We start from the raw sequence: 56,834 nt of genomic DNA on the forward strand, positions 1-56,834 counted from the left end.
AATTCCTCTCGTTGGTCCTTCACGGTGACTGGGCTCCAGGGCAACTTCGTCCTCCCGCTGACTAGGCGGGAAAAGTGTTACCCATGTCCTGGCACACCTGTTACCTATGTCCTCGGTCCATACACGGAGGGGCGAGGGGGAAGGACTGCCCAGGAGCTGCCGCTGACTAGCGCTGCCTTACTGGCGCTTGTCTTACTTGCGCTTGTTGTAGACGTCGATGAACACCGCCGCCAGGAGCACGAGCCCCTTGATGACCTGCTGGTAGTCGATGCCCACGCCGAGGATGGACATGCCGTTGTTCATCACGCCCATCACGAAGGCGCCGATGACCGCGCCCATGATCTTCCCGACGCCGCCCGAGGCCGACGCTCCGCCGACGAAGCAGGCCGCGATGACGTCGAGCTCGAATCCCAGCCCCGCCTTCGGTGTCGCGGTATTGAGCCGTGCCGCGAACACCAGCCCCGCGAGGGCCGCCAGCGCGCCCATGTTGACGAAGGTGAGGAACGCGATCCGCTGCGTCCGCACGCCCGACAGCCGCGCCGCCTTTTCATTTCCGCCGACCGCGTAGACCCGGCGCCCCAGCGTCGTGCGTCCGGCCACGAAGTCATAGAGCAGCGTCAGCCCGACCATCACCACCATCACCGTCGGCAGCCCCTTGTACGAGGCCATCAACCAGCTCATCGCCAGCACCGCGCCGGCGAGCAGCGCCTGGCGCAGCCAGAACACCGGACCGGGTTCGGTCTCCATCCCATGCCGCAGCGCCGCGCTGCGATGGCGCCAGGACACGGCCACGGCCACCGCCGTCAGCAGCAGCCCCAGCCCCAGCGTCGTCGGACGCGGATCCTCCTGGCCGAACAGCTCCGGCAGGAAGCCCGCGCTCAGCGCCTGGAAGCTGTCGGGGAACGGCCCCAGCGACTGTCCTTGCAGCAGTGCCAGCGCGAGCCCCTTGAACACCAGCATCCCGGCCAGCGTCACGATGAACGACGGAATCCCGAGGTAGGCCACGAACCACCCCTGCGCCGCGCCGATCACCGCGCCCGCCAGCAGGCACACCAGCCCCGCCGGCAGCGCGCCCCAGCCGTACTGGACCATCAGCACCGCCGCCAGCGCGCCGATGAAGCCGCACACCGAGCCCACCGACAGGTCGATGTGACCCGCCACGATCACCAGCAGCATGCCCAGCGCCATGATGACGATGTAGCTGTTCTGCAGGACCAGGTTGGTGAGGTTCAGCGGCTCGAGCAGCGTCCCGTCGGTCAGGTACTCGAAGAGCGCCATGATCGCCACCAGCGACAACAGCATCCCGTAGTCGCGCAGATGGCGCTTGAGGAAATGGCCGATGCCGGAGGCCGGCGCGGCCGAAGAGGGGGAAGGGCGGGCGGCCGCCGTGGCGCCCGCCGCGATCGGTTCAGACATACGCAGTCTCTCCGGCGCCGACGATGGCGCCCATGATCATTTCCTGGGTCGTGCCGGCGGCGGGGAACTCCGCCACCATCCGCCCTTCATTCATCACGTACAGCCGGTCGCACAGGCCCAGCAGCTCGGGCATCTCCGAGGAGATCAGCAGGATGCCGCAGCCCTGCTCGGCCAGGCCGGCGATGAGGCTGTAGATCTCGAACTTGGCGCCGACGTCGATGCCCCGCGTCGGCTCGTCCAGGATCAGCAGCCGCGGCTGCGAGAACAGCCACTTGGCCAGCACCACCTTCTGCTGGTTGCCGCCCGACAGGTGCATCACGCTCTGGTCGACGCCGGCGCAGCGCGTGGCCAGCCGGCGCCGGTAGTCCTGCGCGACCTGGTGCTCGCGCCCGCGGTCCAGCACGCCGGCGCGCGAGACCGCGCGCAGGTTGGCCAGCGAGGTGTTCACCGCGATCGACTCGTCCAGCAGCAGGCCCAGCGACTTGCGGTCCTCCGTCACGTAGGCCAGGCCCGCGGCGATCGCCTTGGGGACCGTCGACAGATCGACCTCGCGGCCGTCCATCCGCGCGCTGCCGGTGATGCGCCGGCCATAGCTGCGGCCGAACACGCTCATCGCGAGCTCGGTCCGCCCCGCGCCCATCAATCCGGCGATGCCGACGATCTCGCCGCGGCGCACCGTCAGGTCCACGCCCTTGACGACCTCGCGGCCCGCCTGCACCGGATGCTGGGCGCGCCAGTCGCGCAGCTCGAACAGCAGCTCCCCGATCTTGGGCGTGCGCTTGGGATAGCGGTCCGCCAGGTCGCGGCCCACCATCGCCTGAATGATGCGCGACTCGCTGATCGGCTCATCGGCGCAGTCGAGGCTCAGGATCGAACGCCCGTCGCGCAGCACCGTCAGCCCGTCGGCGACCCGCGTGACCTCCTTGAGCTTGTGCGAGATCAGGATGCAGGCGATGCCCTGCGCGCGCAGCTCCATCAGCAGCGCGAGCAGCGCGTCGCTGTCCGACTCGTTGAGGCTGGCGGTGGGCTCGTCCAGGATCAGCAGCCGCACGCGCTTGGCCAGCGCCTTGGCGATCTCCACCAGCTGCTGCTGACCCACGCCCAGTTCGCCCACCAGCGTGTCCGGCGAGGCGCGCAGCCCCACCCGCGCCAGCAACTCGACCGCGCGGCGGTGCATCTCCACGCGGTCGATGACGCCCAGCCGCGCCGGCTCGTGGCAGAGGAACAGGTTCTCCGCGATCGAGAGCTGCGGCACCAGCGCCAGCTCCTGGTGAATGATGATGATGCCCAGCCGCTCGCTGTCGGCGATGCCGGCGAAGCGCCGCACCTCGCCGTCGAAGCAGAGCTCGCCACCGTAGTCGCCGCCGTGGTCGGGATGCGGGTAGACGCCCGACACCACCTTCATCAGCGTCGACTTGCCAGCGCCGTTCTCACCGCACAGCGCATGGATCTCGCCGGCGCGCACGCGCAACCGGACCTCCTCCAAAGCCGCGACGCCGTGAAAGCGCTTGGTGATGCCGCGCAGTTCCAGCAGCGGGCCGGGGCCCGCGCCGTTCCGAGGAATCGCGTTCATGACTGCAGGCCCTCGCGGATCAACGCAGCTGCGTTTCCTTGTAGTAGCCGCTGTCCACCAGCACCGGCTTGACGTTGCTCGCGTCCACCGAGACCGGCTTGAGCAGCACGCTGGGCACGACCTTCACGCCGTTGTTGTAGGTCTTGGTGTCGTTGATCTCGGACGGGACCTTGCCCGCCAGCATCTCGTCGCTGACCGAGGCGGCGGCCTGCGCCAGCTGGCGCGTGTCCTTGAACACGGTGCTGGCCTGCTCGTGCTTGAGGATGGACTTGATCGACGGCAGCTCCGCGTCCTGGCCGCTCACGACCGGGCAGGGCAGCTTGGCGCTGCAATAGCCCGCGCCCTTGAGCGAGGACAGGATGCCGATGCTGATGCCGTCATACGGCGACAGCACCGCGTGCAGCCGCTCCTTGCCGTAGAAGGCCGAGAGCAGGTTGTCCATGCGGGCCTGCGCGGTGGCGGCGTCCCAGCGCAGCGTGCCGACCTTGGCGATGCCGAACTGCTTGCTGCGCACCACCAGCTTGCCGCTGTCCAGGTAGGGCTTGAGCACCGACATCGCGCCGTCGTAGAAGAAGGTCGCGTTGTTGTCGTCCGGCGAGCCGCCGAACAGCTCGATGTTGAACGGGCCCTTGCCCTGCGCCAGGCCCAGCTTGTCGACCAGGCTCTGCGCCTGCATCACGCCGACCTGGAAGTTGTCGAAGGTGACGTAGTAGTCGACGTTCTTCGTGCCCTTGATGAGCCGGTCGTAGGCCACGACCTTGATGCCGCGGTCCGCCGCCTTCTGCAGCACCGGCGACAGCGCCGAGCCGTCGATCGACGCGATCACCAGCACCTTCACCTTGCGGGTGATCAGGTTCTCGATCTGCGCGAGCTGGTTGGGGATGTCGTCCTCGGCGTACTGCAGGTCGGTCTTGTAGCCCTTGGCCTGGAAGGCCTTGACCATGTTCTCGCCGTCGGCGATCCAGCGGGCCGAGCTCTTGGTCGGCATCGCGATGCCGACCAGTCCCTTGTCCTGCGCGCGCGCGGCGCCGGACAGCAGGCCCAGCGTGGCGCCTCCAGCGATCAGCAGCGTCTTGATGATCGAGGTACGGCGATTCAAACCTGTATGAAACATTTTTGTCTCCTGAATGATTTATGAACGCGGGCTGTTTGTACTGCGAGGCGGCGCGCTTGTCGATCTCAGTTTGTGTATCGGTGGCGGGTGGACGGTTATCGGGGACTCAGCGCGCGCCATCGGCGCCGAGCGCCGCGGCCACGTAGACGAGCGGCGCGTTCCAGTTGATCGCGACCTCGTTGCTGGCGTAGCTGCAGAAGTGGTCGAGGTAGGACAGCGCCGGCAGCTTGGACGGGTAGGGCACCGGGCAGCCCTTGAGGTCCTGCTGGCCCGCGTTGGCACCGCCCACGACGAAGCCCGGCACCGGCGCGGCCACGCCGTCGGCCTCGGACGGCCGGTGATGCGGATGCATCGGCGAGCGCGCGCCGAAGCCCGTCACCATCGACATGCCCAGCGGATTGCGCCCCAGCACGTAATCGAAGAGGTCCTGCGCGGCCTGGCGATAGGGCCGCGCCGTGCCGCGCGGGGCGTCGAGCCGGTCGGCCTGCAGCAGCACCATCGCGCTGTTCAGCGCGTTGGAGTTGCTGCCCCAGTTGAAGTCCTTCTCTTCGAGTCCCACGCCCCAGGCGGAGGGCTTGCCCTTGGCGACGAGCGCGTCGGCGAGCGCGCGGATGCGGCGCTCGATCAGCGCGCGGTCCGCGGCGGCGGTGAGCCGCTCGCGGTGCGCCGCCAGCGACATCCAGGCCAGGCCGCGCACGTCGCCCCACGAGGGCACCGTCATCGTGGTCTGCGCCGGCTTCATCGCCGTGTAGAACGCGTCATCGCCGGTGGTGATGTAGAGCTCGGCGGCGGCCCAGGCGAACTCGTCATCCAGGGTCGGGTCGCCGTAGTCGCCGGTGTGGATGTCGGGCGGCTGGCGGTAGATCGCGTCGGGATGGGCCTGGGCCCAGGCCCAGGCCGCGCGCGCGGCCTCCAGCATGCGCGCCGACAGGCCGGGGCGCTGCTGCTCGAAGTCCTTGAACACGCGGCTGCCCACGGCCATCACCGCGGCGAAGTCCAGCGCCGCGGCGGTGCTCTTCTGCACGACGACGCGGTCGCCGGAAGCCGTCGCCGCGTCGGGCATCACGACGCCGTCGAAGCCCGGGTTGGTGAGCTTGTGATAGACGCCGCCATCGTCCGGATCCTGCATGGTCAGCATCCAGTCGAGGTTCCAGAGCGCCTCGTCGAGCACGTCGGGCAGGCCGTTGCCGCTTTCGGGCAGGCCAACCTTGAGCGCGCGCATCCGGCCCGGCATCTGCTCGTAGCTGGCCAGCAGCGTGTAGACGGTGATGCCGGAGTTGACGATGTACTTGTTGTAGTCGCCGGCGTCATACCAGCCCTTGGGGCTGCTGATGACGTCGCCGGTCTGGCGCTTGGGTCCGGCGGCCGAGGCGTGGATCAGCACGCGCGTGTCGGGATGCCCGGCGGGCCGCGCGAACGGACCGGCCAGCTCCGGCGTCAGCGCGATGCTGGCGCGATTGAAATAGAACGCGCGGATCGACGCGGCCGCCAGCGCGTCGTACGCGCCCGCGCCGATGGTGAACGGATCGGAGTCCGGCAGGCCCGCGACCCGCAGCCGGTAGGTGCCGGGGCGCGTGAGCGCGCTGAAATCGGCGATGCGGACCCGCGCGCGCGCCGGCGCCCACAGCGCGGCGGGACCGAGCTTGCCGGTCCACGCGGCCTTGCCGGTCGCGGCGTCGACGAGCTGGAAGCGCGACGCCGCGCCGGCGGGCACCGTCGCGCGCTTGGCCGAGGACGGCAGATAGCCCAGCTGGTTGACGGCGATGCGGACGGTGCCGGAGGTGCCGCCGATGTCGGCCGCCCGGGCCGGCGCCTGCGCGAAGGCGGCGGTCGCCCCCACCGCGACGATCGCGAGGCTGGCCAGCACGGCCATGGTCCGGGTGCGCATCAGCGGCCCTTCCAGCTCAGCGACTTGCCGCTCTGCGCGGCGCTGCGCTCGCCGTCGACTTCCAGCATCCAGTCATGCAGCGCGCCATCGGCGATCTCGACGCGGTACTCGGCGCCGGAGCGGCTCACCGTGCCGCGCGCCGCGATGGTGCCGTCCGGCGCCGCGACCGCGAAGGCCGCGCTCGCGCCGTCGTCCAGCGCGAACACCCGCAGCACCACGCCGCGCGCGTAGTCGTAGTCGGGGCGCTCGGTCTCCAGGCCCCAGGGCAGCACGGTGTTGGGCGCGACGTAGAGCGGCAGGCTCATGAAGTCGTGCGTCTCGCGCCGCCAGCGGCTGCCCTCGACGACCTCGCCGCTGAGCAGGTGGGTCCAGCGGCCGGCCGGCAGGTAGACGTCGACCTCGCCGCTGTCGCTGAACACCGGCGCCACCAGCAGCGCGCCGCCCAGGTGGTACTGGCGGTCCAGCGTCGCGCAGGCCGGATCGCCGGGGAACTCGATCACCGGCGCGCGCATCATCGGCACGCCGGTCTCGGTGGCCTCGATCGCGGTCGCGTAGAGGTAGGGCATCAACTGATGCTTCAGGCGCGTGAAGCGCTGCAGCACCACGCAGCTCTCCTCGTCGACCAGCCACGGCACGCGGTAGAAGCTGCTGCCGTGCAGCCGGCTGTGCGAGGAAAGCAGCCCGAACTGGATCCAGCGCTTGTAGACGGCCGGCGGCGGGTTGCCTTCGAAGCCGCCGATGTCATGGCTCCAGAACGCGAAGCCGCAGGCGGTCAACGACAGGCCGCCGCGCAGGCTCTCGGCCATGGACTCGAAGTTGGACCAGCAGTCGCCGCCCCAGTGCACCGGGAAGCGCTGGCCCGATGCGTAGGTCGAGCGCGCGAAGACGACCGCGTCGCTGCCTTGCACCTCCTGAAGCAGCTCGAAGACGGCCTCGTTGTATTGCAGCGCGTAGAGGTTGTGCATCTCCACCGGATCGGAGCCGTCGAAGTACACGACGCCCTGGTCGGGGATGCGCTCGCCGAAGTCGGTCTTGAAGCAGTCCACGCCCATCGCCAGCAGCCGGCGCAGGTGGCTCTGATACCAGGCCTTGGCGGCCGGGTTGGTGAAGTCCACGATCGCCATGCCGGGCTGCCACAGGTCGGTCTGCCAGGTCAGGCCGTTGGCGCGCTTGATGAAGTAGCCCTCGCGCACGCCCTCGGCGAACAGCGGCGAGCGCTGCGCGACGTAGGGGTTGATCCAGAGGCTGATCTTCAGGCCCTTGGCGCGCAGCCGCGCCAGCATGCCCTCGGGATCGGGGAAGCCGCGCCGGTCCCATTCGAAGTCGCACCACTGGAACTCGCGCATCCAGAAGCAGTCGAAGTGGAAGACGCTGAGCGGCAGCTCGCGGCGCGCCATCTCGTCGATGAAGTGCGTGGCGGTGGCCTCGTCGTACTGGGTCGTGAACGAGGTCGTCATCCACAGCCCGAAGGTCCAGGCCGGCGGCAGTGGCGCGCGGCCGGTCAGCTCGGTCAGGCGCGCGACGGCGGCCTTGGGCGTGGGCCCGGCGATGACGCAGTAGTCCAGGGTCTCGCCCTCGCGGCTGAACTGCACGCGCGAGGTCTTCTCCGACGCGACCTCGAAGGAGACCGGGCCGGCCTCGTTGACCAGCACGCCGTAGCCGCGGCTGCTCAGGTAGAAGGGAACGCTCTTGTAGGCCTGCTCGCAGGCGGTGCCGCCGTCCTTGTTGGTGTTCTCGACGGTCTGGCCGTTCTTGATCCAGGGCGTGAAGCGCTCGCCCAGGCCGTAGACGTACTCGCCCACCGCCAGCGTCAGTTGCTCATGGACGTAGTTGGCCTTGCCGGCCCATTGCAGGTAGCCCAGCGAGCGCCAGTCGCTGCGCGTCAGCACCTTGTCGCCCTCGCGGAAGGTCAGGCCGTAGCCCTCGCCCTTCTTGACATCGACCGACAGCGCGCCGGAGGTGACGGTCACCAGCTTGTCGGTCTCGGTGACCTGCAGCGCCGGCGCGGTCGCGCCGACCATCGGCACGTGCAGCCGCGGCGGCTGCGAGGCGCTGAAGTGTTCGACGCTGACGCGGATCACGCCCGGCAGCGGCGAGCGCAGCGTGACCGTCAGCGTCGGGCCCTGCAGCGTGTCGCCGCGATGCTTGATGGGGCGCGTGGTGACCAGCAGCACGACGCGGTCGTCGTGGATGTCCACGGCATAGGTCTCGGTGGCGTAATGGGTCGAGACGCCAGGCTGCAGCAGCCATTGCCCGTCGGTGAACTTCATGGGGATCCTTCTTGTGTTCCTGTCGGTGACTCTTCATGGCGGCCGCGAGCGGCCGCCTGTCTGCATTCGAGCGGCGCCGGCGCGGCGCCGCTTCATCGTTTCATCGCGGGGCCGGCTCCAGCGTCATCAACACCACGTCATGCGAGCGCATCGGCACCGTCTCGCGATGGCGGCCGTCGCGCCCGACGCGCACGCTGCGCTCGCGCTCCGGCTTGTCGGTGGTCAGCGCATGCAGCTTCGCGAGCTGCTCCGCGGACAGCGTGCCCGGCTTGCCCAGCTTCAGCCAGGCCGTGTAGGCGTCGTTGACCTCGAAGCCGACGCGGTACTGGCGCAGCGTGTAGACGCCCGGTGTCAGGCCCTGCCAGCGGATGGTCGCCGGCGCGAGCTTCGTGGCCGGACGCACTTCGCCGAAGTAGGGGCGGTTGCTGGTCTGCTGGTCCGGCAGCCGCCAGTCCCAGACCAGCGCCGCGACCTTGCCGCCGTCGACCGCCGCGAGCGCGCTGGCGTCCTTGAGCGGCACGTCGCGGCCGGTGAGCTGCTTCAGGTACTTGTAGGCGAAGAACGCGGGCTTGCGCACGCCTTCGCGCGTCAGCAGGCCGAAGCCGCCATGGAACGGCGCCGGCGGCGGGCCGGCCTCCTCGAACAGGTCGCTGTAGGTCCAGTAGCTCATCGCCTGGGCGTAGCCGCGCGTCAGGCGCAGCTTCTCCAGGATGTAGGGCGCGCTGAGGTAGGCGTCGTGGACGGGATCGCGCGGGTTGTAGCTGGCGCTCCACTCGGTGATGTAGAGCGGCAGGCCGGGGAAGGGCGAGGCTTCGATCTCGCCGCGCACGCGCTTGACGTCGCCGATGATCGTGTCCGGCGAGCGCGACAGCTTGTTGTCGTCCTGGCCGAATTCATCGAGGAAGCCGCCGTCCACGCCATAGGTGTGGGTGGTGACGAAGTCGACGGGGACGTTCTTCTCCTTGCAGAAGGCCAGGAAGGGCACGACCCAGGCGGCGCCCGCGGTCGCCGGACCGCCGACCTTCAGCTGCGGATCGACGGCCTTGAGCGCGCGGGCGCTGCGGGCGTAGAGCTCGAAGTAGGCGGCCTGGTCGGCGCGTTCCCAGAAGCCGGCGAGGTTGGGCTCGTTCCAGACCTCGAAGGGCCATTGGCGCACCTCCTCCGCGCCGTAGCGCGCGATGAGGTGGCGGGCGAAGGCGTCGACCAGCGCGACCCAGGGCTCGGCCTGCGGATGCGAGGTGTTGCCCTTCCAGTAGAAGATCGTCAGCGGCGAGGTGGCCATCGCCTCCGGCGTGAAGCCGAGTTCGACGAAGGGCTTGATGCCCTTGGCCAGCAGGCCGTCGTAGAGCGTGTCGATGCGGCTGAAGTCGAACTGCAGGCGGCCGTCGGGCCCCTTGGTCACGGTCTTCAGCGCGTCGTGGAAGATCGCGTGGAAGCGGATCGTGCGGAAGCCCAGTTCGTCGACGGCGGTCTTGAGCTGGGCCTGGCTGTCGTCGCGGATCAAGGTGCCGGGGAAGTCGGCGCCGACGGCGTAATCGAAGCTGCGATCGACCGGGCCGGCGGCCTGGCGCAAGTCGACGTCGATGGCGCGGCCGGGCTTGGCGGCCGGTCCGGCGCTCCAGGCGGCCATCGGGGCCAGCGCGAGCGTCAGCGCGGCCATCTTGCGTCTCGAGAGGGTGAGCGACATGGGATTGAAGTCCGGAGGAAGGGGTCAGGCGGGAAGCCCGCGGTAGCGGAAACGGCGGAAGCGCACCTCGCCCTGGCCGGCGCTGAACAGCGCGAGCTTGAGGCTCAGGAAGCCGCCGAAGACGTTGTGATGGAAGCCGGAGACCTCCATCTGCCAGGGGTGCTGCGTCCAGTCCTTGCCGTCGGGCGAGGTGTGGAAGGTGACCACGTTCTCGCGGTTCACGAGCCGCAGGTGCATCACGCGCGGCCCGGCCTGGGCGGGCAGGGGCTGCCGCATCCAGGTGATCTCCTGGCCGTAGTTGTAGGTGAGCATCTCGCGCGCGCTGGCGCCGACGCCGGCGAAGCCGCGGCCGTCGTAGAACAGCGCCAGGCCGCCGTGGGCATCGCCGCCGATCTCGAGCTCGACGCTCGCTTCGTAGCTGCGATCGCCGACCAGGCAGGTCAGCGGCGAGCAGTCCGCGAGCGAGCTGCCCTTGGCCTTGAGCACCAGGCTGCGGTCGCGCAGCGAGACGCGTGGCGGGTCCTTGGCCTCGGGCGCGAAGATCGACCACTGGATGCCCATGCGGTCCTGGCTGAAGTCGTCGGAGAGGTCGAAGCCGGCCGGGGAGGGCGTGCCGCCGCGCGGCTTGGGCAGGGCGCGCGCGAGCGTGCCGCCGCGGGCCTTGAACCAGCCGTCGGGCGTCCATTCGATCGGCTCGAGCAGCGTCTGGCGGCCCAGCGTCCGCATGCCGTTCTCGTAGCCGTGATAGACCATCCACCAGTCACCGGTCGGGCCCTCGACGACGCTGGCATGGCCGCGCGACCACCAGGGCTCGTCGGCGCTCTGCGTCCGCACGATGGGGTTGTGCGGGCAGTCCTCCCAGGGGCCATGGATGGAGCGCGAGCGCGCCAGCGTGACCATGTGGCTGGTCGGCGGGCCGGAGGTGCCGCCCACGGCGGCGATCAGGTAGAACCACTCGCCGCGGCGCAAGAGCTTGGGGCCTTCGGGCGCGAACATCTCGACGACCCAGTCCTTCGGGTACTGCCAGGGCGTGTAGGCGGGCTCGAGCTGGCCGACGGTGGACAGGCCGTCATCGCTGAGGCGGATGCGGCGCACGCCGTTGACGAAGAGATAGCGCTTGCCGTCCTCGCCAACGGCATGGCCGGGGTCGATGCAGCCGGGCAGGCGGAGGTCGACGGGATCGCTCCAGGGGCCGCGGATGTTGTCGGCGTGGATGACGCAGATCGTCGAGCCGTTCTCCTGCATCGCCGGGATGTAGATGAAGTAGCGGCCGCCATGCTTGATCAGGTCCATTGCCCAGACGGTGCCGATGGGCTGGCGCAGCGCGGCGGTGATCGGCGCCCAGTTCACGAGATCGGTGGAATGCCAGATCACCGCGCCGGGGTAGGAGGTGAACGACGAGAAAGTCAGGTAGTAGTCGCTGCCGTCCTTGAGGAGCGTGGGATCGGGGCGGTCGCCCGGCACGATGGGATTGCGATAGGTGCCGTTGCCGAGATCGGCCTTGCGCTGGCCTTCGCGGCCGATGCCGAAGGCGGGCGCGCGCGTGGGCGAGCCGACGCCGGCCGGCGGCGCCGGGCGCGGTGCGGCGGTGGCCGCGACGCTGAATCCGGCGCCTGCCGCCGAGGCGAGCGCCCGGACGGCGCCGCGCCTGGTGAGAGTCGACATTCCTTTTGTCTCCTTGCCGGCGGCCGCCCTGCGGGGCGATCTATCGAGCCGGATTGAGAAGGGATGTTAGTTCGCGCGCTGCACTAATTAATCAGAATTAACCCTGTGCTGATGCCGCGGCGCCGCCGCTTTGCCGTCGCGCAGTGAACTCCCTCGCCCGCTTGCGGGAGAGGGGAGGGGAGAGGGTCTTCCGAGCTGCCTCGCTGGCCCGATCACTGCACCGTGACGAAGAAGTTCGTTGCGTCCTGACCGCTGATGACTGTCGCGCCATTGCTGACGATGGCGCTGAACGCGCCGCTGATGCCGCCGGCCGCGCTGATCAGCACGAGCTTCTGACCCCGCGTGACGTTGCCGCTGAAGTTCAGCGTCAAGTTCCCCCCGAGCACGGCCGCGCCGCCGACGCTGAGGTGATCCTGGTCGACGCCTGGCGTGGTGCCGGCGATGTTCAGCGCCAGTTGCCCCGCCGCGCCTTGCTGGAAGCTCCCGCCCACCGTGAGCTCCCGCTGCCCGTTCGCCAGCCCCAGGGCCGCGTTGTTCACGACATTGCCGGTGCCCATCGCATTCGCGCTGCCGGCCAGCGTGGTGCCCCCGCTGAGCGTCGTCGCCCCGCTGTAGCTGTTGTTGCGCAGCGTGAGCCCCGCCGCGCCGCTGTGCGTGAGGCTGCCGCTGCCGCTGATGTTGGAGAGCGTGATCGCGGTCGTCGTGTTCTGCACGATGAGCTGCCCGTCATTGACGATGGCATTGCTCGCCACGCCGTTGGGCGATTCCGCGGTGAGGAGGCTGGCGTCGCCGCTGTACGTGGCCTGCAGCACGCTCGACTTGCCGCTGGTCGCGTTGACGGTGATGTAGCGCAGCGGCACCGGCGTTCCCGTGCCCAGGCGCAGGATCGCCCCGGCGCCGATGGTGGTGATGCCGTTGTAGTTCTGAGGCTGCGCGAAGGTCACGTCGTTGCCAGGCGTCGCCATGATCTTGACGTTGCCGTTCCCGACGGAGCCATCCCGATGCGGACCGCCCCCGCCGCCCGTGATGCCCACATGCAGCGTCACCGGCCCGTTGTAGTTGAAGGCCAGCGTGCCGCCGCGCAGGTTGATGTAGGCGTTCTTCTTGCCCAGCGGCGGGTCCACCTCGGCGGGCGAGGGCGCCGACGGGAGGAAGAAGCGCGCATGCGTGCCGTCCCCCCATTGCACCGTGCCCGCGCCGCGTTCGATGTTGATGCCGCGGTAGCTCGCGTCGTTGCCGTTGGGCGAGTTGGCGCCGCCGCGGTAGATCGTCTTGGCGAAGTTCAGCTCCGGGTCGCTCAGCCCGGGATTCACCGTATTGGGCACGTTGTGCGGGCTGTTGTCGGTGTGGCTGTAGACGCCGGACATCACGATGGTCGACGGACCGATCGCATGGAAGTTGATGTCGTTGCCGAAGGCCGCCTCATAGATGTTCTGCGTCACCGTGACGACGCTGCCCGGCGGGCTCCACACCAGCCACGAGCCCTCGTTCAGGACCGCCTTGGCATTCGACAGCGAGGCGGCGACATGGTTGCTGCCGAAGTCCTGTCCCGCGGCCAGCGACAGCACGCCCGAATACGAGCTCACGCCGCCCGATGAATTGCCGCCCCAGACGCCGGGCGCCTGCAGGATGCTGCCGCTGCCGCTCACCTGGCCCAGCAGCACGAACTGCGCGCTGCTGATGACGATGGTTCCGTTGTTGAGGATGTTGTTGAGGTTGATCTCGCCGTTGATGGTGCTCGCGCTGTTCTTGCTGTCCGAGGTGGCGATGAAGTTGGGCGAGTTGTCGGCGCTGGTGTTGGTGCCGATCTGCAGCGTGATGCCCGGGTCGATCGTCAGGGCCGGCGGGTTGATGCCGGCGATGGTGAGCGCGTAGCCGGCGCCGGGGTAGGTGGTCTTCGTGACGACCTGGACCTGGCGCGCGACGGGCAGCGTGAAGGTGCTGGTGCGGGTGATGACCAGGGTGGCGCCGCTGGCGCCGGTCAGGCGCAGCGTGCCCAGGCCGCTGATGACGCCGGTGTAGGTCGTGGTGCCGGCCGGCAGCGTGAGGACCGAGTCGCCGCTGAGCGTGATGTCGCGGTTGGCGAGCACGTCCGCGGTGATGTCCGCGGCGGCCCCGGCGGAAACGCCCGATCCGTCCGCCGAGGCGGTCGAGCTGTCCGAGCCGCCCCCGCCGCAGGCGGAGGTGAGGACGGCGCACCCGGCCATCAGGAAGTCGCGCCGGCTGGCGCCTTGGAGGAATGAACTCAAGCGGGCTCCTGCGACGGGGCTGTGAAGTGGACGGATTCTGTCGCAAGGCCGTCGCGGAGATATCACCGAGTTATCACGGTGCGGGCGGCGCCTCAGCATTACTTTGGTCTGTGCCCAGGTGAATTTGGCAGCGGAAAGAATTTGTTTCGTCGGCAGGTTCCTTGCCGACGCACACAGGCGAGGCAATGACGTGACCGACTATTCCCACGAACGCGCGCGACCTTCCATTCCGCAGTGCAAGCGAGCCACCGCCTCGATCACTTTCGATGGCAAACATCTGATGCTGAAGGGCAAGGGCTCGCAGCTTTTCCCGGCCGTGTCAGGAAGGCGTGACGCGAAGCTCGGCTTTGTCTACACGGTGGAAAGGCAGAAGGCGTCAAAGGAAGGCCCTATCCCCGCCGGCGAGTACTGGATCAACTTCCAAGAGTTGTGGGAGAACGCGTGGTACAAGCGCGGCTCCGCGAGGGCCTGGGGCAACTACCGGCTTACCCTGCATGTGTTTCCTGGAACGGAGACCTATGGGCGTGGTGGATTTTTCATCCACGGCGGAGCGGTTCCGGGCAGTGCGGGCTGCATCGACCTCACCACTCACGTCGACCGCTTCGTGGCCGAGTTGCGCGCGCAGATGAATGGCGCAGACGAGTGCTTCATCCCGGTGACGGTGCGCTACTGAATGATGAACAAGAAAGCCCTCTCCCTTCTTCTACTGCTGGCCGCCGCGGCGATCGCAGCTTTTGCTCTCTGGGTGACGACGATCAATCTGATCGAGGCCTATGGGGACGGGCCGCCGTATTACGGCCGGACCACCAACATGGACAAGTGGGAGAGCCCCGTGCTCTTCCTGGTCGGCATCGACGCGGCGGCATTGATCCTCATCGCGCTGTTGACGCGTCTGGCCATCAAGGCGCGCCGGAGCCCTGCTTAGCACAACGCCGCCATCTCAGCGATCCCTCGCTCCTGATCCCCTGTTTCCGGGAGAAGCTGATTCAAATCCGAGGGCGGCTGTGCCAGATTGGCCGCATGAGTCCGTTCGGCCCGCTGCTCTCGCTGCTCTCGCTGCTCCGCCGCCCTGCGGTCTGGCGTCACGCCGCCTTGGCGTTGCTCGCCCTGTGCGTGGGCGGCGCCGCGCGCGCTCAGACCGCGATCGTCATCGGCGGCGCGCTGCGCATGGACAACGACGCCGTCTGGCAGCGCATCGTCGAGGAGGCCGGCGGTCCCGGCCGCGCCCGCTTCGCCGTGCTGGCCACCGCTGCCGCCAATCCGGAACTCTCCGCGCAGCTGATCGTCGATGCGCTGCAGCGCCATGGCGCGCGCGCCGAGCACATCCCCGTCGCGCCCCGCCTGGAAGGCGCCGACCTGCAGAAGAACCTCCACGACCCCGCCTTGATCGCCCGGATCCGCGCCTCCAACGCGGTGTTCTTCTCCGGCGGCGCGCAAGGCTTCATCGTCGACACGCTGCAGCCCGGCGGCCGCCGCACCGAGATGCTCGACGCGATCTGGGAGGTCTACCGCCGCGGCGGCGTCGTGGCTGGCACCAGCGCAGGCGCGGCCATCATGAGCCGCGTGATGTTCCGCGACGCGCTCAACGTCATGGAGGTGATGCGCGGCACCATGCGCGATGGCCATGAGATCGACCAGGGCCTGGGCTTCGTCGGCGCCGAGCTGTTCGTCGACCAGCACTTCCTCAAGCGCGGCCGCATCGGCCGCATGCTGCCGCTGATGATGGCCAAGGGCTATCGGCTGGGACTGGGCGTCGAGGAGAACAGCGCCGCCGTCATCCGCGGCTCGCGCGTGGACATCATCGGCGGCCGCGGCGCGCTGCTGGTGGACCTGCGCGATGCGCGCAGCGACCCGTCGCTGGGCATGTTCAACCTGCGCGGCGCGCGGCTGAGCTATCTCGACCACGGCGACCGCCACGACCTGCGCACCGGCGTCACCGAGCCCGCGCCGCGCAAGACCGCCGCTGGCGCGCCGGTGCCGATGCGGGCCTCGCTCGGAGGCGGCGCGCCCAGCCAGAGCGGCCCGGTGGACACCTTCCAGCGCGACATCCTCGGCGACAACCGCATCGTCCAGGCGATGACCGAACTGCTGAGCTCACCCGCCGCCGAGGTCCGCGCGATGGCCGCGCGCATCCGCCCGGACGCCACCGGCGACCGCGACCGCACCGGCTTCGTCTTCCGGCTCTATCGCGGCCGCGACACGCAGGGATGGATCGACGCCGAGGGCGGCGCGCAGGACGTCACGCTGCTGGACGTGCGGCTCGACGTGCGGCCGGTGCGGCTGCCCGACCCCGGCGGCGGCTGAACGCCCGCGCGTTTCAGCCGTGCAGCGCCTCGGCGATGAACTGGCGCGGCACCTTGGGCTTGGGCACGCGCACGCTGAACCAGCGACGCACGTCCTGCTCCAGGCCGATGCCGTGCATGAAGTTGTAGAGCGCCTTCTTCAGCGCCTCGCCCATCGCATCGTGGTCGGTGCCGGTGGGATCGAAGAAGCCGACGTCGTTCTTCGCGAACGGCGACGGCGGCAGCGGCAGCAGCTCCACGCCGAAGGCCTTCGGATCCTGACCCACCGGCGAGTGCACCGTGCAGGCGAAGCGGTGGAAGAAGCCGCTCTGGATGCAGCCGTTCTCGAACAGCTGGCGCACGTACTCGAGCGCGTCGACGGTGTCCTGCACCGTCTGCGTGGGGAAGCCGTACATCAGGTAGGCATGGACGAGGATGCCCGACGCCGTGAACGCGCGCGTCACGCGCGCCACCTGCTCGACCGAGACCCCCTTCTGCATCAGCTTGAGCAGGCGGTCCGAGGCGACCTCCAGGCCGCCGCTGATCGCGATGCAGCCGCTGTCGGCCAGCAACTCGCAGAGCTCCGGCGTGAAGGTCTTCTCGAAGCGCACGTTGCCCCACCAGCTGATGGAGACGCCGCGCTCGATCAGCTCCAGCGCCAGCGCGCGCAGCACCTTGGGCGGCGCGGCCTCGTCGACGAAGTGGAAGCCGGTCTGCCCGGTCTCCGCGACGATCGCCTCGATGCGGTCCACCAGCGTCTTCGCCGAGGCCGCCTCGTAGCGCGAGATGTAGTCCAGCGTGATGTCGCAGAAACTGCACTTCTTCCAGTAGCAGCCATGCGCGATCGTCAGCTTGTTCCAGCGGCCGTCGCTCCACAGCCGGTTCATCGGGTTGAGCATGTCCAGCAGCGACAGGTAGTCGTGCAGCGGCAGGCCATCCCAGGTCGGCGTGCCCACGTCCTCGAAGGGGATGTCGGGCTCGACGAAGTTGATGTAGCGGACCTGGCCCGCGAGCTCGCCCTCGTCCTCGCGCACGAAGCAGCGCACCAGCCGCTGCCGGCCGCGCTTGCCGGCGATGTGCTCCAGCAGCGCCAGCAGCGGACGCTCGCCGGCATCCAGCGTCACGAAGTCGACGTAGTCGAACAGACGCGGCTCGCTGAGCTCGCGCAGCTCGGTGTTCACGAAGCCGCCGCCGAACAGCACCTTCAGATGCGGCCGCTCGCGCTTGATCGTCTGCCCGATGCGCAGCGCCGCGTAGACCGCGCCGGGGAAGGGCGCCGACAGCAGCACCACGCCGGGCTGCTCCGCGTCGATGGCCTCCAGCGTCAGCTCGCGCAGCAACTCGTCGACCAGATTGGGCGGCGCGTCCAGCGCCTGCGCGAGCGGATCGAAGGTCGGCTGGCTGGTGGCGAGCTGCTCGGCATAGCGGACGAACTCGAAGCGCGGATCGACCGATTCACGCAGCACGTCGGCCAGGTCGTTCAAGTAGAGCGTCGCCAGGTGCCGCGCGCGGTCCTGCAGGCCCAGCGCGCCGAAGGCCCAGGCCAGCGGGTCCTCGCCCGCTTCGGCGACGTAGACCTCCAGCGACTGGAAGCGCGCGCCCTCGGGCAGGAAGGCGCGCGAGTTGATGCGGTGCGCCAGCGTCGGATCGCGGCCCTGCAGGAAGGCGATGGCTGGTGCGATCGTGGCGAGGTAGCGGTCGAAGGACTCGTCGAACAGCCGCGACGCCAGACCGCGGTCCGGCAGCGGGATCGCCTGCACGGCGGCGCGCACGCGCTTCAGACCCTCGCGCGAGAACAGCCGCAGCACCAGGCCCAGCGCCAGGTCGCGCTGCGCCGCCTCGATGCCGCGTGAACGCAGGAAGCCCGTCAGGTAGGCGGTGGACGGGTAGGGCGTGTTGAGCTGCGTCATCGGCGGGATGAGCGACAGCACGCGAGGGACGGACGCGGCGGACATGGACGAACTGTAGGAGCAAAAAAACAAACCCGGCATGGGCCGGGTTTGTTCGGGATCGCGTGGACCAGGTCCCGCGATCAGCGGGCCAGAAGCCGATTACTTCTTGGCGGCCTTCTTGGCGGGCTTGGCGGCGGCGGCCTTGGGGGCCTTGGCCGGCTTGGCGGCAGCCTTGCGGGCAGCAGCCTTCGGGTCCACGGCGGCCTTGAAGCCGGCGCCCGGGGTGAACTTGGGCAGCTTGGCGGCAGCGATCTTGATCTTGTCGCCGGTGCTGGGGTTCACGCCGGTGCGAGCGGCGCGCGAGTGCTGCTTGAAGGAGCCGAAGCCGGGGATGGACACGGCGCCGCCCTTCTTCACCGTGGTGACCACGGCGTCCAGCAGCGTTTCCAGGATGCGGCCGGCTTCGGCCTTGGTCAGTTCGTGCTTGGAAGCCAGGTGTTCGATCAGTTCGGTCTTGTTCATTCGTTGACTCTGCAAGTTAAGGCCCGGCTGGTGGCCGGACGGCGCGTATTGTGCGCGAGAAATCACCCGCGTACCCTCGGGTTGCCCCGCAAATCATCGATGAAATCGCACATCCGGGGTCACGTCTTGCGCGATGGTCCTATCCATGGGCCACAGCGGCGGCCTTGTGGCAATTTGTCACGGCCTGTTGTCGGGCACGAATCACGACACGAGCAGCCGGTGCACCAGGTCGGGCGTGCTCGCGGCGCCGTACTTCTTCATCAGCCGTGCGCGGTAGACGTCGACGGTGCGCGGACTGACGCCCAGCTTCTTGCCGATCAGCTTGCTGGTCAGGCCTTCGATCAGCAGCGCGGCGATCTCGCGCTCGCGCGCGGTCAGGTCGGCCTTGAGCTGGCGCGTCGCCGACAGATCCTCGAAGCTCCAGATGCCGCTCGCATGCGGCCGCGACGGATCGAGCGCGCGGCCCGACACGTGGCACCAGAACAGCTCGCCCGCGCGCGCGCCGCCGACGCGCTTCATCACGCGCTCGTCGGCGTAGTAGCCGGCCGCGTCGAGGCTGGCCACGATGCGCTCGCCGGTGCGCTCGAACTCGACCGGGCTCGGATACAGCAGCGCGAAGCTGTGTCCGATCAACTGCTCGCGCTGCGCGCCGAAGATCTCCAGCACCAGGCGGTTGCAGTCGCGGATCAGGCGGTTCTCCGAGATCACCAGTCCGATCGGGGCCTGGTCGAAGGCGGTGCGGTAGTCCAGGCTCACGGCGTCGCTCACAGCAGCGCGTAGGTGGTGGTGGACTGGACCGCGAGGCGGCCCTGCTCGTCGAGCAGGTCGATCTGCCCGAAGGCCAGGTTCCTGCCGCGGCGCAGCAACCGCGCCTCGAGGGTGCAGGTCGCGCCGGAGACCGGGCGGACGAAGGTCGATTGCAGCTGCACCGTCGTCATCGGACGAAACTCGCCGAGCTCGCGCATCATCAGCAGCACCATCGCCGTGTCCGCGGCGGCCATCGAGGCCTGGCCGCACATCACGCCGCCGACATGGACCAGCGCCGGCGCGACGGGCATGCTCAGCCGCAATAGGCCTTCCTCCGCGTGGACGGGGTCCAGGCCCAGTGCGACGATCCAGGGAGCGAAGATCTTGGGGATCTGCGCGCGCAACTCGTCCAAAGGCAGGGTCATCGGGCTTCCTTCCGGGGAGCAGTCGGTGGCGGCGGGGCGGGATCGCCCGGCGGCGGGAGGGTGCTTAATCAATTCTACGTAGCGCTTACCTAATGTCTTACGTAGCAGAATGGCCGACCGGTTCTGAATCCATCGGGATCAACGGAAGCAGGAGACATCGGATGAACAAGCTTTTCCCCAATGCCCAGGCGGCGTTGGACGGCATCGTGGCCGACGGCCAGTTGCTGGCCGTCGGCGGCTTCGGCCTGTGCGGCATCCCGGAGGCGCTGATCGCGGCGCTGCGGGACAGCGGCGTCAAGGACCTGACCGTCATCAGCAACAACGCGGGCGTGGACGGCTTCGGGCTGGGTCAGCTGCTCGAGACGCGGCAGATCAGGAAGATGATCTCCAGCTACGTCGGCGAGAACAAGGAGTTCGAGCGCCAGTACCTGGCCAAGGAGCTCGAACTCGAATTCACGCCGCAAGGCACGCTGGCCGAGAAGCTGCGCGCCGGCGGCGCCGGCATCCCGGCCTTCTTCACGCGCACCGGCGTCGGCACGATGGTGGCCGAAGGCAAGGAGATCCGCGAGTTCGACGGCCATCAGTACGTGATGGAGCGGGCGCTGAATCCGGATGTCGCGCTGGTCAAGGCGCACATCGCCGACAAGAGCGGCAACCTGGTGTTCCGCCGCACCGCGCGCAACTTCAATCCGGCCTGCGCGATGGCCGGCAAGATCACCATCGTGGAAGTGGAGCAGGTCGTCGAGGTCGGCGCGCTGGACCCGGACGCGATCCATCTGCCCGGGATCTACGTGCACCGCATCGTGCACAACCCGACGCCCGAAAAGCGCTTCGAGAAGCGCACCACCCGCCCCGCCGCCTGAGGAGAAAGACATGCCCTGGACCCAAGACCAGATGGCGGCGCGCGCCGCGCAGGAGCTGGAGGACGGCTTCTATGTGAACCTCGGCATCGGTATTCCGACGCTGGTCGCGAATTTCGTGCCGGCCGACAAGGAGGTGTGGCTGCAGAGCGAGAACGGCATGCTCGGCATCGGCCCGTTCCCGACCGACGACGAAGTCGACGCGGACCTGATCAACGCCGGCAAGCAGACCGTGACGACGATTCCCGGCTCGTCCATCTTCGGCAGCCACGACAGCTTCGCGATGATCCGCGGCGGCAAGATCAACCTCAGCATCCTGGGCGCCATGCAAGTCAGCGAGCACGGCGACCTGGCAAACTGGATGATCCCCGGCAAGATGGTCAAAGGGATGGGCGGCGCGATGGACCTCGTCGCCGGCGTGCCTCGCGTGATCGTGCTGATGGAACACGTCGCCCGCAAGAAGGACGGCACCGAGGACCTCAAGATCATCCCCACCTGCACGCTGCCACTCACGGGCGTGGGCGTGGTGAACCGCATCATCACGGACCTGGCGGTCATGGACGTCACACCGCAAGGCCTCAAACTCGTCGAACTCGCGCCCGAGGTCACGCGCGAGTTCGTGCAGAGCAAGACCGGCGTGACGCTGCTTTGACAAGACCCGGCACCACGCCCGAAACCGGGGGCGCCGGTGCCCCTCTCCGCTCAGGCGCCTGCGCACGCTCGGCATTCGCTTCGAGGGGCACCGGCGCCCCCGGTTTCTCCAGACCGAGTACTGCGGCGAGCGGTGTGTCGGATTCTTTGCTGCTGCTTATCCGAGCCCGTTGCGCGGCGCGCGTGCAGAAATCACGCGGCAACACGCTGTTTCAGCACCTTGCACCTGTTGTACGAATGACGGTGTAAGCATCCTCACGCTTCGCCAACATCCGGCATCCGTCGCTTCGAGCCGATGCCGCCATGACCGCCGCCGTCCACGTTCCTTTCGCTCCCCCTGACGACGACCGCAACGTCGAGACGACGCCGGGCGCCGGCCCCTCGGCCACCGCGGCCGCCCTCGCGGCGGCAGCCCTGCTGGCGGCCTGCGGCGGCGGTGGCGGCAGCAGCAGCGATGGCACGGGCGGCCCCGACGCCGATCCCCAGACCACCACCCCGCCCACGGACGCGGAAGCGGCACGCTTCCTCGGCCAGGCGGGCTTCGCGGCAAGCGCCGCCGACCTCGCCGCCGTGAAGAGCGCCGGCTACGCGCGCTGGCTCGACCAGCAGTTCGCCGCGCCGCGCACGCAGAGCCATTACGACTGGCTCGTCGCCAAAGGCTATGGCGCCGAGAGCTACCGCAACAGCCTGGCCGGCGTCGACGCGACGCTGTGGCGCAAGCTGATCGGCTCACCCGACCAGTTGCGCCAGCGCGTGGTGCTGGCGCTGTCGGAAATCTTCGTGGTGTCGATGAACGGACTGCCGGTGAGCTGGCCCGGCATGGCCACCGCCGCCTATGTCGACATGCTGGAGGCGCGCTGCTTCGGCAGCTTCCGAGCGTTGCTCGAAGGCGTGACGCTCTCGCCGGCGATGGGCGTGTACCTGGCCATGCGCGGCAACCGCAAGGAAGACCCCAAGACCGGCCGCCAGCCCGACGAGAACTACGCCCGCGAGGTGATGCAGCTGTTCTCCATCGGCCTGAGTCAGCTCAATCCCGACGGCACGCCCAAGACCAGCGGCGGCAAGACCATCGACACCTACACGCTGCAGCAGATCACCGACCTGGCGCGCGTGTTCACCGGCTGGGACTTCGACACCACCTCGCCCGGCGGCGCCGATCCCAGCTACATGCAGCGGCCGATGACGCACAACGCCGCGCGCTTCTCGGCCGGCGCGAAGAAGGTGCTGGACGTCACCATCCCCGAGACCGCCGACGGCCCCACCGCGATGAAGATGGCGCTGGACACGCTGGCGGCGCATCCCAACGTGGGTCCGTTCATCGGCCGTCAGCTGATCCAGCGCCTGGTCGCCTCGAATCCGAGCCCGGCCTACGTGCAGCGCGTCGCCGCGGTCTTCGACAACAACGGCAAGGGCGAGCGCGGCGACCTGCGTGCCGTCATCCGCGCCATCCTGCTCGACGCCGAGGCGCGCCAGCCCGCCGCCTCGCCGGACGCCGGCAAGCTGCGCGAGCCGATCCAGCGTCTGGTCCAGTGGGCGCGCACCGTGGGCCTGAGCTCGCCGGGCGACCTCTGGGGCATCGGCGACACCAGCAACCCCGCCTCGCGCCTGGGCCAGAGCCCGATGCGCAGCGGCTCGGTGTTCAACTTCTTCCGGCCCGGCTACGTGCCGCCCAATTCGCAGCTCGGGACCAATGGCGTGACCGCGCCGGAGTTCCAGCTCTGCAACGAGAGCACGGTGGCCGGTTATCTGAACTTCATGCAGAGCCTGATCGGCAACGGCATCGGCGACATGAAGCCGGACTACACCGCCGATCTCGCCGTGGCCGCGGACGCCACCGCGCTGGTCCGGCGCCAGGCGCTGCTGATGGCCGGCGGCACGCTGTCGGAGGCGACCGTGACCACCATCGCGACCGCCGTCGCCACCATCAAGGCCGAGACTGACGCGGGCAAGCTCAACCGCGTCAAGGCCTCGTGGCTGATGGTGATGGCCGCGCCCGACTACCAGGTGCAGAAATGACAGCCGTGAGCGGAGTGCCGACCATGCCCCATATCTCCCGCCTCGCGTCGCTGCGCCGCCGCGAATTCCTCAAGCGCGCCTCGGCGCTGTCCGTGGCCGGCACGGCCGCGCCCTGGGCGCTGCAGCTGGCCGCGATCAACGAGGCCGCCGCCGCCGCGAATCCCGGCGACTACAAGGCCATCGTCTGCCTGTTCATGTACGGCGGCAACGACTACGGCAACACGCTGGTGCCCTATGACGCCGCCAGCTACCAGGCCTACGCGACGATCCGCCAGGCGCTGGCGACGCCGCGCGACCAGCTTGCCGCGACGGCGCTGACGCCGGCCGCCGCGCTGCCGGGCGGCCGTCAGATGGCGCTGGCGCCGACGATGCTCAAGCTCAAGCCGGTGTTCGACGCCGGCCGCCTCGCGGTGATGCTGAACATCGGACCGCTGATCCAGCCGACCACGCTGGCGCAGTACAAGGCCGGCAACGTGCCGCTGCCGCCCAAGCTGTTCTCGCACAACGACCAGTCCAGCCTCTGGCAGTCGTCCCGCCCAGAGGGCGCGACCTCGGGCTGGGGCGGCCGTCTGGCCGATCAGTTCCTGTCCAGCAACGGCAACGCGACCTTCAGCTGCATCAACGTCTCCGGCAACGCGGTGTTCATGTCGGGCGGCCAGGCGGTGCAGTACCAGATGAGCAGCAGCGGCGCGGTGGCCGTCAACGGCGCGACCAAGCCGCTGTTCGGCTCCGCCGCCTGCGCGGACGCGCTCAAGGGCCTGATCACCGGCGACCGCCAGCACTGGATGGAGCAGGAGCTGAACCGTGTCACCGCGCGCTCGATCAACGCGCAGGGCACGGTGTCGGCGGCGCTGGCCAACATGACGCTGCAGACGCCGTTCGAGACCAATGGCCTGGCCGCGCAGCTGCAGATGGTGGCGCGGCTGATCGGCGCGCGCTCGGCGCTGGGCGCGCAGCGGCAGGTGTACTTCGTGTCCATCGGCGGCTTCGATCTGCACGACAACCTGATGGCCGATCACCCCGGCCTGCTCGGCACCGTCGCGAACGCGATGGCCAGCTTCGACGCGGCGCTCGCCGAGCTGGGCGTGTCTCAGAACGTCACGACCTTCACCGCCTCGGACTTCGGCCGCACGCTGAGCTCCAACGGCGACGGCTCCGATCACGGCTGGGGCAGCCATCACCTGGTCATGGGCGGCGCGGTCAAGGGCGGCCGCTTCTACGGTCAGCTGCCGTCGGTGAGCGTCAACGGCCCCGACGACGTCGGCCAGGGCCGGCTGCTGCCGACCACTTCGGTCGATCAACTGGCGGCGACGCTGGCGACCTGGATGGGCGTGTCGCCGACCGACCTGCCGGCGGTCCTTCCGGGGATCGTGAACTTCAGCCAGAAAGACCTCGGTCTCTTCACGGGCTGATTCCGGGCTTGATCGCCGGGATTGGCGGGCTTGTTCCCGCCAATTACACCGGCACGGAGGCGCTCATGCCCGGCGCGGCGGTGCTCGGCGTCCACGCTGAAACCCGCCAGGGCGGCGTGCCGTGAGAACCCTCACGAAGCGGGTGGCGCGACGCGCAGAAGTACCGTTCGATGGGCGATAACCTCGATGAACACGGGTCAAACGCGTCTGCGTCGAGGTCGAAAGCCACGGTAACCGAATGCGTTTCCGAGGCTTTCCGCTGTTGCGCTTGCGATGCTGAAAGCGGAAGCGGAACTCCCTAGAGTGCCGGGCGTCAGCAGTACCGACGCCCTCCGCCATGTTCCGATTCCCCTGGTCTTCCGCCGCCGTGACGGCCGCCGCAGCAGCAGCGCTGAGCGCTTGTGGCGGCGGTGGCGGCGGCGGCGATTCGTCCGCCGCGCCGTCGGGCGCCGCGCCCGCGCCGGACGGCACGGGCGGTGCGGCACCCGCTCCGAGCCCCGCGCCGGCCGAGAGTCCGGCTCCCGCGCCTGCTCCCGCCCCCGCGCCTGAACCGGCGCCGGCTCCCGCAGCCGCCGCGCCCTTGCCGCTGCCCGGCGACGCCCAGGCCGCGCGTTTCCTCGCGCAGGCCGGCTTTGGCGCGACCGAGGCCGACATCGCCACGCTCAAGTCCATCGGCTATTCGTCCTGGCTGGACCTGCAGTTCCTGGCGCCGCGCACCGAGTCGCACTGGGACTGGCTGACGCGCAACGGCTATGCGGCCGAGGCGAAGAAGACGTCCAACTTCGACGGCTTCCCGAACAGCGTGTGGTGCAAGTTCATCACCTCGCCGGACCAGCTGCGCCAACGCATGGTGCTGGCGCTGTCGGAGATCTTCGTCGTGTCCGCGGTGGGCGCGACGCTGCCTTGGCGCACGATGATGATGGCCGGCTACGCCGATCTGCTCGAGGAGAACGCTTTCGGCACCTTCCGCGGCTTGCTCGAGGCGGTGGCGCTGTCGCCGGCGATGGGGTCCTTCCTCGCGATGCGTGGGAGCAAGAAGGAGGATGGCCAAGGCCGTCAGCCCGACGAGAACTTCGCCCGCGAGGTGATGCAGCTCTTCACCATCGGCCTGGTGCAGCTGAACCAGGACGGCAGCCTGCAGACGGCGGGCGGCCGCCCGGTCGAGACCTATGACCTGACGACGGTGACGCAGCTGGCGCGCGCCTTCACGGGCTGGGACTTCGACACGGCGGCTCCGAACGGCTCCGATCCTGCCTTCATGCGCCGCCCGATGAAGCACAACGCGGCGGACTTCGCCGGCGGCGCGAAGACGGTCCTCGGCGCGACCATTCCGGCCAGCGCCGACGGCCCGGCCGCGCTGCGCCAGGCGCTGGACATCCTCGCGAACCACCCGAACGTCGGGCCGTTCTTCGGCCGGCAACTGATCCAGCGCTTCGTCTGCTCGAATCCGAGCGCGGCCTACGTGCAGCGGGTCGCGCAGGCCTTCAACAACAACGGGCTGGGGGTGCGTGGCGATCTGAAGGCGGTGCTGCGCGCGGTGCTGCTGGATCCGGAGGCACGCCTGATCGATGCGGGCGTGAGCAACTCCGGCAAGCTGCGCGAGCCGGTGCTGCGCTTCGTGCAGGTGGCGCGCGCGATCCGCCTGAGCTCGGCCGGCCAATGGACCATTCCCGAGACCAGCGACGCGGAGACCCGTCTCGGCCAGAGCCCGTTCTACAGCCCGTCGGTCTTCAACTTCTACCGGCCGGGTTACGTGCCGCCGAACTCGTCGATGACGGCAGCCAGCGTCACCGCGCCGGAGTTCCAACTGCTCAACGAGGTGACGGTCACCGGCTACCTGAACTTCATGCAGACGCTGCTGACGACGGGGCAGGGCGATGCCAAGCCGGACCTGTCGGTGGACATGGCGCTCTCGGCCGATACGCGCGCGATGGTGGCGCGGCAGGCGCTGCTGCTGGGTGGCGGCTCGATCTCCGACGCGACGCAGCAGCGCATCGCCGCCGCGGCCGCCACGATCGGCGGCGCCACCGACGATGGCCGCATCAACCGGGCTCGCGCCGGCTGGATGCTGCTGCTCGCCTGCCCTGAATACCAGATCCAGAAATGACGCGGTCGCCTCGCGCGACCATCACCGGAGACCTCCCCGTGGCCCATGTGTCCAAGCTGCCCTCGCTGCATCGCCGCGAGTTCCTCAAGCGCGCCTCGGCCGTGTCCGTGGCCGGCGCCGCCGCGCCCTGGGCGCTGCAGCTCGCCGCCATCGGCGACGCGGCCGCCGCGACGGCCGGCGGCGACTACAAGGCGCTCGTCTGCGTGTTCCTCTACGGCGGCAACGACCACGGCAACACGGTGATCCCCTACGACGCCGTCAACCATCAGGCCTACACGGCGATCCGCCCGACGCTGGCGATCAGCCGCGACGCGCTCGCGGCGACGGCGCTGTCTCCGACGGTGGCGCTGCCCGATGGCCGGCAGATGGCGCTGGCGCCGGGTCTGTCGGCGATCAAGCCGGTATTCGACGCCGGACGCCTGGGCGTGATGCTGAACATCGGCACGTTGATGGCGCCGATGACGCTGGCGCAGTACAAGTCCGGCGCGGTGCCGGCGCCGCCCAAGCTGTTCTCGCACAACGACCAGTCCAGCCTCTGGCAGTCCTCCAACGTCGAGGGCGCGCGCACCGGCTGGGGCGGCCGCATGGCCGACCTGATGCTGTCAGCCAATGGCCGCGCGGGGCTGACCTGCATCAATGTCTCGGGCAATGCGATCTTCCAGGCCGGCGACGCGGCCTTCCAGTACCTCACCGGGCCGGGCGGCAAGAAGCCGATCACCGGCATCGGCAGCCAGATGTTCGGCTCCAGCTCCTGCGCGAAGCTGCTGAAGGCGCTGATCACCGAGGAACGCACCCATGCGATGGAGGCGGAGCTCAACCGCGTGACGGCGCGCTCGATCGACCTGCAGTCGACGCTGAGCACCGCGCTGGCGGGCGGCGCGACGCTGTCGACCGCCTTCGCGGCCGATTCGCTGGCGCGGCAGTTGAAGATGGTCGCGAGCCTGATCGCGGCGCGCTCGACGCTGGGCATGACGCGGCAGGTCTACTTCGTGGCGATGGGCGGCTTCGACCTGCACGACGCGCTGAGCACGCGGCATCCGGCGCTGATGCAGCAGGTGGGCGGCGCGCTCGCGAGCTTCGACGCGGCGCTGCAGGAGCTCGGCGTGGCGGACCAGGTCACGACCTTCACCGCGTCGGACTTCGGCCGCACGCTGAGCAGCAATGGCGATGGCGCCGATCACGGCTGGGGCTCGCATCACTTTGTGATGGGCGGCGCGGTGCGTGGCGGCCGCTTCTACGGCACGGCGCCGTCGGTGAGCGTGAACGGGCCGGACGACGTCGGCCAGGGGCGGCTGCTGCCGACGACCTCGGTGGATCAGCTGGCGGCGACGCTCGCGCTGTGGATGGGGGTGTCGGGTGCGGACCTGCGCACGGTGCTGCCCAACATTGGCAACTTCGCGGCGTCCGATCTCGGATTCATGCGATGAGGGCGGCGATCCGGGCCGCCGGCACCGCTCCCGGTATATCGGCGCGCAACCCGACATGCGGCGCCCCCTAGGGCTGGGGGGCGCGGCGCGCCATGTTCCGCTACGCAAGTGCGCGGCCTTCTCCTAACATCGTCGACAGGCCCCAGGCATCTCCAACGGCGTGAAGACCGTGCGAGCCCCGCGGGTCGCGTTCCACGCACGCCGATCAGGGAGGCCGAGATGGACGGATTGCTGGGGAGGGCCCCGGAGTTGGGGCGGTTCGTGAGCTATCGCGGACCGGAGCGGCGGCGAGGCTCGCCGGACCGGTGGTGGCGCCACGCGCTGGAGGAGATCGATCTGGGTGTCTGCCTGGTCGCGGGCGACGGGCGGCTGCTCTATGCCAACAGCACTGCGCGGCGGCAGCTCGACGACAGTTCGCCGCTGCAGCTGGCCGACGGCCAATTGGTGGCGCCGCAGCGCGACGACCAGCTGCGGCTGGAGAGCGCGCTCGCCGACGTGCAGCGCGGGCTGCGTCATCTGATCTGCCTGGGACGCGGGGTGGGCCGGCTCTCGCTGTCGGTGCTGCCGCTGCAGGACGGGCAGGGGCGCGCGACGCAGGCGCTGCTGGTGCTCGGCAAGCGCAACCTGTGCGGCGAGCTGCCGATGCTGGCTTTCGCGCGCGAGCACCAATTGACCGCTGCGGAGCAGCAGGTGCTGCAGTCGCTGTGCGCCGGACTGCAGCCGCAGGAGATCGCGCAGCGCCACGGGGTCGCGATCTCGACGGTGCGCACGCAGATCGCGAGCGTGCGCGCGAAGACCGCCACCGAAAGCATCCGGGATCTGGTCGCGATGGTGGCGCAACTGCCGCCGATGCAGGGCGTGCTGCGGGTGGTGGAGCTGCGTTGAGGCGCGTCTCAATCGGCGCACGCCGGTGAGGCGCGCGCATGCTTCACAGCACTGACAGCCGTCGTAGCGAGACCACCAATCGGCCGATGATCTCGACGAGGGGAGTGGCCGGAAAGCGATTCTTCTTGAGGAATGCCATCCACATCGATGCCTTGATTGGGTGACGCCCAAAATCATCGGTGAGGCCCACCGGGAGCGCGCCGTTCAGGGACTTTGGCGAAGGCGTCCCGCGGTTGGCGAAGGTGGCTTCGATGGCGGGATGGAGTTCCGCGACGTCGATCTCCTGATCGTGGAGGAGGATGTCCAGGTCGTAGTAGTCTTTCATGCGCGTGTTGGTGATGCCGTGAGACCAGATCGCATGGAGTTTTTCCGCGATCGCCGTCGGCTTGGGATAGGCGAGCAGTTTCGGTGACGGCAGATCCTCAAGCAGCGCAGGAAAGGTCACCAGCGTAGGGCCAGGTGTCACCGCATCGCCATGACCGATGTCGATCTGGATCGGCAGGCGAGCCCGTGCAAGGTCGCCAAGCAAGGTGATCCGCACAGCGCCGGCCTTCGCGGTGTTGAGTCCGACACCTCGAACGGAGTCCGGGTCGAACGACACGCCATCATCAACCGGAAGCTCGCAGACTTCCCGGAACAGGGCGACCAAATGATCCACGTCGGCCGGGCCGCACGCGAGCAGGTCGGCATCGCGTGTGGGACGTTGGCGGTCTTGATACCAGAGGGTGAAGAGCAACGCTCCCTTCAGAAGGAAAGAGTGACTGTGCCTGGAGATCGAGAGGCGATACAGCAGGCGCTCAAGCCCGAAGCGGGTCGTGAGCAGATTGAAGTCGGCGGCGGGGCTGCTGAGGTTCTTGAGCCGCGCGCGCACGGAGGCGGCGACGTTGCGGCTCATACGATCAAGCTCTCCATGTAAGGGTGCATCACGTTGCTCACCCGGTCGACGAGTGCACAACGCCAGAGGTCGTCGGCCGTGAAGGCTTTTTGAAGCCATCCGTCGCGCAGAGCCTCGATGCCGACATCGATCCCCACCTTGCTCCGGAATTTGAAGCAGTCAGCGATCGTTTTCGCCACAGAGAAGACGGGGACAGGCACGCCGTCGATGTCATGCTCGACGACGCCTTCCGTCAGGGCGTCGCCGGACATGCGCGTCACACGGACTCCAGGCGTCCAGATCCGAGGCGCAGGCGCATTGGGTGGGAGCGCGATCCAGACCTCGAACGGCTGTTGGGAGCCAATCTCATGAAACCGAAGCGCCGAGACCAGGCAGACCACCGCTTGGGGCACCCGGATGCAGACCTCGGCCAGGGAGGCGTGCTCGGTGATGTCTCGATCCGGGAGCGCGTAAACGCCGTGGCTGACCCGCTCAAGCTTGGCACTCCGCACCATCCTGCTCAGCACCATCGACGGAATTCCTTCCCCGACGACATCCCTCGCGCGCAGCAGCGACCGCCGCCGCGCGAGGTCGAGCACGGCCTGTTCATACGAGGGAGGGTGTGGTGGCGGACGGCGGGGCATCCAGTGGAGCGTGTTGGAAAAGCTATGCATAAGTCTACAAGTACCTAGGAAATGCAACATCCCGGAGCGGGCGTTGCGATGCCTGTGACCGTACTTGCGGACCGGTTCGACGGCCATGACTCAACCCATGGCGAGACGTGAACGCCTTCCAGCAATTCAAGTAGAAGGCTGACTGCCCCGTGATCGGGACGGCCTCCAGCGCTCAGGTCGGCGCGGGTGGCGTGGCCTTCGCGATCGCCTTGGGCGTCTGCCCCAGCAGCCGCTTCAGCGAGTGGCTCAAGTGCGCCTGGTCGGAGAAGCCCAGTTCCGCAGCCACCTGCGATGCCGGCCTTCCCAGGCGCAGCAGCGCGGCCGCCTCATGCGCCCGGGCAATCTGCTGGAAGGCCTTGAGCCCCAGCCCCGCCACCTCCGCGAAGTGCCGCTGGATGCTGCGCTCATCGAGCCGCTGTCGCGCGCCCTGCAGCGCGCGCAGCACCACCGGATCGCGTTCCAGCACGCCTTGCCGCGCCAGCGCCGCGACCAACTGCTCGGCGTTGTCGAAACGAGGGATCTCGAAGCGCTCGCCGCCGATCAGGAACCGGCCATCGCGCCCGACCGGGCACACCACGCCCTGACCGAGCATCAGCCGGCCGGGCAGGCCAGGGAGATAGACCTCGGGCTTGAAGGCGATGGACAGGACTTCGTCACCGGCCCGGTTGTCGACCGCGAGCGGCGCGCTGATCTGGCCCGTCTGGATGACGGTCACCGGCCCATCGCCGCGCCGCACGAAGAGCAGGTCCCACGAGCCATCGGGCAGCGCCATCTCGCGCGTGTCCGCATGGAAGCGCACGCGGCGGATCTTCGCCACCAGGGGCGAGTCCGCCAGCCGTTCGTCCTCAGCGATCGTTCCTTCCATCGGGGGAGGCCTCTTGCGCCCGCAACGCGCCGAAGAACCGGCGCAGGTCGTCGATGACGAGCTGCGGGTCCGTTTCATTGGCGAAATGACCGCCGCGCGGCATCTCGGTCCACTGTAGCAGCCGGGTATGCGAGCGCTGCGCGAACTTGCGGACCGACCGGAAATCATCCGGGAACACCGCCACCGCCGTCGGCGTGTGGTTGGGCAGGTCGCGATAACCCGCGCCGGTGGCCGCGTTGGCCAGGTACATCTCCGCCGCCTGGCCGCCCGTGCCGGTGAACCAGTAGAGCGACACATGCGTCAGGAAGCGGTCGCGATCGACCTTGCCGGCGTGCTCGCCCTCGAAGCCGAAGAACAGCTCGGCGTTCCAGGCCAGCAGCGCGGCCGGCGAGTCCACCAGCCCGAAAGCCAGCGTGCCGGGACGCTTGGACTGGATGTCGACATAGCCGGCGTACTTGCGGAAGTCGTCCAGCCGCTTGAAGCCGGCCATCTCGAAGGGAGTCAGCCCATCCATCTCACCCGGCTCGCCTTGAGGGAACGCGAAGATCTGCAGGACATGCACGCCCGCCAGTCCCTTCGGCGCGAGTACGCCCAGCTCCCGCGAAACCAGCGCGCCGACGTCGCCGCCCTGCGCGCCATAGCGCTCGTAGCCCAGGCGCTTCATCAGCGTGTCCCAGGCCGCCGCCGTGCGGGCCGCGTCCCAGCCCGCCGCGGCGAGCGGCGAGGACAAGCCCATCCCCGGCACCGACGGGATGACCACGTCGAAGGCCGGCGCATCCGCCTGCCCGTGGGCGCGCGGATCGGTCAGCGGGCCGATGAGATCGAGGTACTCCGCCGGCGAACTCGGCCAGCCATGCGTCAGGATCAGCGGGAACGCGTTCGCCTCGGGCGACTTCACGTGGATGAAGTGGATGGTCTGGCCGTCGATCTCCGTCGTGAACTGCGGCAGCGCGTTGAGACGCGCCTCCTGCGCGCGCCAGTCGAAGCCGTCGCGCCAGTACTCGGCCAGCTCGCGCACCAGCGATACCGACTGACCATGGCTGAAGTCCTCGACAACCGGCCTCGGCCAGCGCGTGGCGGCCAGGCGGGCGCGCAGGTCGTCGATCCGGTCCTGCGGGATCTCGAGGCGGAAGGGGCGGATGTCGGTGTTCATGGCGAAGCTCCTGGCGAGTGGGAATGAGCGGACTGTCGGCCAACGCGCCGCGCCGGTCTTGTAGAAAACCGACACGGCCGGGGCGGGCAACCCGGCCTCCCGGGCCGTCGCCGTGACCCGCGCGGGGCGCGGTGACGATTCGCGAGCGCCCGCTCCACTACACTTCTGCGCCTCCGGTCCCGACCTCTCTCCCACTGCCTCCGCCATGGACAACCATCCGCTGATCGACTGGCATTCGATGTTCATGGGCGTGGCCCTGCTGGCCAGCGCCCGTTCCAAGGACAGCCGCAAGCGCAACGGCGCCTGCATCGCGAGCGCGGACTACAAGATCGTCGGCGTCGGCTACAACGGCCTGCCGCGGGGCTGTGACGACAACGACCCGGCCTACTGGTCCGACGACGACAACGACCCTGCCAACTCGCGGCACAGCTACATCGTCCACGCCGAGGTCAACGCGATCCTCAACTGCGTCGTGCTGCCGCTGACCGGCAGCACCATCTACACGACGCAATACCCCTGCCCGCGCTGCGTGCAATCCATCATCCAGGTCGGCATCCAGCGCGTCGTCTATCTGGAGAAGAAGGACCACCAGGTCGGCCTGAACGCCGCCTCGGCCAAGATGCTGACCGACGCCCGCATCGACGTGCTGTCGCTCAACGAGCTCGAGGTCCCCGCCGCGGCCTGGTGCAACGAGCTGTCGGGCTTCATCGCCAAGCCGCGTCCCTGACGGCCGATCGCGGGAACTGGACCGGAAAGGCCCTGCTTTTCCGGCTCAAGTTTTCAGCCCCGCGGATTCATGATCCGTCCCACGCCGACATGAATCGTTCCGAGGCCGCCATGCTGACCACCATCCCGCCGCACCTGATGCCCGAAACCGCCCAGGCTCCCTGGGGACTGGTGCCGGATCTGGGCTTGACCGTCGCCGGCACGGCCAGCATGGATGAATTGCTCGCGCTGCAGGACCTGATGGCCGAATGTGGCCTGGCGCTGCAGCCGATCCGCATGCTCTACGACCGCCTCTATGCGCTGGAGCGGCTGTCCGCCGCGCACGCGCGTGGCGATGCCCGCCTGCAGGCCGCCGCGCAAGACCTGTTCGACGCGTACCAGCGCCGCGGCGAGTGGATCGGGCTGGTGCACTGATCGGCCGAGATCCCTCCGGTCCTGCTTCTGAATCTCGAACAAGGGCGCCGCAAGGCGCCCTTGTCGCTTATGCCAGGACGGCGGGCCGGCGAGCGGTCTCGGCCGTGTCTGGCTAAGATCAAGGCGCCTCATATCACTCAAGGAGGAATCGCATGATGAACCCGCGCTCTCCCCGTGATTTCCCGCCCGGCCTGCACGGCGGGCTCGAGCATGACGACGAGGATCACCGCGTCGGCGAAACCGGCCAGAAGGGGCCGGAAGGCGATGGCGACATCGACCGCGCCCACCACGAGCAACGCGACCGCGATGAAGAACGCCCGCGGAACAAGCCTCCGATTCCCGGGCGCTGACCCCCTTCGGACCTCGTTGACGCCAGCCAGGGGCGATGGCCCCTGGCGTTCGGCGCCCGCGCCGATGCCCGCGCCAATTCCCCGCTTCAGTTCGCGGCTGAGGCGCTGGCGCCCGGTGCTGGCGTCGTCCCCGTCGCCTTGCGCCAGCTCGCCAGCGTATTGGCGAACTCGATGACCGCCATCGCGTAATAGCTGCTCTGGTTGTAGCGGGTCACCGTGTAGAAGTTCTGCGTGCCCGCCACGTACACCGGCGCGGCGCCGCCCATCTGCAGCTCGATCAGCGCCAGCGGCCCGTTGTGCGCGCGGCCCTGCGGCGAGAGCTGCGCGCCGACCGACTCGAACTGCTTCGCGTCCAGTTGCGGCAGCACGTCGCTGATCAGCAGCTGCGCGCGCGCTGCCGTGTCGCTGGGCACCTGCACCTCGTAATGCGTCGGCATGCCGCGCTGCCAGCCATGCTCGCGCAGGAAGTTGGCCACCGAGCCGATCGCGTCGACCGGGCTGTTGATCAGGTCCACATGGCCATCGCCATCGAAGTCGATCGCGTAGCGCCGCCAACTGCCCGGCATGAACTGGCCCCAGCCCATCGCGCCCGCGTAGGAGCCCTTCATCGCCATCGGGTCCAGGCCGTTCTCACGCGCCAGGATCAGGAACTGGCGCAGCTCCTCGCGGAAGAACGGGCTGCGGTCGCGCGCCCCCGGCGGCAGCGGGGACGGGTAGTCGAAGCTCAGCGTCGCCAGCGCGTCCAGCACCCGGAAGCTGCCCATGATGCGGCCGTAGAAGGTCTCCACGCCGATCACCGACGCGATGATCTCGGCCGGCACGCCGTAAGTCGCCTCGGCGCGCGCGAGCGCCGCCTCGTTCGCCGCCCAGAAGGCCAGCCCGGCCTGCAGCCGCTGCGGCTCGACGAAGCGCAGCCGGTACGAGCCCCAGTCCTTCGCCTGTCCCGGCGGCCCGGGCAGGATCAGGCGCTGCACGGCCGGCTGAGGACGCGCCAGCGCCAGCAGCGCGCGCAGTTCCTCGCGGCGGTAGCCCAGCGACTCGGCCTGCGCGTCGGCGAAGGCCATCACGTCGGCGCGCTCGCCGTATTCGGGCAGCGCGGCAGGCTTCTTCGCCGGTTTCTTGGTCGATTTCTTTGCCGCCTTGGCCTCGGCGGACGGATGCGGCTTGTGCGCGGTCTGGGCCAGGGCCGGCGCCGCCGGCATCGCCGCCATCAGCGGCGCGGCGGCCAGCGAGACCTGCAGCAGGGAACGAAGGAAGACGCGGCGGGGAGAGGGACGGCGGAGGACGGTCATGCGGGCAGGAGCACTGCGCCGCGTCTGGCGGCGCCGGGGTCGGAGGGAAGGGCGGTGGATGGGGGGCGGATCGTGCGCGGACTCAACGGGCCAGGGCTTGCCTCAACGCGGCGCATTGCGCGGCGAAAAGGCGTTGCCATTGTGACGTGGCCGCGGCGAGGTCCTGCCGGTAGCGCTGCGCTTCCAATTGCAACAGCGCCGCCGCCACGGCCTCGGCTGCCGCGCCATGGCGCTCGACCAGCCGCTCGGCCCAGCGGCGCGGGGTCTCGTCCTCGCGCGTGGCCAGGCCCAGCCGTTCCAGCTCGCGACGCACGCGGGCACGCTGGCGCGACCAGGGGTCATGCGGCCGGCGCTGCCACGCCGCCACGCCGGCGCCGGCCAGCGCGACCAGCGTCAGCAGCCCGCCCGCGACCTGACCGAGCGTGGTCCAGTCCGGGTCGTCGAAGCCGAGCCGCTTGAGCAGATTCATCTGGTCGCCGCTGGAGAAGTTCAGCACCGTCTGTTGCCAGCGGTTGTTGAGCCGCTCCCACGCCTCGCGCAGGTCCGCGAGCATGCCGGGCCGCAGTTGCTCGAGCGTGCCGGCCATCAGGCCCGGTGGCTGGCGCAGCGGGCGGCCCTCGATGCGGTCGGGGGAGACGGCCGCTGTCGGGTCGGCGCGCTGCCAGCCGCGCGACGGCGTCCAGTACTCGGCCCAGGCATGGGCCTGGCTCATGCGCACGATCAGGTCGCCATCCTGCAGCCGCGGATCGGCGCCCTGGAAGCCGGTGACGATGCGCGCCGGCACGCCTGCCGCGCGCATCAGCACGACATACGCGGACGCAAAGTGCTCGCAGAAGCCGAGCTTGCGGTCGAACCAGAACTCATCGATCGTGTGGATCGTGTTTTCGCCATAGACGCCCGGCGCCAGCGTGTAGCCGAAGCCGTCGCGGCGGATCCGCGTCATCAGCTCGCGATGGACGGCCAGGGCGCGCGCGTCCTCGTCCAGGGCAGTGAAACGCTCGCGCAGCGACGCGCCGAAAGCGACCGCGCGCGGATTCATCCCCGGCGGCAGGCTGAGCGCTTCCGCGGCCTCCGCGCGCCCGAACGGCAGGCCCCATTCGGCCACCGGCCAGGCCTCGTGGCGAAAGCGCAGCACCTCCGCCACCGGCGTCGGCACCAGCCACTGGCCCTGCGGTGTCCGCGTCGCGGTGAGCCGGCCGACGCTCAGCCGCTCGCCGGTGCCTCCCGGGCTGTACTCGAGCAGCGGGATCGCGTTCACGCGCAGCGGCTCGATCGTGGCTTCATAGCGGAAGACCGGGCCGGAGAGCCGCGGCGGCGCCTCGCCCGAGGACCAGTTCACCCGCGAGGCGGTCCAGGTCCGGCCGTCGAAACGCGTCAGCACCTGGGCGCGGAAATAGAGCTGCGGCTGGCGCGGCGGCGGCCCGTCGAAGCGCAGCCGCATCGCGATCGAATCGTCGGTGGCGATCTCGGCGAAGGCGCCGAAGGTGATCGAGTCGCCCAGACCGGTGCGCGCGCCCGAGTCCTTCGGCAGCCCCCACAGCGGTGGCAGGCGCGGGAACAGCACGAACAGCGCCACCATCAGCGGCAGTCCGATGAGGGTGTTGCGCGCGGCGATGCGGGCGGCGAGCTTCAGGCTGGGCACGCCCTGGGGCATCTGCGCCAGCACCAGCGCGGAGAGCAGCGCCCACACGCAGCCCAGCATCCACAGCGCCACCAGCGGCGACTGCGAGTACAGGAACTGCGTCAGCACCAGGAAGAAGCCGAGGAAGAAGATCACCAGCGCGTCGCGCCGGGCGCGCAGCTCCAGCGTCTTGAGCGCCATCAGCATCGCCAGCATGGTGATGCCGGCCTCGCGGCCCAGGATGGTCTTGTGCGTGATCAGCGTCAGCCCGATGACCACGGCCAGCACCGCCAGCAGGCTCCAGCGGCCGGGCAGGGGCTCGCTGCGCCAGGCCAGCCGCGCGCGCCAGCCCAGCATCCCGGCGGTGAGCACGCTGCACCACCAGGGCAGGTGGCCGGCGTGCGGCAGCAGCGCCGCCAGGCTGATGGCCAGCAGGAACAGCGTGTCGCGCGCCTCGCGGGGCAAGGTGCCGCGGCCGCCGCGGGCGGGCAGGGGCAGGGCGCTCATGGCTGCTCCTGCGCCAGCGCCAGGGCTTCCATGCAGGCGCGCAGGTGGTCCGGTCCGAGGCTGGGCGCCAAGGCCACACCGCGCAGCCGCAGGCCGTAGGGCAGGCCCAGCTCCTCGGCCCGCAGCACCCACGCCGCCAGGCGCGAGACGCGCTGCTCGAACGGCAGGCCGCGCGTGGCGGCGATGTCCAGCCACTGCTCGCTGGCGCGGCTGCCCAGGCGTTCGCGCACGAGCAGCGCCGCGCCGCCGCCACTGCCGCCCTGGCCCAAGGGCGCTTGCGGCAGGGCCAGCGCGAGCGCCGATTTCTTCCACAGGATCTGCCGCGGCGAGTCGCCGTGGCGATACGGCCGCAGGCCCGGGTCGTCGCCCAGGCCGGGCTGGCCCTGGCCCTGGGGCAGGCCTTCCTCGACCGCGGCGGCGGGCGGCGCGTCGAGTTCCGGCGCTGGATAGACCCAGGCCTGGGCGGCCGGGCGCCAGTAGCTCCAGGTCACGAACAGGCCCAGCGGGAACTGCGATTCGATGCGCAGCCGCGGCAGCGCGTGCCGGCCGCGCGCCGGGAAGCTGAGCTGCAGGTGCAGTTGCGCATGGCCCTGCGCTGGTACGTCGGCGAAGGCGGTGTCCGCCGCCTTCGCTTCCGGTGGCCGCAGGCCCACGCCGAAGCGCGCCGAGCCCGGGTTGTGCAAGCGGATGTCGAGCGTCAGCGGTTGGCCGGCGGTCGTCGGCGCCGGCGTCTTCAGGTCGAGCTTGAGCCCGCGCAGGTTGGCGTGCGTCGCATGCATCGAGGCCAGTCCGGCGCCCGCCAGCAGGAAGGTCAGCAGGTAACCCAGGCTGAGCTGGTCATTGATCGACGCCAGCAGCAGCACGCCCAGCGTGGCGACGAAGGCCGCGCCCGGGCGGCTCGGCAGGATGTAGAGGTTGCGCTGCGTCAGCGCGGTCGTGTCGCTGGCGGGGTGGCGCTTCTGCCACCAGGCGTCCCAGCGCCGCTGCCATGGCCAGCGCCGGATGGGCAGGACGGGCAGTTTCGGCAAGGGGCGCTTCCAGGCGGGGAGGGCCACGGGCGGACTCCGGTCGGCGGGATGAGTGGCGGATGAACGGCCGGCGCTCAGGGCAGCGGCACGGCGGCCATCATCGCCCGGACCTGCTCGCGCGCGCCGCGGGCGCTCGCCCCGCGCGGCCGCAGCCGGTGCGCGATCGTCTGCGGCAGGATCGCCTGCACGTCGTCCGGCGACACGTAGTCGCGCCCGCTCAGCAGGGCCTTGGCCCGCGCCGCCCGCAGCAGCGCCAGACCGGCGCGCGGGCTCAGACCTTCCTGGAACCATTCGCCGGAACGCGTCGCCTCCAGCAGCGCCTGCAGGTAGTCCAGCAGCGCGGGCGAGACATGGATGCGCAAGACCTGGCGCTGCAGTTCGCGCAGTTGCTCCGGCGTCATCACCGGCCGGAGCGCGCGCAGCAGCTCGCGGCTGTCCTGGCCCATCAGCAGTTCGCGCTCGGCCTGGCGGTCCGGATAGCCCAGGCTGATGCACATCAGGAAGCGGTCCAGCTGCGACTCCGGCAGCGGATGCGTGCCCAGTTGCTCGCTCGGGTTCTGCGTCGCGATCACGAAGAAGGGCTGCGGCAGCGGATGGGTCGTGCCGTCGACGCTGACCTGGTATTCCTCCATCGCCTCGAGCAGCGCGCTCTGCGTCTTCGGGCCGGCGCGGTTGATCTCGTCGGCCAGCAGCACTTGGCTGAAGACCGGTCCCGGATGGAACTGGAACGCGCTGCCGCCGGCCGCCTGCGCGCCGGGCTGGTAGATGTTGACGCCCAGCAGGTCCGACGGCATCAGGTCGGTCGTGAACTGCACGCGCGAGAAGCGCAGTCCCAGCGAGATCGCCAGCACATGCGCCAGCGTGGTCTTGCCCACCCCGGGCAGGTCCTCGATGAGCAGGTGGCCGCCGGCCAGCAGACAGGCCAGGCAGTCCTCGGTCTGCGCCTGTTTGCCCTTGATGATCGTGCTAATCTGCCGCCGCAGATCGGCCAGCGGCTGGGAGGCGAGGGTCGGGGCGTCGGAGCTCATCGGCGCACGATATCTCAGATCCCGTTCGGTCCGCCGACGCCACGCGCATGCCCCGACCATGTCCACCGCCTTCATCAGCCACCCCGACTGCCATCGACACGACATGGGCGCCGGCCATCCGGAATGCCCGCAGCGCCTGGCCGCCATCGAGGACTGGCTGATCGCGCACGGCGTCGATGTGGCGCTCGACCGCCACGACGCGCCGCGCGCCGAACTCCAGGCCATCGAACGCGCCCACTCCGCCCGCTACGTGGCGGAGCTGAAGGCGGAGCTCGAAGCGCTGGAGGAGCGGGCGCGCCAGGGCGAGGCCCATCCGATGAAGGCGCTGGACCCCGACACCTGCGCCAACGCGCACACCTGGGCCGCGGCGCTGCGCGCGGCCGGCGCCGCGGTGCGAGCCACCGATCTGGTGCTGGACGGCGCGGCCGAGAACGCCTTCTGCGCGGTGCGCCCGCCCGGCCATCACGCCACCCGCGACCAGGCCATGGGCTTCTGCTTCTTCAACAACGTCGCGATCGCGGCGCGGCATGCGCTGGACACGCGCGGACTGGAACGCGTCGCGGTGATCGACTTCGACGTCCATCACGGCAACGGCACCGAGGACATCCTGGCCGGCGACGACCGCGCGCTGATGGTCAGCATCTTCCAGGATCCGCTGTATCCGTACTCGGGCAGCGAGCCCAAGGGCGCGAACATGCTCAACGTGCCGGTGCCTCCCTACACCCGCGGCGCGGAAGTGCGCGAGATGATCGAGGCGCTCTGGATGCCGGCGCTGGAGCGCTTCAAGCCGCAGATGATCTTCGTCTCGGCCGGCTTCGACGCGCATCGCGACGATGAGCTCGCGCAACTCGGCCTGGTCGAGGCCGACTATGAATGGATCACCCTGCGCATCATGGACGTGGCCCGGCGCCACGCCGGCGGCCGCATCGTGTCCTGCCTGGAGGGCGGCTACGACCTGGGCGCGCTCGCGCGCAGCGTCGGCGTGCACCTGCGCACGCTGGCCGGCATCTGAGCCTCTCTTCGATTTCCAAGGATTTCCCCCTGACCGCCTCCCTCAGCCACACCCTCAGCCTCGCGGAACTGCGCGCCCTGGGGACCTCACTCGCGAGCGTGAACGCGCTCATCGAACTCGGCCTGCTGCTGGCCTGCCTCGGCCTGTCCTGGCTCATCGTCCACAACGTCGGCAAGCGCGTCCAGAGCGCGGACCAGCAACGCTCGGTGCTGCTGGGCCGGCGCGTCTTCGACGGCCTGCTGTTCCCGGTGGTGGCGCTGCTGCTGGCGCTGGGCGCGCGGCGGCTGATGCCGCTGATCGACCTGTCGCCCGCGCTGTTCAAGGTCGTGATCCCGGTGCTGATGTCCCTGGTGCTGATCCGCTTCGTGGCGCGGGTGCTGCGCGCGGCCTTTCCGAACTCGCTGGGCACGCGGTTGCTGGAGCGCAGCGTCTCGTGGATCGCGTGGCTCGGTTCCATCCTCTGGATCATCGGCCTGCTGCCGGTCGTGCTGGACGAGCTCGACAGCTACCGCCTGCCATGGATCGCGGCCAAGGGTGCCAGGCCCTCCGAGATCCCGACCGTGCTGGACGTGCTGCAGGCCGCGCTGCAGGTCGGCCTGCTGATGATCGTGGTGCTGTGGCTGTCGTCGGCGATCGAGTCCCGCATGCTGCGCGGCAAGTCGGTCGACCTGTCGATGCGCAAGATCGTCGTCAACATCACCCGCACCGCGCTGCTGGCGCTGGGCGCGCTGCTGGCGCTCAACATGCTGGGCCTGAACCTGAGCGCGCTGTCCTGGCTGGGCGGCGCGGTCGGCGTGGGCCTGGGCTTCGGGCTGCAGAAGATCACCTCGAACTATGTGTCCGGCTTCATGATCCTGGCCGAGCGTTCGCTGCGCATCGGCGACATGGTGAAGGTCGACAACTTCGAGGGCCGCATCAGCGACATCAAGACCCGCTACACGGTGATCCGCGCGCTCAACGGCCGCGAGGCCATCGTGCCCAACGAATCGCTGATCACGACGCGGGTGGAGAACCTCTCGCTGGCCGATCCGCAGGTCTATGTGTCGACGGTGGTGCAGGTGGCCTATGGCACCGACCTCGACGCGCTGTTCCCGCAGCTGGTCGAGGACATCAAGCGCGTGCCGCGCGTGCTGTCCGAGCCGGCGCCGTCGGTGACGCTCAGCAACTTCGCCGCCGACGGCCTGGAGTTGACCATCGGCTTCTGGATCTCCGATCCGCACAACGGGCAGGGCGGTGTGCGCTCCGAGGTGAACCTGGCGATCCTGCGCCTGCTGAACCGGCTGAACATCGACATCCCGTTCCCGCAGCGCGTGGTGCGGACGGTCGAGGCGCCCGCCGCGCCCGGAGTTCCAGCGGTTCCCGCAGCCGTTGCGGCACCGAGCGGTCAAACAGAGGCGTAAAAACTGCGCATCTGATCGCTTCACGTTTCAGCAAACTTGCTTAACCTTCCTGGCATGACAGCGCCTCGATAAGGCGCATCGACCAGGGAGGATTCCATGGGAATCAGTTCGACCGGACTGGGCAGCAACCTCAATGTCGAGGCCATCGTCCAGAAGCTGGTGGCGGTGGAGCGCACGCCCATCGACAACCTCAACGCGGCCAGCGACAAGATCAAGACCAAGATCTCGGTCTTCGGAAAGATCCAGGCCTCACTCAGCGCGCTGCGCGATGCGGCGGCCAAGCTCACCAAGCCCGAGACCTGGCAAGGCGTGACGGCCACGTCCTCCGATCCGACCATCGTCGCGGTGACCGGCGGATCGGGCGCGGCCGAGGGCAGCTATGCGATGAACGTCGAGCGGCTGGCCGCGGCGCAGAGCCTGTCCAGCCCGATGTTCAAGAAGGGCGACAAGCTCGGCGGCGGCTCGCTGACCTTCGAGCTCGGCGAGTGGAACACCGATCACTCGAGCTTCACCGCCAAGGCCGGCAGCGCGCCCAAGACCATCACCATCGATCCGCCGCGCGACTCGCTCGAGGACGTGCGCGACAAGATCAATGGCTCGGGGGCGGGGGTCATCGCCTCGCTGGTGACGGACGTCAGCGGGTCGCGGCTGGTGCTGCGCTCGCGCGAAACCGGCGCCGAGAACGGCTTCCGCCTGACGACGTCGCCGCCGGCGCCGCCGGAAGAGGGCAAGGCCTCGCTGGCGGATCTGTCCTTCGGCGGCGCGGGCAAGCCCTCGCGGATGGTCGAGGACCTGCGCGCGGCCAATGCCAAGCTGACGGTGAATGGCCTGGCGATCACGTCCGCGACCAACACCATCGATTCGGCCATCGACGGCGTGAGCTTCACGCTGCAGAAGGCTGGAGCGGCCTCGGTGACGGCCAGCCAGGACAAGGAGGCGCTGAAGAAGGTCGTCAGCGACTTCGTCACCGCCTACAACGCCGCCATCGGTCTGCTGCGCGACAACACCAAGTACGACGCGGAGTCCAAGAGCGCCGCCGTGCTGCAGGGCGACAGCACCGCGGTGAACCTGTCCAACCGGCTGCGTGGTGCGGTGAGTTCAGGCACGACACTGCCGGGCGCGTTCGCGCATCTGCCCGACATCGGATTGACCATGGGCGTGAATGGCGCCATCACGATCAACGACAGCAAGTTCAGCAAGGCGCTGGGTCAGCGGGCCGATCTGAAGCAGCTGTTCATGGGCACCGACAAGGATCATCCGGAGAACAGCGGCATTGCGGTGAAGCTGCGCACGATGACGGACCAGATCCTGGGCATGGACGGCGCGCTGACCACGCGCACCAAGGGGCTGCAGGAGAACCTGAAGTCCAACGGCAAGCGGGCTGACGCGCTCGAGGACCGGGTGGCCAGCTATGAGAAGCGGATCCGCAGGCAGTACACGGCGCTCGACACCTCGATGTCCAACCTCGGACAGAAGCAGAGCATGGTCGACAAGCTGTCGAGGATGTATGGATGAGGGTGGTGCGGCGCACCAACGAAAAGGGCCACCTCACGGTGGCCCTTTCTGCTGCGGACGGGATCAGCCCGCCGCGACCGGGATGCTGATCGCCTTGCCGGAGGCAATGCGCTGCTGCCACTCGGCCGGGCCGGTGATGTGGGCGCTGGTGCCGCCAGCGTCGACGGCCACGGTCACCGGCATGTCGACGACATCGAACTCATAGATCGCCTCCATGCCCAGGTCCTCGAAGCCGACCACCTTGGCCGCCTTGATCGCCTTGGACACCAGATACGCCGAACCGCCAACCGCCATCAGATAGGCCGACTTGTGGTTCTTGATCGACTCGATCGCGACCGGGCCGCGCTCGGCCTTGCCGATCATCGCGATCAGGCCGGTCTTCTCCAGCATCATGTCGGTGAACTTGTCCATCCGCGTGGCGGTGGTCGGACCGGCCGGGCCGACCACCTCGTCGCGCACCGGATCGACCGGACCGACGTAGTAGATGACGCGGTTGGTGAAGTCCACCGGCAGCGATTCGCCCTTGGCCAGCATGTCCTGGATGCGCTTGTGCGCGGCGTCGCGGCCGGTCAGCATCTTGCCGTTGAGCAGCAGCGTGTCGCCCGGCTTCCAGCTGGCGACCTCGGCCTTGGTCAGCGTGTTCAGATCGACGCGCTTGCTCTTGTTGTAATCGGGCGCCCACTGCACGTCGGGCCACAGGTCCAGGCTGGGCGGCTCCAGATAGCTCGGGCCCGAGCCGTCCAGCACGAAGTGCGCATGACGCGTGGCGGCGCAGTTCGGGATCATCGCGATCGGCTTGGAGGCCGCATGCGTCGGATAAGTCTTGATCTTGACGTCCAGCACCGTGGTCAGGCCGCCCAGGCCTTGCGCGCCGATGCCCAGCGCGTTGACCTTCTCGTACAGCTCGATGCGCAGTTCCTCCAGCTTGTTCTGGGGGCCGCGCTCCAGCAGCTCGTACATGTCGATGTCGTCCATCAGGGCTTCCTTGGCCAGCAGCGCGGCCTTCTCGGCCGTGCCGCCGACGCCGATGCCCAGCATCCCCGGCGGGCACCAGCCCGCGCCCATCGTCGGCACGGTCTTGAGCACCCAGTCCACGATGTTCTCGCTCGGGTTGAGCATGTAGACCTTGCTCTTGTTCTCCGAGCCGCCGCCCTTGGCCGCGACGATGACGTCGACGGTGTTGCCGGGCACGACCTCCATGAAGATCACCGCCGGCGTGTTGTCCTTGGTGTTCTTGCGCTCGAAGATCGGATCGCTGAGCACCGAGGCGCGCAGCTTGTTGTCCGGGTGGTTGTAGGCGCGGCGCACGCCCTCGTTGACGGCGTCCTGGATGGAGCCGGGGAAGTCGGCCCAGCGCACGTCCATGCCGATCTTCAGGAAGACGTTGACGATGCCGGTGTCCTGGCAGATCGGCCGGCGGCCTTCGGCGCACATCTTCGAGTTGGTCAGGATCTGCGCGATGGCGTCCTTGGCGGCCGGGCTCTGTTCGCGCTCGTAGGCGCGGGCCAGGTGCTGGATGTAGTCGGCCGGGTGGTAGTAGCTGATGTACTGCAGCGCGGCGGCGACGCTTTCGACAAGGTCGGCGTAGCGGATCGTGGTGGTCATGGTCGTGGACAGGCTGGTCACGGTAACCCGCCATTATCCGTTAGCCGGTGAAATCCACGCCGCCGCCAGCCCTTGGCGAACGGGCAACGCACGCCTGTGCGAGCGGCGCCTCATCGTTGTTGTCTCGTGATCGGTACTGAAAAGCTCCCGCATGGAGCCCGGCGATGCTAGCCAGCGGCGGCGCCATGCCGCACTGGGGCGAACGCGCATGCGCGTCGTCATGGACGCGCGCCGCAGCGGCGATGATCGGGGGTTTCGGAACCGCGACCCGGAGGATTCTTCTTGACCCCAGGACTGAAACGCTTCTTCGCCAGCGAATCGGCCGGCGGCATCGTGCTCGCGATCGCCGCCGTCGCCGCGCTGATCCTGTCCAACTCGCCCTGGCGCGAGGTCTACGCCGCCTTCGCCCGCATCCCGGGCGAGGTCCGCATCGGCGGCGAATGGCTGGTGCTCGCCAAGCCGCTGCTGGTCTGGGTCAACGACCTGTGGATGGCGGTGTTCTTCTTCCTCGTCGGCCTGGAGATCAAGCGCGAGTTCGTCAGCGGCGAGCTCGCGCAGCGCTCCCAGGCCGTGCTGCCGATGGTGGCGGCGCTGGGCGGCATGGCCGCGCCGGCGCTGATCTACGCCGCCATCAACGCCGGCGATCCGGTCAGCCTGCACGGCTGGGCCATCCCCGCCGCCACCGACATCGCGTTCGCGATCGGCATCGTCATGCTGCTGGGCAGCCGCGTGCCGGCCTCGCTCAAGGTCTTCCTGACGGCGGTGGCGATCATCGACGACCTCGGCGCCATCGTCGTCATCGCGCTCTTCTACACGAGCCAGCTGTCGCTGCCCATGCTGGGCGCGGCGGCGGCGTGCCTGGCGGTGCTGTTCGCGCTCAACCGCGCCCGGGTCACCCGCGCCGACCTCTACATCGTCGTCGGGCTGGTGCTGTGGACCTGCGTGCTGAAGTCGGGCGTGCATGCGACGCTCGCGGGCGTCGCCACCGCACTCTTCATCCCGTCCAGCGACGGCAAGGGCGGCTCGCCGGCCGAGGACCTCGAGCATGGCCTGCATCCGTGGGTCGCCTTCCTGATCCTGCCGATGTTCGCCTTCGCCAATGCCGGCGTGTCGCTGATCGGCCTGAACGCCAGTGACCTGCTGCACCCGGTCTCGCTGGGTATCGCCGCCGGGCTGCTGTTCGGCAAGGCGATCGGCGTGTTCGGCAGCTCGTGGCTGATGATCCGCGCCGGTCTGGCTCAGCAGCCGGGCGGCGCCAGCTGGGGGCAGTTCTTCGGCGTCTGCGTGCTGTGCGGCATCGGCTTCACGATGAGCCTGTTCATCGGCGGCCTGGCGTTCGAGGGGCTCGGCGCGGACTATGAAACCCGCGTCAAGCTCGGCGTGCTGGGCGGCTCGATCCTGTCGGGCATCGCGGGCACGCTGATCCTGCTGCGCCAGCGGCGCTGAGGCCGGGGGCGGCTCGGCGCCGCGCCCCGTGCCGCTCAGTGCCGCTCAGACTTTTGGGGCGGATGCGACAGCAGCCGGTCCGTCAGCGCGATCGCGAGCGCCGACAGCAGGAAGGCCAGGTGGATGGCCGTCTGCCACATCAGCGTCTTCTCCTCGAGGTTCTGCACGTTGATGAAGGTCTTGAGCAGGTGGATGGAGGAGATGCCGATGATGGCCGTCGCCAGCTTGACCTTCAGCACCGAGGCGTTGACGTGGTCCAGCCATTCGGGCTGGTCCGGATGGCCCTCCAGGTGCAGGCGCGACACGAAGGTCTCGTAGCCGCCGACGATCACCATGATCAGCAGGTTGGAGATCATGACCACGTCGATCAACGCCAGCACGGCCAGCATGATGATGGTCTCGTTGAGCTTGTTGACGTCGGCGTCGGCCTTGTAGCCCACGCTCTTGATCAGCAGCTGCAGCGCCTCCTGGTTGCCGAAGGCGGCCTCGACCAGGTGCACGAGCTCGGTCCAGAACTGGAAGACGTAGACGCCCTGGGCCACGATCAGTCCCAGATAGAGCGGCAACTGGAGCCAGCGGCTGCCGAACATGATGGTGGCCATGGGATTGAGCCGCCGGGGCTTCGGATCGGTCATCGGGGAGGGTCCTTCGGGTCGAAACTGGCGGGAGGCGCCAAACCGGCGGATTTTAGTGAGAGCATGCGCCTCTCGATCCGCGCTCCGATCCGCGCACGAACGGCGCCGCGATGGCCGACTCTTCTACAAGAGTAAGCACATCGTCAGTGTGAAAGCGGAGAGTTCGCCCGCATCTGATTTCGAGTTCGAAGATTCCTGCCTGTACGGAGACAAAGGCCATGAGCGACAAGATCAGCGACAAGATCTACAACCCCCCCGCATCCGCCGTCCAGGGCGCGCATGTGTCCGGCATGGCCGCCTACGAGGCGCTGTGCCAGGAAGCCGAGACCGATTACGAGGGCTACTGGGCGCGGCTGGCGCGCGAGCTGCTGAGCTGGAAGCAGCCCTTCACGAAGGTGCTGAACGACGCCGGCGCGCCGTTCTTCAAGTGGTTCGAGGACGGCCGGCTCAACGTCTCCTACAACTGCCTGGACCGCCATGTCGAGGCCGGCCGCGGCGATCGCGTCGCGATCATCTTCGAGGCCGACGATGGCGCCGTCACCCGCGTCACCTACGCCGAGCTGCTGACCAGGACCGCGCAACTGGCCAACGCGCTGAAGGCGCGCGGCGTGAAGAAGGGCGACCGCGTCGTCATCTACATGCCGATGTCGGTCGAGGGCGTGGTCGCGATGCAGGCCTGCGCGCGCATCGGCGCGACGCACTCGGTGGTGTTCGGCGGTTTCTCGGCGCAGTCGCTGCGCGATCGCGTGCAGGACGCCGGCGCCGTGATGGTGCTGACGGCCGACGAGCAGGCGCGCGGCGGCAAGTCGCTGCCGCTCAAGGCCATCGTCGACGAGGCGCTGGCCGGCGGCAGCTGCCCGACCATCAGACAGGTGCTCGTCTACAAGCGCACCGGTGGCGCGATCGCCTGGGTCGACGGCCGCGACGAATGGCTGCATGACGCGGTCGCCGGCCAGCCGGCGAGCTGCGAGCCCGAGTGGGTCGAGGCCGAGCATCCGCTGTTCCTGCTCTACACCTCGGGCTCCACCGGCAAGCCCAAGGGCGTGCAGCACAGCACCGGCGGCTACCTGCTGCACGCGGCGCTGACGACCAAGTGGACCTTCGACCTGAAGGATTCCGACATCTTCTGGTGCACCGCCGACATCGGCTGGGTGACCGGCCACACCTACATCACCTACGGCCCGCTGGCGCTGGGCGGCACCGAGATCGTCTTCGAAGGCATCCCCACCTTCCCGGACGCCGGCCGCTTCTGGCAGATGATCCAGAAGCACCGGGTCACGATCTTCTACACGGCGCCGACGGCGATCCGCTCGCTGATCAAGGCCGCCGAAACCAACGAGACGGTCCATCCGAAGAACTACGACCTGAGCTCGCTGCGCATCCTGGGCTCGGTGGGCGAGCCCATCAACCCGGCGGCCTGGGAGTGGTATCACCAGCACGTGGGCGGCGGCCGCTGCCCGATCGTCGACACCTTCTGGCAGACCGAGACCGGCGGCCACATGATCACGCCGCTGCCGGGCGCGACGCCGCTGGTGCCGGGCTCCTGCACGCTGCCGTTCCCGGGCATCACCGCCGCGATCGTCGACGAGACCGGCAACGACGTGCCGAACGGGCAGGGCGGCATCCTGGTCGTCAAGAAGCCGTGGCCGTCGATGATCCGCACGATCCACGGCGATCCGGAGCGCTTCAAGAAGAGCTACTACCCGGCCGAACTCAAGGGCTACTACCTGGCCGGCGACGGCGCCATCCGCGACGCGGACACCGGCTACTTCACCATCACCGGCCGCATCGACGACGTGCTGAACGTCTCGGGCCACCGCATGGGCACGATGGAGATCGAGTCCGCGCTGGTCAGCTGCACCGAACTGGTGGCCGAGGCCGCGGTGGTCGGGCGTCCCGACGACACGACCGGCGAGGCGATCTGCGCCTTCGTCGTGCTCAAGCGCCCGCGCCCGAGCGGCGACGAGGCCAAGGCCATCGCCAAGCAGCTGCGCGACTGGGTGGCCAAGGAGATCGGCCCGATCGCCAAGCCCAAGGACATCCGCTTCGGCGACAACCTGCCCAAGACCCGCAGCGGCAAGATCATGCGCCGGCTGCTGCGCTCGGTGGCCAAGGGCGAGAGCGTCACGCAGGACACCTCGACGCTGGAGAACCCCGCCATCCTCGAGCAGCTCGGACAGGCCTATTGAGCGCCGGCGGCCGGGCCCGCGCGGCATGCGCGTGGCATCCCGGTTGTCGCCGGTTCGACGGCCCTTTCTCCTCTGGAGATTCCCTCAGCCTCGCTTCGGCGGGGCTTTTTCTTGCGTATGCGCAAGCTGACAACCGCCTTCCCCTGGTCGAAATCCGGGAGCCGCTGACCTCCTCATGGAGGAAACCGCGCCTCGCTTACTTCCCAGGGTTGTGGAGCCGCGCCCGGCTGAAGCGAAGAATGCGCTCCGTTCCGTCGAGGGCGGAGCGGGATTCATAAAAGGAGTCACTTGTGGAATACGTGTTCACGCTCAAGTACCAGATGCCGCCGCAGGACTGCGAGGAGGAGCCGCTGATGCAGCGCCTGGCATCGATCGGCTGCAGGGATGCGCGGATCGCCGTGGGATTGAGAGGCCGGCTGATGCTCAGCTTCACCCGGATCGCCGAACGGGCCGAGCAGGCGTTGCTGGGCGCGCTGCGCGATGTCCGCAAGGCGCTGCCGGGCGCGCGCCTGATCGAGGCGGGGCCGGACATGGTCGGTCTGACCGATGTCGCGTCGCTGGTGGGCGTGTCGCGCCAGAACATGCGCAAGCTGATGCTGACGCATCCGATGAGCTTCCCGTCGCCGATCCATGAGGGCAACTCGTCCTCGGTCTGGCATCTGTGGGACGTGCTGCGCTGGATGCAGGGGCGCGGCGGCTACAAGATCGACGAGGCGGTGCTGGAGCTGTCGACCGTGGCCAAGGCCATCAACCTGGCGCGCGAGAGCCGCCATCTGGACGATGGCCGCCGTGAGGAGCTGGTCAGGCTCGTGGCCTGAGCGGGGAACGGGGCAGGGGCGACCTGGGACGGGACGCCCTTGCAGGCCGCGACAGGCAGCCTGGAATGAGCAAAGGCCCCGAAGGGCCTTGATCGCGAGGGGCGCGGGAAGCGCCGACGGTCACTTCGTGGACAGCACCCACTTGGCAAGCTGCTCGGCCTCGGCCGGGCTGACCTGCGTGTTGGCGGGCATCGGGACCGGGCCCCAGACGCCGGAGCCGCCCTTCTGGATCTTTTCGGCCAGCTTCTTGACGGCGTCCTTGTCCTTGGCGTACTTCGCGGCGACATCCTTGTAGGCGGGGCCGACCAGCTTCTTGTCGATGGCGTGGCAGGCCATGCAGTTCTTCTTCTGGGCGAGTTCCTGGTTGGCGAAGGCGCTGGGCGCGGCCAGGGCGGCGGCGAGCGCCGCAGAGACGAACAAGGCGTTTTTCATGGCATCCTTTCAGGTCCTGCCGGGAAGAATCGGCACCCTCGACCAACCCATTCCGCCTTGCGAGGCGGACGCGCCGGCCGGGGGTGTCCGGGCTCGGGCGATTGTAGTGTTGGGGACCGCGCGGCCAGGGCGCGGCGAGAGGAGAGCGACGATGTGGTTCGTGGTGATCGGTGTCTTGTTGATCTTGCTCAAGCTGATCGAGTTCGGCCCGGTCGGTGGCCTGAGCTGGTGGTGGGTGCTGTCGCCCTTCGTGCTGGCGGTGCTGTGGTGGGAATTCGCCGACAAGTCCGGCTACACCAAGCGCAAGGAGATGGACAAGATGGACGCCCGCAAGGAGGAGCGGCGCCAGCGCTCGATGGACGCGCTGGGCCAGGGCGACAAGCAGCGCAAGCGGCGCTGAGCCGCCGCATCCCTCCAGGCAGCGCGGGGCCCTTGAGGCCCCGCGTTCGTTGCATCGGCGGGCGCCGGGCGCGCTCGGGCCGATGGCCTTACTCGAACTTGTCGAGCACCGCGCCCGAGCTGGCGCTGGACGCGTTCTTCGCGAACTTGGCCAGCACGCCGCGCGTGTAGCGCGGGGCGGGCTGCGTCCAGGCGGCCTTGCGGCGCGCGAGCTCGGCATCGTCGACATGCAACTGCAGCAGCAGCTGATGGGCGTCGATGGTGATGGCGTCGCCCTCCTTGACCAGCGCGATCGTGCCGCCCTCGTAGGCTTCCGGCGCGACGTGGCCGACCACCATGCCCCAGGTGCCGCCGGAGAAGCGGCCGTCGGTGATCAGGCCGACGCTCTCGCCCAGGCCCTGGCCGATCAGCGCGCCGGTGGGCGCGAGCATCTCCGGCATGCCGGGCCCGCCCTTGGGGCCGAGGTAGCGCAGCACCATCACGTCGCCGGCCTTGATCTGGCCGGCCATGATCGCGGCGAGCGCCGACTGTTCATCGTCGAAGACGCGCGCGGGGCCGGTGATCACCGGGTTCTTGAGGCCGGTGATCTTGGCGACGCAGCCCTCGGGCGACAGGTTGCCCTTGAGGATCGCGAGGTGGCCTTCGGCGTAGATCGGGTCCGACACGGCGCGGATCACCTCCTGCTGCGGCGACAGGTCCGGCACGTCGGCCAGGTTCTCGGCGACGGTCTTGCCGGTGATGGTGATGCAGTCGCCGTGCAGCAGGCCGGCCTTGAGCAGCTGCTTCATCACGGCGGGGATGCCGCCGGCCTTGTGCAGGTCCACGGCCAGGAAGCGGCCGCTGGGCTTGAGGTCGCACAGCACCGGGATCTTCTTGCGCATGCGCTCGAAGTCCTCGATGGTCCACTCGACCTCGGCCGCATGCGCGATCGCCAGGAAGTGCAGCACCGCGTTGGTCGAGCCGCCGGTGGCCATGATCACCGCGACGGCGTTCTCGATCGCCTTCTTGGTCACGATGTCGCGCGGCTTCAGGTCGGCCTTGACGGCCTGGACCAGATAGTCGGCGGCGCGCTTGGTGTTCTCGACCACCTCGTCCTCGACGTTGGACATGCTGGACGAATAGGGCAGCGACATGCCCAGCGCCTCGAAGGCCGAGCTCATCGTGTTGGCCGTGTACATGCCGCCGCAGGAGCCGCTGCCCGGGATGGCGCGCTTCTCGATCTGGCAGAAGTCCTCTTCGCTCATCTTGCCGGCGCTGAACTGGCCCACGGCCTCGAAGACGCTGACGATGTTCAGGTCCTGGCCCTTGTAGTGGCCGGGCTTGATGGTGCCGCCGTAGATGTAGATCGCCGGCACGTTGGCGCGCAGCATGCCCATCATGCCGCCGGGCATGTTCTTGTCGCAGCCGCCGATCACCATCACGCCGTCCAGCCACTGGCCGCCGACGCAGGTCTCGACGCAGTCGGCGATGACCTCGCGCGACACCAGCGAGTACTTCATGCCCTCGGTGCCCATGGCCATGCCGTCGGAGATCGTCGGCGTGCCGAAGAGCTGCGCGTTCGCGCCGGCGGCCTTCAGGCCGATGACGGCGGCGTCGGCCAGCTTCTGCAGGCCGGAGTTGCAGGGCGTGATCGTCGAGTGGCCGTTGGCCACGCCGATCATCGGCTTGCCGAAGTCGCTCTCCTGGTAGCCCATGCCGTAGTACATCGAGCGGTTGGGCGCGCGGGCGACGCCCTCGGTGATGTGCCTGGAGCGGCGGTTGGGCGCGTCGTCGTGGGGGGCGTTCTTGGCGTCGGTCATGGCGCGGATCCTGGCGGGAAATGCTTGGAGCCGGCCAGTATGCGCTGCGTCATCAAGCGGGTCCAATATATAGTTGAACGCGTTTTGATTCACAGGATGTATCGATGATCGAGTTGCGTCCGCTGCGCCAGTTCCTGGTGCTGGCCGAGGAACTGCACTTCGGCCGGGCCGCGGAGCGGCTGCACATGACGCAGCCGCCGCTGAGCCTGGCGGTGCAGAAGCTGGAGGCGCAGCTCGGCACGGCGTTGCTCGAGCGCGGCCGGCGCACCGTGACGCTGACGGCGGCTGGTCAGGCGCTCGTGGAGGCGGGCGCGCGGCTGCTGGAGCTGGCCGAACAGGTGCCGGCGCGCGTGCGGGCGGCGGCCAGCGGCGAAGCCGGGCGGCTGAGCCTGGGCCTTGTCTCGACGGTCGGCTACGGCGACATGCCGCGCTGGCTGCGGCTGTTCCGCGAGGCGCTGCCGGGCGTGCAGCTCGCGCTGCGCGAGGCGACGCTGGACGTGCAGCTGCGCGGCTTCGAGTCCGGCGAGCTCGACGCCGGCTTCGTGATCCACGCGCCGGGCGCGGAGCCGGCGGGCTTCGAGCGGCTGATCGTCTCGACCGAGCCGCTGGTGCTCGCGCATGCGCAGGACTGGGGGCTGACGCGCCGCGGACGCGCGCCGGCGCTGGAGGACGTGCTGCGGCAGCCGCTGGTGGTGTTTCCGCGCGAGATCGCGCCTTCGCTCTTCGATGCGCTGCTGGGCTTCTATCGCGCGCATGGCGCCACGCCTCAGATCGCGCAGGAGGCCATCCAGATGCAGACCATCGTCAACCTGGTGTCGGCGGGCATGGGGGTGGCGTGGGTGCCGCGGTCGGTGTGCGCGCTGCAGCGGCCGGGCGTGCGCTATCAGCCCTGGCCGCACGAGCAGGTGCCCGCCTGCGACACCAGCCTGATCTGGCGGCCGGAGGCGTCGCCGGTGGTGCACCGGTTCGTCAAGCATGTCCGGGAGCAATTGCCGCGGTAGCAATTGCCGCGCGAGCCGGACGTGGGTTCGACGGCGCGTCCCCGGGGGCGCGTGCGCGCCTCGCGGAGTTCTGCGACCATGCGCCGTTGAAAGGAAGTACGCCTGTGAAAACTCCCCGCGCTCCCCGCCATTCTCGCCATTCCAGCGATTCCCAGGGCTCGGGCCGCGATGGCCGGCAGGGCCGCCTGCGCCGGCTGATCGGCGCGATCTGCGTCGTGACCGGCTTCTCGATGCTCATGAGCCTCGCCTTCGCCTCCTCGGCCCAGGCGGCCGTGTTCAAGGATCAGGAACTGCAGTCGCTGCTGGACGCGGGCCGCGCCGATGACCTCGAGAAGCTGGCTGGCCAACGCGTCAAGGCTGATCCCGGCGATGCGCAGGCGGTGGCCGCGCTGGCGCTGGCGCAGCTGGATCTGGCGGACTCGTCGGTGCTGAAGCAGAACGTCCAGCGGCTGGAGCAGTGCGTGCAGCGCACGCCTGACGAAGGCGCCTGCCACTACGCGCTGGCGCTGGCGCTGGTGATGCAGGCGCGCGGCGGCAGCAAGTTCAAGGCGCTGGGCTCGCTGGGCCGGGTCAGCGAGCTGGCCCAGCGCGCGATGGCGCTGCTGCCCGACGCGCCCGAGCCGCGCAGCGCGCTGCAGCAGTACTACCTGGCGCTGCCGGGCTTCATCGGTGGCGGCGAATCCAAGGCGCGCGCGCTGGAACAGGACGTGAAGGACCAGGCGCAGCTGCATCTGATGCGGGCCCGCGTGGCCGCGTCGAAGAAGGACTGGCCGGCGATGGAGAAGGAGCTGCGCGCGGTGAACACGCGGCGTCCGGAGCTGCTTCTGGAGCTGCGCGTGCTCTGGAGCGATTACGGCCGCAACCTGATGTACAGCGACCGCAAGGAGAAGGCGGTGCCGTGGTTCGAGGAATTGCTGAAGAACCAGCCCACGCAGGCGATGGGCGCCTACAACCTGGGCCGCGCGTACGACGCGCTGGGCCAGTACGACAAGGCGGTGGCTGCGTTCGAGCGCGCCCGCGGCCTGCAGGGCGCGGAGCAACTGGGCCTGGATCGCAGACTGGCGAGCGCGCTGGCCGCCAAGGGCGACAAGGCGCAGGCGCGCGACGCGCTGCAGCGCTGCATCGACAACCGCCGCGGCAGCAGTGGCGACGTCGAGGACTGCCGCAAGCAGCTCGCCGCGCTGGGCGCCGGGGCCGGCTGACGCGCCGCCGCGCCGCCGGGCCGCCCGGCGCGCGCCCTTATGATTCGCCCCTTCCCGCCCCGCTCAAGTTTTCCCATGTTGGTGCACCCCCAGTTCGACCCCGTGGCCTTCACGATCTGGCGTTGGCCGATCCACTGGTATGGGCTGATGTATCTGACGGCGTTCGGGCTGTTCCTGTGGCTGGGCAACCGGATGGTGAGCAAGCCCTGGAACGCGGCGCGCGGCTGGACGCGGCGCGACATCGACGACCTGCTGTTCTACGGTGTGCTGGGCGTGGTGCTGGGCGGGCGGCTGGGCTACGTGCTCTTCTACAAGCCGTCCTACTACCTGAGCCACCCGCTGGAGATCTTTGCCGTGTGGCAGGGCGGCATGGCCTTCCACGGCGGGCTGCTGGGCGTGCTGATCGCGCTGGCCTTCTTCGCGTGGCGGCGCGGCTTCCACTTCCTGGAGGTCGGCGACATCGTCGCGCCCTGCGTGCCCACGGGTCTGGCGGCGGGGCGGCTGGGCAACTTCATCAATGGCGAGCTGTGGGGCCGGCAGGCCGACGCCAGCCTGCCCTGGGCCATGATCTTTCCGCAGGCCGGCGATGGCCTGCCGCGTCATCCGTCGCAGATCTACCAGTTCCTGGGCGAGGGCCTGCTGCTGTTCATCGTGCTGTGGCTGTTCGCGCGCAAGCCGCGGCCGATGGCGGCGGTGTCGGGGCTGTTCCTGCTGGGCTATGGCATCGCGCGCTTCACCGCCGAGTACTTCCGCGAGCCCGATGCCTTCCTGGGCCTGCGCGCCTTCGGCTGGAGCCAGGGCCAGTGGCTGAGCACGCCGATGATCGTCGGCGGCGCGCTGATGATGCTCTGGGCCTACCGCCGGCAGGCGCGCCTGGGCGCGGCCCAGGCTCACTGAGCGCCGCGCGGAGTCATTGCCGCCGTTGATCCGCACACGAGACTTCCAGACATGCGTCAGATCTTCTTCGATACCGAAACCACCGGCCTGAATCCCGAATCGGGCGACCGCGTCGTCGACATCGGCTGCGTGGAAATGGTCAACCGTCAGCTGACGGGCCGTCATCTGCACTTCTATCTGAACCCCGAGCGGGACATGCCCGAGGAGGCCTTCCGCGTTCACGGGCTGAGCAGCGAGTTCCTGGCGGACAAGCCCAAATTCGCGGAGGTCGTGGACGAGCTGCTGGCGTTCATGCGCGGTGCGGAGCTGGTGATCCACAACGCGGCGTTCGACGTGGGCTTCATCAACGCGGAGCTCAAGCGCTGCGGGCGGGCGCCGCTGCATGAATGCGTGGCCAGCGTGCGCGACACGCTGCTGATGGCGCGGGACATGTTCCCGGGCAAGGCGAACTCGCTGGACGCGCTGTGCCGCCGGCTGGAGGTCGACAACAGCAATCGCGGCCTGCACGGCGCGGTGAAGGACGCGGAGCTGCTGGCGGAGGTCTACATCCGGCTGACGCGCGGCCAGGACTCCCTGGTCATCGACGACAGCGCGGCGTCGACACCGGGGCAGGGCGGGGCGATGGAGATCGCGGCGATCGATTTCAGCGCGTTCGCGCTGCCGGTGATCGCGGCCACGGCGGAAGAACTGGCCTTGCACGACAAGGTGCTGGCGGAGCTGGACAAGGCCAGCGGCGGCAAGCGGATCTGGCAGGTCGACGCGCCGGCGGCGGAGGCCGTGCCAGCGGCCTGAGCTCAAATCGCAAAGAGTTCTTGAGTGGCGTCAAAAACTCATGGCATAATCTTCGACTTTCCCGGACACCCC

The 56,834-nt window shown here is 69.1% G+C and carries 48 protein-coding genes; 24 read left to right on the top strand and 24 right to left on the bottom strand.

Going from position 1 to position 56,834, the window contains the following annotated elements; genetic code table 11:
• Positions 1–192: 192 nt before the first annotated feature.
• The 8 genes from mmsB to ABDW61_RS21000 all read right to left on the bottom strand — a co-directional run bounded on the left by mmsB (position 193) and on the right by ABDW61_RS21000 (position 13,862).
• Positions 193–1,416, bottom strand: coding sequence for a multiple monosaccharide ABC transporter permease (gene mmsB / locus ABDW61_RS20965; protein ID WP_343641473.1), 1,224 nt, complete (start codon positions 1,414–1,416; stop codon positions 193–195).
• Positions 1,409–2,989, bottom strand: coding sequence for a sugar ABC transporter ATP-binding protein (locus ABDW61_RS20970; RefSeq protein WP_343641475.1), 1,581 nt, complete (start codon positions 2,987–2,989; stop codon positions 1,409–1,411). The genes mmsB and ABDW61_RS20970 overlap by 8 nt, the downstream gene beginning before the upstream one ends.
• Positions 2,990–3,008: 19 nt before the next feature.
• Positions 3,009–4,103, bottom strand: coding sequence for a multiple monosaccharide ABC transporter substrate-binding protein (gene chvE / locus ABDW61_RS20975; protein ID WP_343641477.1), 1,095 nt, complete (start codon positions 4,101–4,103; stop codon positions 3,009–3,011).
• 106 nt (positions 4,104–4,209) lie between these two features.
• A complete protein-coding gene (locus tag ABDW61_RS20980; protein WP_343641479.1) occupies positions 4,210–5,991 on the bottom strand; it encodes a glycoside hydrolase family 9 protein in 1,782 nt (593 codons plus the stop codon).
• A complete protein-coding gene (gene yicI / locus ABDW61_RS20985; RefSeq protein WP_343641481.1) occupies positions 5,991–8,261 on the bottom strand; it encodes an alpha-xylosidase in 2,271 nt (756 codons plus the stop codon). The genes ABDW61_RS20980 and yicI overlap by 1 nt, the downstream gene beginning before the upstream one ends.
• Before the next feature lie 100 nt (positions 8,262–8,361).
• Positions 8,362–9,948, bottom strand: a complete 1,587-nt coding sequence (locus ABDW61_RS20990; protein ID WP_343641483.1) for a beta-xylosidase — start codon at positions 9,946–9,948, stop codon at positions 8,362–8,364.
• 24 nt (positions 9,949–9,972) lie between these two features.
• Positions 9,973–11,613, bottom strand: coding sequence for a family 43 glycosylhydrolase (locus ABDW61_RS20995; RefSeq protein ID WP_343641484.1), 1,641 nt, complete (start codon positions 11,611–11,613; stop codon positions 9,973–9,975).
• 212 nt (positions 11,614–11,825) lie between these two features.
• Positions 11,826–13,862: an autotransporter gene (locus ABDW61_RS21000; RefSeq protein ID WP_343641486.1), complete on the bottom strand. Its 2,037-nt coding sequence runs from the start codon at positions 13,860–13,862 to the stop codon at positions 11,826–11,828.
• A gap of 190 nt (positions 13,863–14,052) precedes the next feature.
• On the opposite strand from ABDW61_RS21000, the gene ABDW61_RS21005 reads away from it, so the two are divergent.
• From ABDW61_RS21005 to ABDW61_RS21015, 3 genes are all read left to right on the top strand, one after another.
• Positions 14,053–14,535 (top strand): tlde1 domain-containing protein, encoded by a 483-nt coding sequence (locus ABDW61_RS21005; RefSeq protein WP_343641487.1) that lies wholly within the window; start codon positions 14,053–14,055, stop codon positions 14,533–14,535.
• Entirely contained in the window at positions 14,536–14,787 is a 252-nt protein-coding gene (locus ABDW61_RS21010; RefSeq protein ID WP_343641488.1) for a hypothetical protein, read from the top strand.
• 95 nt (positions 14,788–14,882) lie between these two features.
• Positions 14,883–16,166, top strand: coding sequence for a cyanophycinase (locus ABDW61_RS21015; protein WP_343641489.1), 1,284 nt, complete (start codon positions 14,883–14,885; stop codon positions 16,164–16,166).
• A 13-nt stretch (positions 16,167–16,179) separates the two neighbouring features.
• Here the strand turns inward: ABDW61_RS21015 and ABDW61_RS21020 are convergent, their stop codons facing one another.
• The 4 genes from ABDW61_RS21020 to ABDW61_RS21035 all read right to left on the bottom strand — a co-directional run bounded on the left by ABDW61_RS21020 (position 16,180) and on the right by ABDW61_RS21035 (position 19,730).
• On the bottom strand, positions 16,180–18,099 hold the full coding sequence (locus ABDW61_RS21020; RefSeq protein WP_343641490.1) for a radical SAM protein: 1,920 nt from the start codon (positions 18,097–18,099) through the stop codon (positions 16,180–16,182).
• Between the two features lie 96 nt (positions 18,100–18,195).
• The gene (locus ABDW61_RS21025; RefSeq protein ID WP_279759095.1) at positions 18,196–18,558 is read right to left on the bottom strand and encodes an HU family DNA-binding protein; all 363 of its coding nucleotides are present in this window, start codon (positions 18,556–18,558) and stop codon (positions 18,196–18,198) included.
• 201 nt (positions 18,559–18,759) lie between these two features.
• A complete protein-coding gene (locus ABDW61_RS21030; RefSeq protein ID WP_343641493.1) occupies positions 18,760–19,326 on the bottom strand; it encodes a LuxR C-terminal-related transcriptional regulator in 567 nt (188 codons plus the stop codon).
• Positions 19,323–19,730 (bottom strand): PaaI family thioesterase, encoded by a 408-nt coding sequence (locus tag ABDW61_RS21035; RefSeq protein ID WP_343641495.1) that lies wholly within the window; start codon positions 19,728–19,730, stop codon positions 19,323–19,325. The genes ABDW61_RS21030 and ABDW61_RS21035 overlap by 4 nt, the downstream gene beginning before the upstream one ends.
• Before the next feature lie 161 nt (positions 19,731–19,891).
• Between ABDW61_RS21035 and ABDW61_RS21040 the strand changes: the two genes are divergently transcribed.
• From ABDW61_RS21040 to ABDW61_RS21070, 7 genes are all read left to right on the top strand, one after another.
• A complete protein-coding gene (locus ABDW61_RS21040) occupies positions 19,892–20,593 on the top strand; it encodes a CoA transferase subunit A (RefSeq protein WP_343641497.1) in 702 nt (233 codons plus the stop codon).
• Between the two features lie 10 nt (positions 20,594–20,603).
• Entirely contained in the window at positions 20,604–21,242 is a 639-nt protein-coding gene (locus ABDW61_RS21045) for a 3-oxoacid CoA-transferase subunit B (RefSeq protein ID WP_343641499.1), read from the top strand.
• 302 nt (positions 21,243–21,544) lie between these two features.
• Positions 21,545–23,257, top strand: a complete 1,713-nt coding sequence (locus ABDW61_RS21050) for a DUF1800 domain-containing protein (RefSeq protein ID WP_343641500.1) — start codon at positions 21,545–21,547, stop codon at positions 23,255–23,257.
• A gap of 23 nt (positions 23,258–23,280) precedes the next feature.
• Positions 23,281–24,669, top strand: coding sequence for a DUF1501 domain-containing protein (locus ABDW61_RS21055; protein WP_343641502.1), 1,389 nt, complete (start codon positions 23,281–23,283; stop codon positions 24,667–24,669).
• 337 nt (positions 24,670–25,006) lie between these two features.
• On the top strand, positions 25,007–26,776 hold the full coding sequence (locus ABDW61_RS21060; protein ID WP_343641504.1) for a DUF1800 domain-containing protein: 1,770 nt from the start codon (positions 25,007–25,009) through the stop codon (positions 26,774–26,776).
• Positions 26,773–28,203, top strand: coding sequence for a DUF1501 domain-containing protein (locus ABDW61_RS21065; protein ID WP_343641505.1), 1,431 nt, complete (start codon positions 26,773–26,775; stop codon positions 28,201–28,203). Before ABDW61_RS21060 ends, ABDW61_RS21065 begins: the two co-directional genes overlap by 4 nt.
• A 219-nt stretch (positions 28,204–28,422) precedes the next feature.
• Positions 28,423–29,088 (top strand): LuxR C-terminal-related transcriptional regulator, encoded by a 666-nt coding sequence (locus ABDW61_RS21070; protein WP_343641506.1) that lies wholly within the window; start codon positions 28,423–28,425, stop codon positions 29,086–29,088.
• 43 nt (positions 29,089–29,131) lie between these two features.
• On the opposite strand, the gene ABDW61_RS21075 is transcribed toward ABDW61_RS21070, so the two are convergent.
• The 4 genes from ABDW61_RS21075 to ABDW61_RS21090 all read right to left on the bottom strand — a co-directional run bounded on the left by ABDW61_RS21075 (position 29,132) and on the right by ABDW61_RS21090 (position 32,654).
• Positions 29,132–29,983 (bottom strand): nucleotidyl transferase AbiEii/AbiGii toxin family protein, encoded by an 852-nt coding sequence (locus tag ABDW61_RS21075; protein ID WP_343641507.1) that lies wholly within the window; start codon positions 29,981–29,983, stop codon positions 29,132–29,134.
• Positions 29,980–30,561: a type IV toxin-antitoxin system AbiEi family antitoxin domain-containing protein gene (locus ABDW61_RS21080; RefSeq protein ID WP_343641509.1), complete on the bottom strand. Its 582-nt coding sequence runs from the start codon at positions 30,559–30,561 to the stop codon at positions 29,980–29,982. The genes ABDW61_RS21075 and ABDW61_RS21080 overlap by 4 nt, the downstream gene beginning before the upstream one ends.
• Before the next feature lie 247 nt (positions 30,562–30,808).
• Positions 30,809–31,501: a helix-turn-helix domain-containing protein gene (locus ABDW61_RS21085; protein WP_343641510.1), complete on the bottom strand. Its 693-nt coding sequence runs from the start codon at positions 31,499–31,501 to the stop codon at positions 30,809–30,811.
• A complete protein-coding gene (locus ABDW61_RS21090) occupies positions 31,482–32,654 on the bottom strand; it encodes an epoxide hydrolase family protein (protein WP_343641511.1) in 1,173 nt (390 codons plus the stop codon). Before ABDW61_RS21090 ends, ABDW61_RS21085 begins: the two co-directional genes overlap by 20 nt.
• 205 nt (positions 32,655–32,859) lie before the next feature.
• Here ABDW61_RS21090 and ABDW61_RS21095 point away from each other — a divergent pair, with 205 nt between their 5' ends.
• The 3 genes from ABDW61_RS21095 (at position 32,860) to ABDW61_RS21105 (ending at position 34,144) form a co-directional block, all read left to right on the top strand.
• Positions 32,860–33,381 carry a deaminase gene (locus ABDW61_RS21095; protein WP_343641512.1) on the top strand — a complete coding sequence of 174 codons (522 nt, stop codon included), beginning with the start codon at positions 32,860–32,862 and terminating at the stop codon, positions 33,379–33,381.
• Between the two features lie 89 nt (positions 33,382–33,470).
• Complete coding sequence (locus tag ABDW61_RS21100; protein WP_343641513.1) at positions 33,471–33,794, top strand: hypothetical protein; 324 nt, start codon at positions 33,471–33,473, stop codon at positions 33,792–33,794.
• Positions 33,795–33,946: 152 nt separating this feature from the next.
• Positions 33,947–34,144, top strand: a complete 198-nt coding sequence (locus tag ABDW61_RS21105; protein ID WP_343641515.1) for a hypothetical protein — start codon at positions 33,947–33,949, stop codon at positions 34,142–34,144.
• A gap of 86 nt (positions 34,145–34,230) precedes the next feature.
• Here ABDW61_RS21105 and mltB read toward each other — a convergent pair whose 3' ends face one another.
• From mltB to ABDW61_RS21125, 4 genes are all read right to left on the bottom strand, one after another.
• Entirely contained in the window at positions 34,231–35,436 is a 1,206-nt protein-coding gene (gene mltB / locus ABDW61_RS21110; protein ID WP_343641516.1) for a lytic murein transglycosylase B, read from the bottom strand.
• Positions 35,437–35,518: 82 nt separating this feature from the next.
• Entirely contained in the window at positions 35,519–37,564 is a 2,046-nt protein-coding gene (locus tag ABDW61_RS21115; protein ID WP_343641517.1) for a DUF3488 and transglutaminase-like domain-containing protein, read from the bottom strand.
• Positions 37,561–38,592, bottom strand: coding sequence for a DUF58 domain-containing protein (locus tag ABDW61_RS21120; RefSeq protein WP_343641518.1), 1,032 nt, complete (start codon positions 38,590–38,592; stop codon positions 37,561–37,563). The genes ABDW61_RS21115 and ABDW61_RS21120 overlap by 4 nt, the downstream gene beginning before the upstream one ends.
• A 74-nt stretch (positions 38,593–38,666) precedes the next feature.
• Positions 38,667–39,620, bottom strand: coding sequence for a MoxR family ATPase (locus ABDW61_RS21125; RefSeq protein WP_343641519.1), 954 nt, complete (start codon positions 39,618–39,620; stop codon positions 38,667–38,669).
• Between the two features lie 58 nt (positions 39,621–39,678).
• Here ABDW61_RS21125 and ABDW61_RS21130 point away from each other — a divergent pair, with 58 nt between their 5' ends.
• From ABDW61_RS21130 to fliD, 3 genes are all read left to right on the top strand, one after another.
• Positions 39,679–40,632, top strand: coding sequence for a histone deacetylase family protein (locus ABDW61_RS21130; protein WP_343641520.1), 954 nt, complete (start codon positions 39,679–39,681; stop codon positions 40,630–40,632).
• Between the two features lie 98 nt (positions 40,633–40,730).
• Positions 40,731–42,032, top strand: a complete 1,302-nt coding sequence (locus tag ABDW61_RS21135) for a mechanosensitive ion channel domain-containing protein (protein WP_343641521.1) — start codon at positions 40,731–40,733, stop codon at positions 42,030–42,032.
• A 96-nt stretch (positions 42,033–42,128) separates the two neighbouring features.
• Positions 42,129–43,547 carry a flagellar filament capping protein FliD gene (gene fliD / locus ABDW61_RS21140; protein ID WP_343641523.1) on the top strand — a complete coding sequence of 473 codons (1,419 nt, stop codon included), beginning with the start codon at positions 42,129–42,131 and terminating at the stop codon, positions 43,545–43,547.
• 63 nt (positions 43,548–43,610) lie between these two features.
• Here the strand turns inward: fliD and ABDW61_RS21145 are convergent, their stop codons facing one another.
• Positions 43,611–45,152, bottom strand: a complete 1,542-nt coding sequence (locus ABDW61_RS21145; protein ID WP_343641572.1) for a fumarate hydratase — start codon at positions 45,150–45,152, stop codon at positions 43,611–43,613.
• Between the two features lie 282 nt (positions 45,153–45,434).
• Here ABDW61_RS21145 and nhaA point away from each other — a divergent pair, with 282 nt between their 5' ends.
• A complete protein-coding gene (gene nhaA, locus ABDW61_RS21150; protein ID WP_343641524.1) occupies positions 45,435–46,598 on the top strand; it encodes a Na+/H+ antiporter NhaA in 1,164 nt (387 codons plus the stop codon).
• Between the two features lie 35 nt (positions 46,599–46,633).
• Here nhaA and ABDW61_RS21155 read toward each other — a convergent pair whose 3' ends face one another.
• Entirely contained in the window at positions 46,634–47,233 is a 600-nt protein-coding gene (locus tag ABDW61_RS21155; protein ID WP_343641525.1) for a TIGR00645 family protein, read from the bottom strand.
• A gap of 218 nt (positions 47,234–47,451) precedes the next feature.
• Here ABDW61_RS21155 and acs point away from each other — a divergent pair, with 218 nt between their 5' ends.
• Both acs and ABDW61_RS21165 read left to right on the top strand, forming a co-directional pair.
• Positions 47,452–49,422 carry an acetate--CoA ligase gene (gene acs / locus ABDW61_RS21160; RefSeq protein WP_343641526.1) on the top strand — a complete coding sequence of 657 codons (1,971 nt, stop codon included), beginning with the start codon at positions 47,452–47,454 and terminating at the stop codon, positions 49,420–49,422.
• 290 nt (positions 49,423–49,712) lie between these two features.
• On the top strand, positions 49,713–50,240 hold the full coding sequence (locus ABDW61_RS21165; protein ID WP_343641528.1) for a DNA-binding protein: 528 nt from the start codon (positions 49,713–49,715) through the stop codon (positions 50,238–50,240).
• Positions 50,241–50,360: 120 nt separating this feature from the next.
• Here the strand turns inward: ABDW61_RS21165 and ABDW61_RS21170 are convergent, their stop codons facing one another.
• Positions 50,361–50,672 carry a c-type cytochrome gene (locus ABDW61_RS21170; protein WP_343641530.1) on the bottom strand — a complete coding sequence of 104 codons (312 nt, stop codon included), beginning with the start codon at positions 50,670–50,672 and terminating at the stop codon, positions 50,361–50,363.
• 151 nt (positions 50,673–50,823) lie between these two features.
• On the opposite strand from ABDW61_RS21170, the gene ABDW61_RS21175 reads away from it, so the two are divergent.
• Positions 50,824–51,072 (top strand): TIGR04438 family Trp-rich protein, encoded by a 249-nt coding sequence (locus ABDW61_RS21175; protein ID WP_343641532.1) that lies wholly within the window; start codon positions 50,824–50,826, stop codon positions 51,070–51,072.
• Between the two features lie 88 nt (positions 51,073–51,160).
• On the opposite strand, the gene ilvD is transcribed toward ABDW61_RS21175, so the two are convergent.
• Entirely contained in the window at positions 51,161–52,870 is a 1,710-nt protein-coding gene (gene ilvD, locus ABDW61_RS21180; RefSeq protein ID WP_343641533.1) for a dihydroxy-acid dehydratase, read from the bottom strand.
• 104 nt (positions 52,871–52,974) lie between these two features.
• Between ilvD and ABDW61_RS21185 the strand changes: the two genes are divergently transcribed.
• From ABDW61_RS21185 to dnaQ, 4 genes are all read left to right on the top strand, one after another.
• The gene (locus tag ABDW61_RS21185) at positions 52,975–53,871 is read left to right on the top strand and encodes a LysR substrate-binding domain-containing protein (RefSeq protein ID WP_343641535.1); all 897 of its coding nucleotides are present in this window, start codon (positions 52,975–52,977) and stop codon (positions 53,869–53,871) included.
• 104 nt (positions 53,872–53,975) lie between these two features.
• Complete coding sequence (locus ABDW61_RS21190) at positions 53,976–55,073, top strand: tetratricopeptide repeat protein (protein ID WP_343641537.1); 1,098 nt, start codon at positions 53,976–53,978, stop codon at positions 55,071–55,073.
• 75 nt (positions 55,074–55,148) lie between these two features.
• Entirely contained in the window at positions 55,149–55,970 is an 822-nt protein-coding gene (lgt, locus tag ABDW61_RS21195; protein WP_343641539.1) for a prolipoprotein diacylglyceryl transferase, read from the top strand.
• A gap of 51 nt (positions 55,971–56,021) precedes the next feature.
• Positions 56,022–56,762 carry a DNA polymerase III subunit epsilon gene (gene dnaQ / locus ABDW61_RS21200; protein ID WP_343641541.1) on the top strand — a complete coding sequence of 247 codons (741 nt, stop codon included), beginning with the start codon at positions 56,022–56,024 and terminating at the stop codon, positions 56,760–56,762.
• The last annotated feature ends 72 nt before the right edge of the window (positions 56,763–56,834 follow it).

The organism is Roseateles sp. (genome assembly GCF_039595595.1).
In the GTDB taxonomy this organism is placed as follows: domain Bacteria; phylum Pseudomonadota; class Gammaproteobacteria; order Burkholderiales; family Burkholderiaceae_C; genus Roseateles.

What these genes read in the sequence shown, in the direction of transcription:
- ABDW61_RS21130 (WP_343641520.1), top strand. Translation starts at nt 39,679, where the DNA reads ATGTCCACCGCCTTCATCAGCCACCCCGACTGCCATCGACACGACATG.
- ABDW61_RS21095 (WP_343641512.1), top strand. Translation starts at nt 32,860, where the DNA reads ATGGACAACCATCCGCTGATCGACTGGCATTCGATGTTCATGGGCGTG.
- ABDW61_RS21075 (WP_343641507.1), bottom strand. Translation starts at nt 29,983, where the DNA reads ATGAGCCGCAACGTCGCCGCCTCCGTGCGCGCGCGGCTCAAGAACCTC.
- ABDW61_RS21155 (WP_343641525.1), bottom strand. Translation starts at nt 47,233, where the DNA reads ATGACCGATCCGAAGCCCCGGCGGCTCAATCCCATGGCCACCATCATG.
- ABDW61_RS21020 (WP_343641490.1), bottom strand. Translation starts at nt 18,099, where the DNA reads ATGTCCGCCGCGTCCGTCCCTCGCGTGCTGTCGCTCATCCCGCCGATG.
- ABDW61_RS21125 (WP_343641519.1), bottom strand. Translation starts at nt 39,620, where the DNA reads ATGAGCTCCGACGCCCCGACCCTCGCCTCCCAGCCGCTGGCCGATCTG.
- ABDW61_RS21070 (WP_343641506.1), top strand. Translation starts at nt 28,423, where the DNA reads ATGGACGGATTGCTGGGGAGGGCCCCGGAGTTGGGGCGGTTCGTGAGC.
- ABDW61_RS21045 (WP_343641499.1), top strand. Translation starts at nt 20,604, where the DNA reads ATGCCCTGGACCCAAGACCAGATGGCGGCGCGCGCCGCGCAGGAGCTG.
- dnaQ (WP_343641541.1), top strand. Translation starts at nt 56,022, where the DNA reads ATGCGTCAGATCTTCTTCGATACCGAAACCACCGGCCTGAATCCCGAA.
- ABDW61_RS20980 (WP_343641479.1), bottom strand. Translation starts at nt 5,991, where the DNA reads ATGCGCACCCGGACCATGGCCGTGCTGGCCAGCCTCGCGATCGTCGCG.
- ABDW61_RS21185 (WP_343641535.1), top strand. Translation starts at nt 52,975, where the DNA reads ATGATCGAGTTGCGTCCGCTGCGCCAGTTCCTGGTGCTGGCCGAGGAA.
- ABDW61_RS21115 (WP_343641517.1), bottom strand. Translation starts at nt 37,564, where the DNA reads ATGAGCGCCCTGCCCCTGCCCGCCCGCGGCGGCCGCGGCACCTTGCCC.
- ABDW61_RS21100 (WP_343641513.1), top strand. Translation starts at nt 33,471, where the DNA reads ATGAATCGTTCCGAGGCCGCCATGCTGACCACCATCCCGCCGCACCTG.
- ABDW61_RS21065 (WP_343641505.1), top strand. Translation starts at nt 26,773, where the DNA reads ATGACGCGGTCGCCTCGCGCGACCATCACCGGAGACCTCCCCGTGGCC.
- lgt (WP_343641539.1), top strand. Translation starts at nt 55,149, where the DNA reads ATGTTGGTGCACCCCCAGTTCGACCCCGTGGCCTTCACGATCTGGCGT.
- ABDW61_RS21025 (WP_279759095.1), bottom strand. Translation starts at nt 18,558, where the DNA reads ATGAACAAGACCGAACTGATCGAACACCTGGCTTCCAAGCACGAACTG.
- ABDW61_RS20990 (WP_343641483.1), bottom strand. Translation starts at nt 9,948, where the DNA reads ATGTCGCTCACCCTCTCGAGACGCAAGATGGCCGCGCTGACGCTCGCG.
- ABDW61_RS21040 (WP_343641497.1), top strand. Translation starts at nt 19,892, where the DNA reads ATGAACAAGCTTTTCCCCAATGCCCAGGCGGCGTTGGACGGCATCGTG.
- mltB (WP_343641516.1), bottom strand. Translation starts at nt 35,436, where the DNA reads ATGACCGTCCTCCGCCGTCCCTCTCCCCGCCGCGTCTTCCTTCGTTCC.
- ABDW61_RS21085 (WP_343641510.1), bottom strand. Translation starts at nt 31,501, where the DNA reads ATGGAAGGAACGATCGCTGAGGACGAACGGCTGGCGGACTCGCCCCTG.
- ABDW61_RS21060 (WP_343641504.1), top strand. Translation starts at nt 25,007, where the DNA reads ATGTTCCGATTCCCCTGGTCTTCCGCCGCCGTGACGGCCGCCGCAGCA.
- ilvD (WP_343641533.1), bottom strand. Translation starts at nt 52,870, where the DNA reads ATGACCGACGCCAAGAACGCCCCCCACGACGACGCGCCCAACCGCCGC.
- ABDW61_RS21105 (WP_343641515.1), top strand. Translation starts at nt 33,947, where the DNA reads ATGATGAACCCGCGCTCTCCCCGTGATTTCCCGCCCGGCCTGCACGGC.
- ABDW61_RS21175 (WP_343641532.1), top strand. Translation starts at nt 50,824, where the DNA reads ATGTGGTTCGTGGTGATCGGTGTCTTGTTGATCTTGCTCAAGCTGATC.
- ABDW61_RS21090 (WP_343641511.1), bottom strand. Translation starts at nt 32,654, where the DNA reads ATGAACACCGACATCCGCCCCTTCCGCCTCGAGATCCCGCAGGACCGG.
- ABDW61_RS20995 (WP_343641484.1), bottom strand. Translation starts at nt 11,613, where the DNA reads ATGTCGACTCTCACCAGGCGCGGCGCCGTCCGGGCGCTCGCCTCGGCG.
- chvE (WP_343641477.1), bottom strand. Translation starts at nt 4,103, where the DNA reads ATGTTTCATACAGGTTTGAATCGCCGTACCTCGATCATCAAGACGCTG.
- fliD (WP_343641523.1), top strand. Translation starts at nt 42,129, where the DNA reads ATGGGAATCAGTTCGACCGGACTGGGCAGCAACCTCAATGTCGAGGCC.
- ABDW61_RS20970 (WP_343641475.1), bottom strand. Translation starts at nt 2,989, where the DNA reads ATGAACGCGATTCCTCGGAACGGCGCGGGCCCCGGCCCGCTGCTGGAA.
- ABDW61_RS21010 (WP_343641488.1), top strand. Translation starts at nt 14,536, where the DNA reads ATGATGAACAAGAAAGCCCTCTCCCTTCTTCTACTGCTGGCCGCCGCG.
- mmsB (WP_343641473.1), bottom strand. Translation starts at nt 1,416, where the DNA reads ATGTCTGAACCGATCGCGGCGGGCGCCACGGCGGCCGCCCGCCCTTCC.
- ABDW61_RS21055 (WP_343641502.1), top strand. Translation starts at nt 23,281, where the DNA reads ATGCCCCATATCTCCCGCCTCGCGTCGCTGCGCCGCCGCGAATTCCTC.
- acs (WP_343641526.1), top strand. Translation starts at nt 47,452, where the DNA reads ATGAGCGACAAGATCAGCGACAAGATCTACAACCCCCCCGCATCCGCC.
- ABDW61_RS21035 (WP_343641495.1), bottom strand. Translation starts at nt 19,730, where the DNA reads ATGACCCTGCCTTTGGACGAGTTGCGCGCGCAGATCCCCAAGATCTTC.
- ABDW61_RS21170 (WP_343641530.1), bottom strand. Translation starts at nt 50,672, where the DNA reads ATGAAAAACGCCTTGTTCGTCTCTGCGGCGCTCGCCGCCGCCCTGGCC.
- ABDW61_RS21145 (WP_343641572.1), bottom strand. Translation starts at nt 45,152, where the DNA reads ATGACCACCACGATCCGCTACGCCGACCTTGTCGAAAGCGTCGCCGCC.
- ABDW61_RS21015 (WP_343641489.1), top strand. Translation starts at nt 14,883, where the DNA reads ATGAGTCCGTTCGGCCCGCTGCTCTCGCTGCTCTCGCTGCTCCGCCGC.
- yicI (WP_343641481.1), bottom strand. Translation starts at nt 8,261, where the DNA reads ATGAAGTTCACCGACGGGCAATGGCTGCTGCAGCCTGGCGTCTCGACC.
- ABDW61_RS21050 (WP_343641500.1), top strand. Translation starts at nt 21,545, where the DNA reads ATGACCGCCGCCGTCCACGTTCCTTTCGCTCCCCCTGACGACGACCGC.